General features: G+C 51.7%; 55 protein-coding genes and 1 tRNA gene (1 of these 56 cut by a window edge). 36 read left to right on the top strand and 20 right to left on the bottom strand.

From position 1 onward, the window contains the following. From FD25_RS05185 to FD25_RS05175, 3 genes are all read left to right on the top strand, one after another. Positions 1-377: the 3' portion of an SdpI family protein gene (locus FD25_RS05185; protein WP_057802039.1), read on the top strand. 205 nt of this gene lie to the left of the window's left edge; only the last 377 of its 582 coding nucleotides appear in the window; the start codon falls outside the window, past its left edge; it ends in the stop codon at positions 375-377. 252 nt (positions 378-629) lie between these two features. Then, the gene (locus FD25_RS05180) at positions 630-1,109 is read left to right on the top strand and encodes an RNA polymerase sigma factor (RefSeq protein WP_057802037.1); all 480 of its coding nucleotides are present in this window, start codon (positions 630-632) and stop codon (positions 1,107-1,109) included. 1 nt (position 1,110) lies between these two features. Beyond that, positions 1,111-2,037, top strand: coding sequence for an anti sigma factor C-terminal domain-containing protein (locus tag FD25_RS05175; protein WP_057802035.1), 927 nt, complete (start codon positions 1,111-1,113; stop codon positions 2,035-2,037). Between the two features lie 53 nt (positions 2,038-2,090). Here FD25_RS05175 and FD25_RS05170 read toward each other — a convergent pair whose 3' ends face one another. Together FD25_RS05170 and FD25_RS05165 are read right to left on the bottom strand one after the other, a co-directional pair. Further along, on the bottom strand, positions 2,091-2,975 hold the full coding sequence (locus FD25_RS05170; protein WP_057802033.1) for an RluA family pseudouridine synthase: 885 nt from the start codon (positions 2,973-2,975) through the stop codon (positions 2,091-2,093). A 67-nt stretch (positions 2,976-3,042) separates the two neighbouring features. After that, positions 3,043-3,498: a universal stress protein gene (locus tag FD25_RS05165; protein WP_057731778.1), complete on the bottom strand. Its 456-nt coding sequence runs from the start codon at positions 3,496-3,498 to the stop codon at positions 3,043-3,045. 348 nt (positions 3,499-3,846) lie between these two features. Here FD25_RS05165 and FD25_RS05160 point away from each other — a divergent pair, with 348 nt between their 5' ends. The 9 genes from FD25_RS05160 to FD25_RS05115 all read left to right on the top strand — a co-directional run bounded on the left by FD25_RS05160 (position 3,847) and on the right by FD25_RS05115 (position 10,074). Continuing rightward, positions 3,847-4,218 (top strand): GntR family transcriptional regulator, encoded by a 372-nt coding sequence (locus tag FD25_RS05160; RefSeq protein WP_057802031.1) that lies wholly within the window; start codon positions 3,847-3,849, stop codon positions 4,216-4,218. A 2-nt stretch (positions 4,219-4,220) separates the two neighbouring features. Next, positions 4,221-4,940 (top strand): ATP-binding cassette domain-containing protein, encoded by a 720-nt coding sequence (locus tag FD25_RS05155; RefSeq protein WP_057802029.1) that lies wholly within the window; start codon positions 4,221-4,223, stop codon positions 4,938-4,940. Next, complete coding sequence (locus FD25_RS05150; RefSeq protein WP_057802027.1) at positions 4,927-5,682, top strand: hypothetical protein; 756 nt, start codon at positions 4,927-4,929, stop codon at positions 5,680-5,682. Before FD25_RS05155 ends, FD25_RS05150 begins: the two co-directional genes overlap by 14 nt. Positions 5,683-5,705: 23 nt before the next feature. Next, positions 5,706-6,482, top strand: coding sequence for a hypothetical protein (locus FD25_RS05145; protein WP_057802025.1), 777 nt, complete (start codon positions 5,706-5,708; stop codon positions 6,480-6,482). Between the two features lie 16 nt (positions 6,483-6,498). After that, on the top strand, positions 6,499-6,681 hold the full coding sequence (locus FD25_RS05140) for a hypothetical protein (protein ID WP_057802023.1): 183 nt from the start codon (positions 6,499-6,501) through the stop codon (positions 6,679-6,681). 323 nt (positions 6,682-7,004) lie between these two features. Continuing rightward, positions 7,005-7,481, top strand: coding sequence for an RrF2 family transcriptional regulator (locus FD25_RS05130; RefSeq protein WP_057802019.1), 477 nt, complete (start codon positions 7,005-7,007; stop codon positions 7,479-7,481). Positions 7,482-7,915: 434 nt separating this feature from the next. Then, positions 7,916-8,929, top strand: coding sequence for a lipoate--protein ligase (locus FD25_RS05125; RefSeq protein ID WP_057802017.1), 1,014 nt, complete (start codon positions 7,916-7,918; stop codon positions 8,927-8,929). Positions 8,930-9,053: 124 nt separating this feature from the next. Continuing rightward, a complete protein-coding gene (locus tag FD25_RS05120; protein WP_057802015.1) occupies positions 9,054-9,461 on the top strand; it encodes a hypothetical protein in 408 nt (135 codons plus the stop codon). Positions 9,462-9,477: 16 nt separating this feature from the next. Further along, a complete protein-coding gene (locus tag FD25_RS05115; RefSeq protein ID WP_225428544.1) occupies positions 9,478-10,074 on the top strand; it encodes a hypothetical protein in 597 nt (198 codons plus the stop codon). A 297-nt stretch (positions 10,075-10,371) separates the two neighbouring features. On the opposite strand, the gene FD25_RS05110 is transcribed toward FD25_RS05115, so the two are convergent. Continuing rightward, on the bottom strand, positions 10,372-11,124 hold the full coding sequence (locus tag FD25_RS05110; protein WP_057802013.1) for a spore germination YkwD domain-containing protein: 753 nt from the start codon (positions 11,122-11,124) through the stop codon (positions 10,372-10,374). Between the two features lie 201 nt (positions 11,125-11,325). On the opposite strand from FD25_RS05110, the gene FD25_RS05105 reads away from it, so the two are divergent. Next, positions 11,326-11,529 carry a hypothetical protein gene (locus FD25_RS05105; protein ID WP_057802011.1) on the top strand — a complete coding sequence of 68 codons (204 nt, stop codon included), beginning with the start codon at positions 11,326-11,328 and terminating at the stop codon, positions 11,527-11,529. A gap of 8 nt (positions 11,530-11,537) precedes the next feature. On the opposite strand, the gene FD25_RS05100 is transcribed toward FD25_RS05105, so the two are convergent. After that, positions 11,538-12,152, bottom strand: a complete 615-nt coding sequence (locus FD25_RS05100) for a GNAT family N-acetyltransferase (protein WP_057802010.1) — start codon at positions 12,150-12,152, stop codon at positions 11,538-11,540. Then, positions 12,149-12,886 (bottom strand): MerR family transcriptional regulator, encoded by a 738-nt coding sequence (locus FD25_RS05095; protein ID WP_057802008.1) that lies wholly within the window; start codon positions 12,884-12,886, stop codon positions 12,149-12,151. The genes FD25_RS05100 and FD25_RS05095 overlap by 4 nt, the downstream gene beginning before the upstream one ends. Before the next feature lie 154 nt (positions 12,887-13,040). Between FD25_RS05095 and FD25_RS05090 the strand changes: the two genes are divergently transcribed. From FD25_RS05090 to FD25_RS05075, 4 genes are all read left to right on the top strand, one after another. Next, positions 13,041-13,817: a CPBP family intramembrane glutamic endopeptidase gene (locus FD25_RS05090; protein WP_057802006.1), complete on the top strand. Its 777-nt coding sequence runs from the start codon at positions 13,041-13,043 to the stop codon at positions 13,815-13,817. A gap of 187 nt (positions 13,818-14,004) precedes the next feature. Next, entirely contained in the window at positions 14,005-14,778 is a 774-nt protein-coding gene (locus tag FD25_RS05085) for a CPBP family intramembrane glutamic endopeptidase (RefSeq protein ID WP_057802004.1), read from the top strand. A 21-nt stretch (positions 14,779-14,799) separates the two neighbouring features. Beyond that, complete coding sequence (locus tag FD25_RS05080) at positions 14,800-15,015, top strand: hypothetical protein (RefSeq protein ID WP_057802002.1); 216 nt, start codon at positions 14,800-14,802, stop codon at positions 15,013-15,015. Positions 15,016-15,182: 167 nt separating this feature from the next. Then, the gene (locus FD25_RS05075) at positions 15,183-15,491 is read left to right on the top strand and encodes a hypothetical protein (RefSeq protein ID WP_057802000.1); all 309 of its coding nucleotides are present in this window, start codon (positions 15,183-15,185) and stop codon (positions 15,489-15,491) included. Positions 15,492-15,596: 105 nt separating this feature from the next. Here the strand turns inward: FD25_RS05075 and FD25_RS05070 are convergent, their stop codons facing one another. From FD25_RS05070 to FD25_RS05060, 3 genes are all read right to left on the bottom strand, one after another. Then, positions 15,597-16,448, bottom strand: coding sequence for a hypothetical protein (locus FD25_RS05070; RefSeq protein WP_057801998.1), 852 nt, complete (start codon positions 16,446-16,448; stop codon positions 15,597-15,599). A gap of 142 nt (positions 16,449-16,590) precedes the next feature. Further along, a complete protein-coding gene (locus FD25_RS05065; protein ID WP_057801996.1) occupies positions 16,591-17,013 on the bottom strand; it encodes a helix-turn-helix domain-containing protein in 423 nt (140 codons plus the stop codon). Between the two features lie 221 nt (positions 17,014-17,234). After that, positions 17,235-19,058, bottom strand: a complete 1,824-nt coding sequence (locus tag FD25_RS05060; protein ID WP_057801994.1) for a M3 family oligoendopeptidase — start codon at positions 19,056-19,058, stop codon at positions 17,235-17,237. Positions 19,059-19,263: 205 nt separating this feature from the next. On the opposite strand from FD25_RS05060, the gene FD25_RS05055 reads away from it, so the two are divergent. From FD25_RS05055 to FD25_RS05040, 4 genes are all read left to right on the top strand, one after another. Next, positions 19,264-20,214, top strand: coding sequence for an alpha/beta hydrolase (locus tag FD25_RS05055; protein ID WP_057801992.1), 951 nt, complete (start codon positions 19,264-19,266; stop codon positions 20,212-20,214). Between the two features lie 15 nt (positions 20,215-20,229). Then, the gene (locus tag FD25_RS05050; protein WP_057801990.1) at positions 20,230-20,916 is read left to right on the top strand and encodes a YoaK family protein; all 687 of its coding nucleotides are present in this window, start codon (positions 20,230-20,232) and stop codon (positions 20,914-20,916) included. A 99-nt stretch (positions 20,917-21,015) separates the two neighbouring features. Next, the gene (gene rny / locus FD25_RS05045) at positions 21,016-22,620 is read left to right on the top strand and encodes a ribonuclease Y (protein WP_057801988.1); all 1,605 of its coding nucleotides are present in this window, start codon (positions 21,016-21,018) and stop codon (positions 22,618-22,620) included. Between the two features lie 102 nt (positions 22,621-22,722). Next, a complete protein-coding gene (locus FD25_RS05040; protein ID WP_057801986.1) occupies positions 22,723-23,514 on the top strand; it encodes a hypothetical protein in 792 nt (263 codons plus the stop codon). Positions 23,515-23,588: 74 nt separating this feature from the next. Here FD25_RS05040 and FD25_RS05035 read toward each other — a convergent pair whose 3' ends face one another. Together FD25_RS05035 and FD25_RS05030 are read right to left on the bottom strand one after the other, a co-directional pair. Beyond that, positions 23,589-25,169, bottom strand: a complete 1,581-nt coding sequence (locus FD25_RS05035; RefSeq protein WP_057801984.1) for a bifunctional metallophosphatase/5'-nucleotidase — start codon at positions 25,167-25,169, stop codon at positions 23,589-23,591. Between the two features lie 412 nt (positions 25,170-25,581). Then, positions 25,582-27,603: a cation:proton antiporter gene (locus tag FD25_RS05030; protein WP_057801982.1), complete on the bottom strand. Its 2,022-nt coding sequence runs from the start codon at positions 27,601-27,603 to the stop codon at positions 25,582-25,584. Between the two features lie 646 nt (positions 27,604-28,249). On the opposite strand from FD25_RS05030, the gene spx reads away from it, so the two are divergent. Beyond that, a complete protein-coding gene (spx, locus tag FD25_RS05025; protein ID WP_057733836.1) occupies positions 28,250-28,648 on the top strand; it encodes a transcriptional regulator Spx in 399 nt (132 codons plus the stop codon). 168 nt (positions 28,649-28,816) lie between these two features. On the opposite strand, the gene FD25_RS05020 is transcribed toward spx, so the two are convergent. Both FD25_RS05020 and FD25_RS05015 read right to left on the bottom strand, forming a co-directional pair. Then, the gene (locus FD25_RS05020; RefSeq protein ID WP_057801980.1) at positions 28,817-29,092 is read right to left on the bottom strand and encodes a hypothetical protein; all 276 of its coding nucleotides are present in this window, start codon (positions 29,090-29,092) and stop codon (positions 28,817-28,819) included. Between the two features lie 187 nt (positions 29,093-29,279). Beyond that, positions 29,280-30,209 carry a 2-dehydropantoate 2-reductase gene (locus FD25_RS05015; protein WP_057801978.1) on the bottom strand — a complete coding sequence of 310 codons (930 nt, stop codon included), beginning with the start codon at positions 30,207-30,209 and terminating at the stop codon, positions 29,280-29,282. Between the two features lie 197 nt (positions 30,210-30,406). Between FD25_RS05015 and FD25_RS05010 the strand changes: the two genes are divergently transcribed. Next, positions 30,407-32,374 carry a S9 family peptidase gene (locus FD25_RS05010; RefSeq protein WP_225428543.1) on the top strand — a complete coding sequence of 656 codons (1,968 nt, stop codon included), beginning with the start codon at positions 30,407-30,409 and terminating at the stop codon, positions 32,372-32,374. Between the two features lie 223 nt (positions 32,375-32,597). Continuing rightward, positions 32,598-32,933 carry a helix-turn-helix domain-containing protein gene (locus FD25_RS05005; RefSeq protein ID WP_057802143.1) on the top strand — a complete coding sequence of 112 codons (336 nt, stop codon included), beginning with the start codon at positions 32,598-32,600 and terminating at the stop codon, positions 32,931-32,933. Between the two features lie 143 nt (positions 32,934-33,076). Here FD25_RS05005 and FD25_RS05000 read toward each other — a convergent pair whose 3' ends face one another. Together FD25_RS05000 and FD25_RS04995 are read right to left on the bottom strand one after the other, a co-directional pair. Then, a complete protein-coding gene (locus tag FD25_RS05000) occupies positions 33,077-33,559 on the bottom strand; it encodes a C40 family peptidase (RefSeq protein ID WP_057801974.1) in 483 nt (160 codons plus the stop codon). A 153-nt stretch (positions 33,560-33,712) separates the two neighbouring features. Next, the gene (locus FD25_RS04995) at positions 33,713-34,669 is read right to left on the bottom strand and encodes a linear amide C-N hydrolase (protein WP_057801972.1); all 957 of its coding nucleotides are present in this window, start codon (positions 34,667-34,669) and stop codon (positions 33,713-33,715) included. A gap of 154 nt (positions 34,670-34,823) precedes the next feature. Here FD25_RS04995 and FD25_RS04990 point away from each other — a divergent pair, with 154 nt between their 5' ends. The 3 genes from FD25_RS04990 to aldA all read left to right on the top strand — a co-directional run bounded on the left by FD25_RS04990 (position 34,824) and on the right by aldA (position 38,539). Further along, positions 34,824-35,450 carry an LVIS_2131 family protein gene (locus tag FD25_RS04990; protein ID WP_057801970.1) on the top strand — a complete coding sequence of 209 codons (627 nt, stop codon included), beginning with the start codon at positions 34,824-34,826 and terminating at the stop codon, positions 35,448-35,450. Between the two features lie 441 nt (positions 35,451-35,891). Further along, entirely contained in the window at positions 35,892-37,013 is a 1,122-nt protein-coding gene (locus FD25_RS04985) for an NAD(P)-dependent alcohol dehydrogenase (RefSeq protein ID WP_057801968.1), read from the top strand. 50 nt (positions 37,014-37,063) lie between these two features. Further along, positions 37,064-38,539, top strand: coding sequence for an aldehyde dehydrogenase (gene aldA / locus FD25_RS04980; RefSeq protein ID WP_057801966.1), 1,476 nt, complete (start codon positions 37,064-37,066; stop codon positions 38,537-38,539). A gap of 401 nt (positions 38,540-38,940) precedes the next feature. On the opposite strand, the gene FD25_RS04975 is transcribed toward aldA, so the two are convergent. From FD25_RS04975 to FD25_RS04960, 4 genes are all read right to left on the bottom strand, one after another. Beyond that, positions 38,941-39,885, bottom strand: a complete 945-nt coding sequence (locus FD25_RS04975; RefSeq protein ID WP_057801964.1) for a DMT family transporter — start codon at positions 39,883-39,885, stop codon at positions 38,941-38,943. Between the two features lie 188 nt (positions 39,886-40,073). Then, positions 40,074-40,625: a M15 family metallopeptidase gene (locus tag FD25_RS04970; RefSeq protein WP_057801962.1), complete on the bottom strand. Its 552-nt coding sequence runs from the start codon at positions 40,623-40,625 to the stop codon at positions 40,074-40,076. 107 nt (positions 40,626-40,732) lie between these two features. Continuing rightward, positions 40,733-41,380, bottom strand: coding sequence for an NAD(P)H-hydrate epimerase (locus FD25_RS04965; RefSeq protein WP_057801960.1), 648 nt, complete (start codon positions 41,378-41,380; stop codon positions 40,733-40,735). 33 nt (positions 41,381-41,413) lie between these two features. Further along, positions 41,414-41,869: a MarR family winged helix-turn-helix transcriptional regulator gene (locus FD25_RS04960; protein WP_057801958.1), complete on the bottom strand. Its 456-nt coding sequence runs from the start codon at positions 41,867-41,869 to the stop codon at positions 41,414-41,416. Between the two features lie 159 nt (positions 41,870-42,028). Here FD25_RS04960 and FD25_RS04955 point away from each other — a divergent pair, with 159 nt between their 5' ends. From FD25_RS04955 to brnQ, 3 genes are all read left to right on the top strand, one after another. After that, positions 42,029-42,355, top strand: a complete 327-nt coding sequence (locus FD25_RS04955; protein ID WP_057801956.1) for a hypothetical protein — start codon at positions 42,029-42,031, stop codon at positions 42,353-42,355. 26 nt (positions 42,356-42,381) lie between these two features. Further along, positions 42,382-43,713, top strand: a complete 1,332-nt coding sequence (locus FD25_RS04950; RefSeq protein WP_057801954.1) for a replication-associated recombination protein A — start codon at positions 42,382-42,384, stop codon at positions 43,711-43,713. A 547-nt stretch (positions 43,714-44,260) separates the two neighbouring features. After that, positions 44,261-45,631, top strand: a complete 1,371-nt coding sequence (gene brnQ, locus FD25_RS04945; protein WP_057801952.1) for a branched-chain amino acid transport system II carrier protein — start codon at positions 44,261-44,263, stop codon at positions 45,629-45,631. Between the two features lie 334 nt (positions 45,632-45,965). Here brnQ and FD25_RS04940 read toward each other — a convergent pair whose 3' ends face one another. Continuing rightward, positions 45,966-47,075, bottom strand: a complete 1,110-nt coding sequence (locus tag FD25_RS04940) for a glycerol dehydrogenase (protein ID WP_057801950.1) — start codon at positions 47,073-47,075, stop codon at positions 45,966-45,968. Between the two features lie 217 nt (positions 47,076-47,292). Between FD25_RS04940 and FD25_RS04935 the strand changes: the two genes are divergently transcribed. From FD25_RS04935 to FD25_RS04910, 6 genes are all read left to right on the top strand, one after another. Beyond that, positions 47,293-47,364 (top strand) — tRNA-Arg (locus tag FD25_RS04935). Positions 47,365-47,638: 274 nt separating this feature from the next. Further along, a complete protein-coding gene (locus FD25_RS04930; RefSeq protein ID WP_057801948.1) occupies positions 47,639-48,292 on the top strand; it encodes a hypothetical protein in 654 nt (217 codons plus the stop codon). A gap of 153 nt (positions 48,293-48,445) precedes the next feature. Then, a complete protein-coding gene (locus FD25_RS04925) occupies positions 48,446-49,351 on the top strand; it encodes a restriction endonuclease (RefSeq protein ID WP_057801946.1) in 906 nt (301 codons plus the stop codon). A gap of 168 nt (positions 49,352-49,519) precedes the next feature. Continuing rightward, positions 49,520-51,109, top strand: coding sequence for a type I restriction-modification system subunit M (locus FD25_RS04920; protein ID WP_057801944.1), 1,590 nt, complete (start codon positions 49,520-49,522; stop codon positions 51,107-51,109). Continuing rightward, positions 51,102-52,289 carry a restriction endonuclease subunit S gene (locus tag FD25_RS04915; protein WP_057801942.1) on the top strand — a complete coding sequence of 396 codons (1,188 nt, stop codon included), beginning with the start codon at positions 51,102-51,104 and terminating at the stop codon, positions 52,287-52,289. Before FD25_RS04920 ends, FD25_RS04915 begins: the two co-directional genes overlap by 8 nt. A gap of 63 nt (positions 52,290-52,352) precedes the next feature. Continuing rightward, entirely contained in the window at positions 52,353-55,364 is a 3,012-nt protein-coding gene (locus FD25_RS04910; protein ID WP_057801940.1) for a type I restriction endonuclease subunit R, read from the top strand. A 161-nt stretch (positions 55,365-55,525) separates the two neighbouring features. Here the strand turns inward: FD25_RS04910 and FD25_RS04905 are convergent, their stop codons facing one another. Beyond that, the gene (locus tag FD25_RS04905; RefSeq protein ID WP_057801938.1) at positions 55,526-56,815 is read right to left on the bottom strand and encodes a DNA/RNA non-specific endonuclease; all 1,290 of its coding nucleotides are present in this window, start codon (positions 56,813-56,815) and stop codon (positions 55,526-55,528) included. Between the last annotated feature and the right edge of the window lie 170 nt (positions 56,816-56,985).

The raw sequence follows: 56,985 nt of genomic DNA, 5'->3' as shown, positions 1-56,985 counted from the left end.
GCATGCGGCGTGCGCCAGAGTTGGCGATGGACTTGAGTTTGGGGATTAGCCTTTACAGTTTGCTATTGGTGTTAACCCCACAAGCCTTTGTCCGGCAGCTGCCCGTGGGGGGATTAATTACCGCTCTGGGAATTCTAGGGGCTTACATGCCACGGAATAGTTGGATTGGGATTCGGTTACCCGGAACCCTGAATTCGCCGCAACGGTGGCGCCAAACGAATCAATTGGCGGAACGAATCATGGTGCCGTGGGGCGGCCTATTGATGGTGGCAGAATTGTTGCCACCGGTTTGGTTTGTGGGGGTCCTCATCGTTGGTGGCATTGGGTTGGTAATGGCGACGGTGTGGTCTTCAGAAAAAGCCAGTCAATTGCATTAAGCTAAGAATGAGAGAGGGCAACGGTAGTCTTTCAGTAGGGCTTTTGCCAGAAAATAAGTGAATTCGATGAAAGTTTGCGTTAGCTAATAGAATGGCTAAAACTGGTATAAACTGGAGTTAGACAAACCATCGATAGAATTAATGTTAGGCCGCCGTTGAAAAATGGCGGCCTTTTTAATCGAAAATTTTTTTTGAAACGACCGTTACTTTTGAGACATCCAATCGTCTTCTTATCGGGGGAGGGAAACGACTGTGAATTTGGCACGGTACGAAAAGCTAGTTGGCGAGTTAGCTGTGGAGTTACGGGGATACTTAATCAAGCGCGGCGCGTCGCTGGAAGTTGCCGAAGATATTGTACAAGACACCTTTATGAAGGTTTTAGAGATGGAACTGGTCCTGCCACCGGAGAAGCTCCGGCCCTACCTATACCGAATCGTGTGGTCCACCTATATTGATTGGTGCCGACGAGAGAATCGGTGGGAACAATTAGTTAACGAGGCGTTAGGACCTAACTTAGAAACGACGAGTTTTCCGACCAGTCCTTTTTTGATCGAACTTACAGGGAGCTTACGGCGGCTCCGGCCCCATGAGCAACAATTATTGGTTTATCGGTACCATCAGCGGTGGTCGATGCGGCGGATCGCACGGGTTTTGGGAACGAGTCCGGCCGCCGTTAAGATGCGGCTCCAACGGTTACAACGAAAATTACGGAAATATTTGGAGGAAGATTAAGATGACGGATGAACAACAGTTTAAGCGATTAGCACGCCGGTTGAAGTGGCGCCGCTGGGTAATCACGATTCTGATTGCGTTTGTGGTCTGCGTGGGGACGCTGGGCGTGGGCCTAAAAATCATGGACACGCGGTCACGGCAAGCCACCGCGTGGGAAAATAATTATTTCGATTTAGTGGGGACCCTATTATCGCCCAACATTCGAGTGAGTGACCAATATTTGACGAATCGAACCATGGGGAGCGGGCAGCTGGTCAGCCACCGGTATAAACAAATTGAGGGTCAGCGGCTGGTTTGGTCTCCCTTGGTCGCCAATTATTCGTGGTTAACGGGACCGGAAACACCGAGTGCCTTTAATAGCACGGATGATGAACGTAACGCGGCGTATAACCGGGTGACCCAACAACGGGTGCCCATCTTCTATAATTGCCGTTATCATCCGAGCACTCAAGCCAGGGATTATCACCTCGCTCACGACTTAAAAAAGGTTCAGCGAACCCCCAACCGCATCACGGAAATGGCCTTAACCTTTGATCAGCCGTTAACCTACGACCAGATTCGGAAGCGCTTACCCCGGGGCGTACATGCCGTTTGGTACTGGTTAGGGGTCCCCAAAGGAGCGGACACCACCACGATGGAAAATAACTTTTTAGGCGTTCAAGCAAGCGGACCCCAAGGAGAATTGACTACCAGAGACTATCGGTATTTTCGCCAAACACTGGTACGGGCTGACCGGTCAAAAATAGATTTAAACGGCTTATTTGCCTATGGGGGACGGTATGCCCGGCACTACCCGACCCCAAAAACGGCTAAATTCGCGGGTGCCATAGTGACGGGGAAGAGTGATGATTTCCGCCAACTAGGACAACCCCAGTGGGTGGCTGCTAGTTCAGTGGGGTATTTTCAAGCGGTGGCAACGTTTAAATAACGGATCTAAAAGAGACGGCTTAAGTCCTGATTTTTCGGGACTTAAGCCGTCTTTTAGGTTAGGTCGTTAAATCCCTCCGGCACCGGAGCCGTGACCGTAGTTAGCTCGTCACCCAGCGTGAACGGTTGTGGAAAGGCTAACCGCCAACAATGTAGTTTTAACCGCTGACCATCGGTGATTCCGTAGAGCGGGTCGCCCACCAGGGGATGGCCGCTAGCGGCCAAGTGAACTCGTAATTGGTGAGTCCGGCCGGTTTCCAGCCAGAGTTGCACCAACGTCGCGCCCGGTTGGTGGTCGACCACCCGGTAGTGGGTGACGGCGCGTTGGGCGTGATCGCCGTTAACCAAGCGTTTGCGCTTGTCCAGCGGGTCGCGGCCGATTGGGGCGTCAAAGGTGCCCTCGTCTGTAAGGTCACCGTGGACCCAGGCCAGATACGTTCGTTGGACCCGTTTTTCGGCAATGTTACGAACCATGATGGGCACCACGGCCGGGGTTTTGGTCATCAGTAACGCCCCGGTGGTTTCCTGATCCAGGCGACTCAGGATGTAGGGCCCGGGCTGGTCGGCTCCCAGGTAGGCCGCTACGTGGTTGAGCGTCGTGCCCCGTTCGCCCGGCTGGTTGGGGTGGGTTTTACTGCCACGGGTCTTATTGATCACCAGCAGATCGGCCGTTTCGTAGAGCACACTGACCGTGGCCGCACTGTCTGGGTCGACGTCCGGAAACGGGTGCGTGAAGTCAGTCGGCACGAAGGTGAGCGTGAGCCGGTCGCCGGGTTGGACCAACTGGTTCATCGAGCGGTAATGGTCGTTGACCAGGACCCGTTGGTTGACGCGCAGGCTGTGAATCAGGTGACTGGGAATCAACCACGCGCTTAATAGGGCGCGCACGGGTTGGGCGGGGCGGTCGCGGGGATAGTCGCGAGTATACGTCCAGTGCATCATAAACCTCCTCAATAACACAAAAGAACCCGCCGTCCGCAGACGGTAGGTTCCGTTAGTTGCAAGATTATTTCGTTTCTTCGGGCTTAACGATCAGCACGTCGCAGATAGCGGAGCGGCTGACGTAGTTGGTGACAGAACCGACCATTAAACGTTCAACGGCGGTTAACCCGGTTGAACCAATGATGATGAGTTCCGTATCGTGGTCCGCTGGGAATTCACGGGCGATAACGGGCTTGGGATTCCCAAACCGAACGTGAATGCTGACGTCGGGGACGCCGGCGTCGATCGCTTGTTGCTTCAGCGCGTTCAGGCGGTCTTGGACATCTTGCGATAACTTGTAGATCACGTCGCCACTAACGGCGCCACCGTAAGTATCGCTGAATTGGTTGACTTCCAGCACATTTAAAATGTCCAGGTGTGTTTTATTCCGCTTCGCGACTTCAATTGCTTTTTCGAGAACTGGTTGGGTTGCTTTTGAACCATCAACGGGAACCAGAATATTTTGATATTGTTGTAACATAATGGATGCCACCCCTTCACGATGCATATAGAAACCTTACTTATACTATATCATTTATTCCTTACCATGTAAGCCCTTAATTACCAGTGACGACCATGAAAATGATGAAAACGAGTCTGGGAATTCTTTGGCGTAACGGCTAGTCAACAGTAGGTTTCCATGACGACTTATTGGGATTATTATACCGCACTTTGGTGGCCAGGGGACGGGAAGGGAAATCTTACCAGCGTAAAATTGTTCACGTTCACAATGAAATTCTTTCAAATTAAATTAGTTATAGGGGTTGGCGATTTTTCGAGAATATGCTATAGTGTAATAGAAAAGTAGAACACTATTGAGGTGGGATCAATGGAATTTGATGATAAAATACCAATCTATTATCAGATCAAAAATGACCTGTACCACCGGATCGTTGCGGGCGACTTAGCCCCCGGCGAGAAGTTGCCCGCGGTGCGGCAGTTGGCGGTTGACCTAACCGTCAACGTCAACACGGTGCAGCGGGCCCTTAGTGAGATGGTCACGGAGCAGGTGTTAACATCCAAACGCGGTGTGGGGAACTTCGTCACGCAAGATACGACGAAGATCACCGCTTTGAAACAACGGTTAAGTCACGGGTATATCGAACGATTGTACACGCAACTTCACGCGTTGCGGCTGAGCGACGGGGAAATCGTGGCAGCCATTCAGGAATACATGGCAACAACTAACGAGGAGGAGTAGTCATGACCAACGCAATTGAGATCACCGATTTGAGTTATCGGAAAAACACCAAAACGATTCTGCACGACGTTAACTTACAGATCGTTCAAGGAAGAGTAGTCGGCCTGTTAGGGGAAAACGGTGCCGGGAAAACCACCTTAATGCGCTTGATGGCCGACGTGGCCAAGGGCGCCAAAGGGACCATTGCGATTAATCAAGAAACCGACGGCACCAAGCGCCGTGGCCTGATCAGCTTTACCGAGTCGCTACGGGGATTTCGGCCGGGGAGCAAGCTGAGTCAGATTCGCGACGTTTACGCGACGGTCTATCCGGATTTTTCCGCGCAGAAGTACATAGATTTAACCACGTTCTTGCAGATCGATGATGATTTGGAGCTCAACAAGTTGTCCCGGGGGACCCGCGAGAAGTTCATCATTGCGTTGACCTTATCACGTCAGGCCGCAGTGTACTTGCTGGATGAACCCTTTAATGGGATCGATAGTATGAGTCGTAAACGCATCATCAGTAGCATTATCAAGTGGAAGGCTGACGACGCGACCATGTTGATCAGTGACCATTACGTCACCGAGATTGCGGCGTTGTTGGACGAAGTGGTGATCATCAAGGACCATACGGTTTGCACGCACAAGAGTAGCGAAGAGATCCGCAGTCAATTTGGCATCGGGGTCGAAGACTTCTACGAAAGCGTGTACGGGGGGGACATTCACGATGACGAGCTTTAGTGAACTGTTTCGGAGTATGTGGAAACCCAAGGGTCACATCGTTAACTTGATGTTGTTCTTCTACCTGTTGATCGTGGTCATCAGCTTGATTGGCCAGGTGATTCACGGGGGCATGGGCGACTTTAGTCTCTTAAAAGCGTCGTCCGGTGACTTTGGCCTGGGCGTGGTCACCTTTATCTGGCTGACCGTGCAGACCGAACGGGATTACGTGAGCGACACTTACCGTTTAATGCCGGCCAGCGAAGCCAAACAGTACCTGGCCGGTCTCAGCACCGCCTTTGTCGCCTACTTGTATTTTGTGGCGGTTCGGAGTTTGGTTATGGGAGTCGGACTAGGACTGGAATGGCCAAGACTTTCCGTGGAGCTCGACCAACTGCGGTCCAACCTGACTGGTCTACCGCACAACTGGCAAATGATTGCTGTGTTTGTGGCCTTGTTGGTGCTCTTACTGATGATTAACGCCTGGGTGTACGTCAGCTTGATTCATTTTATTTTAAATACGGTCAGTGCCTTCTTACCAGCTGGCCAACAAAAGGTTGTCAAAGTGGTGGTGGCGATTCTGGTCGTTGCCGCAACGATTGCCCTATCGGTCTGGCTGGGGCGGTTACAATACCAGCTCCTCCACGGGGCGTCGAGTACGGTAAACATGTGGGTGGACCTAGTTGTGGCCTTGGTCACCATTGTGGTTACCGTGACCATCAACATCTGCTTGATGCGGAAATGGGTGGAAGCAAAATATTAGATTTTTAGGGGGAGGCGTTGGCCATGGCCACGTTTCAGGAGAGTTTTCGGGTCCTTTGGCGGCCCAAATTGCATCGGGCTAATCGGTTAGTGGGGTTGTATTTCATTGCCGTGGTGGTGAGTCTAGGCGTACAAGTTTGGCTAGATGGCCTAGCGGAACTTGATTTTCCGGGGACGTTCTTAGTCTTTACGGGAATCTGGGGTTTAGTAGTCTTGATTGATTTGGCTCGGCGGGGAAACCAGGAACTGGTAAGTATGACCTACCGGTTAATGCCGGTGCGCGAGTGGCAACTTTATCTGGCGAGCTTAGCTAGTTCGTTTGTCACCTATGGTTACGTGTTGGCCGTTGGTTTGGGAATGACGCTGATTAGTTTTAATTGGCCGTGGTTGCCGCAGTGGGAACACGCCGAGATTCGCAGATGGCTCTTTCTAAACAGTGGCCTGCAAGATCATAGTACGGCTAGCCTGTATTTGACGGCGGGATACTTAGTGGCCATGTTGTTGCTGGTAACGTTATGGGTATGGGCGGCCGTCATCTTGGTTCAGTTCATCGTGACCACGATTAGCGCCTTCTTACCGAATTTTCAGCAAAAATTGGTTAAAATTGGGCTAGCGATCCTGCTGGTTTACGCGGGAATCATGGTTGTTCGTTGGGGAATGGACGTGCAAGCCAGTGTTGTGGGGTCCGTGTCCGATACGGCCCAAGACTGGATCAGTTTAATGGTTCCCGTCTTTTGGACGGTCGTGATGAGTGGCATGAACGTGTATTTGATGCGTCACTGGGTGGAAGCTCGGGCTTAGAAACGGGGGAAATGACATGCTAAGATCCGTAAAATTTTGGTTGGCCATGGTCTTGTTGTTGAATTTCTATAATCTCTTACGCGATTCCTTAGGCGGCGTCATGTGGGAATGGCACCTGTGTCTAGGCCTGAGTGGAATCGTCTTACTGGTGATGACGCTGTGGGACGCTTATGCGCGGCGGAAGTATTTGAATTTATGAAGAATTAAAGCATATTGTGAGCGAATGGTCTCTTCAAGCTGGGCAGATAGGCCAACTTGGGGAGACCATTTTAATCGGGTTCATGAAAATTAGTGTTGATGGTCGTTATCCGCCAGCACTATTTTTATGGCCTTGAACCGCTATTAGCCATGACTTTGATCAGAGAAATCATTAAATCAATTTACAAATTCGTGAAGAAATTATCTACAATGATAAAAATCAGTAGGATTACCACGAACTCACAAAATCAGCAGAGATTCGTTAACGGAGTGTGTTATCATAGAATTATGATTACAGAATTTTTGGAAAGTGATGGCTAAACCATGAGACTAGACTTTTCCGTTGCCGTGCATAGCTTGCTCTACCTGGACGAAAACCGTCCCCGTAAAATTGCTAGCCGTGAACTGGCAACGTCCTTACAACTGAACGCGGTGATGATTCGTAACATCTTATCGGTGTTACACAAACAGGGTTACATCGAAGGGTCGGTCGGTAAAAATGGGGGGTACCAACTGATTCGTGATCTCAGCGACATCAACGTGGGCGAATTGTACGATTTGACGATTCCGCCGACAATTAGCTACGCGCGCTTTATTACGGGGGATTCTAAGGGCGCTAAGGCCAGTGATAGCACCGATATTTCGGCGAATATCTCACAGACGCTGACCGATTTATTCACCTTAGCCGATGAGGACTATCGGCGGTTTTATCACCGATTCACCATGACGGATCTAAAACGAGATTTACACAATCACGGCTTCTTCCGCAATCTGGTGGGTCAAAATCATCCCCAAGCCTAACTGAGCAAAATTAGCCCCTTTCTTGATGAAAGCGCTTATAATATAGGTATAAAAGGGATGGCGGCTACGGCCACCATTAAGTAAAACTAGCCAGGAAAAACATCCCGGCCGAAAAGGGTACCCCCATGGTGGGTACCCTTTTTGCGTGGGGTGGTTTCATGGACTGGTGATAGCCCAGTTTAATCGTGTTGACCCAGTACAAATCCCGTTGTTTCCAATCATAATATTTCGATAATTTTCAGAATTTTACGCACCGGTCTAACGGCTAAAGGTAGGTTGCTGTAAACGTTGATTTGCGCGTCTTTTCACAATGAAATTTATATCTGAAAGCACAATTGTAATCGTTTTCAATCCGTGCTATGCTTTTAGGTAACCAGTGTTCCGGCTTGGTCGCCGGACACACGGTTGGTTAATTTGAAAGGGGTTTTTGGGTTATGTACTGGTATGCGATGAAGTCACACGATATTCGGCGGAACTTAGCCACCGAACAATACTTAATGAACAACAAGCAATTCGATGAACCATTGGTTTTGTTCTACTACGAAGGTCCCTGCATCATTGTGGGACGTAACCAAAACACTTTGGAAGAAATCAACCAAAAATACGTTGAAGAAAATAACATCACGGTGACCCGGCGGTTATCCGGTGGTGGCGCGGTCTACCAAGACCTCGGCAACCTGTGCTTTAGTTTCGTGGTGGATAGCGACAGCGAAGAGTTCGGGGACTTCAAGTCCTTCGTCCAACCGGTCGTCGATGCGCTACATGACATGGGCGCCACGACCGCCGAAGTTTCTGGTCGGAACGACATCTTAGTTGACGGCAAGAAGTTCTCCGGAAACGCGATGTACTCGCACAGCGGTAAGACTTTCTCTCACGGGACCTTGATGCTTGACGTGGACCAAGACGTGATTGCCCACGCCTTGAACGTGCCCGCCGATAAGATGAAGTCTAAGGGTATCAAGTCCGTTCGTTCTCGGGTCACGAACTTGAAGCCGTATTTGGCACCAGAATACCAAAACCTGACCGTGCCAGAATTCCGCGACACCTTACTCAAGGAACTCTTCCACGTGGACAGTCTGGACGCCATCCAGGACAAGGAAGTTCAGATCAACGACGACGAACAATCCGCCATCGATGAGATCTTTAACCAATACTACAGTAACTGGGATTGGGTTTACGGCAATTCCCCAGAATTTACGGTCAAGAAGCGGCAACACTTTACGGCCGGCACCATCGACGCACGGTTATTGGTCGAGGGTGGTAAGATCAAGAACATCAAGTTCTACGGGGACTTCTTCGGGCCTAGTGACGTGACCGAACTGGCGACTAAGCTGGAAGGCGTGCGTTACGACCGCGAACACGTGGGGGCCGTCTTGAATGCCGCCGATACCCAAAAGTACTTTAACGGGATCGACGTTAACGACGTTTTAGACCTACTCGTGGACTAGTTGGAAACGGATTCGGGGATTTTACTGATTTTCCCTACGGAATACGTTAAAATAGAATCAAATTGACTAAACGTGGTCGGTTGACCACGTTTTTTATTTTCCCGTCGATAAGGAGTTTTTTGAAATGAGAGATCGTAACGTTATTTCCTGGGCCATTATTTCGTTAGTGGGCTTTTTAGTAATTAATTTTTTGATGAACCAACCCTTTGTTAAGATCGGTAGTGTGACCAACGACTTTGGTAAGACGTCGATTCTAGCGCTGGTCCTGTACGCCGTGCCTATCGTGTTGGCCGTGCTGGACTGGAAACCATCATTTTACTTGCTGGGACTCGTGATTGTGTTGTATTCTTTGGGTCTGCTAGGCATGTTGTTCGTGATGTGGGGAACCAGTCACGCCAGCATGACGATCCGGTTACTGATGTCGGCCTTCAGCATTGGCATGCTGGTGGCCAACGCGTACTGGTTAGTCCTGGCATTGCGCTTGCGGAAGTCCGAACGGGACGGCCGTGACCGCAGACGATTTGGCGAATAGGACGAGGTGAGTAGAAATGGAACGCAAGATTCAAGATTTTATTGATGCTGTCGAGAACGATGAGGTGGAACATTTCACCTCTAAAACGCCCCAAAAGGCCTTTTACGCGGATCCCGACAAGGCCGTGGCGCCGTTAGCGGCCTTTATCCGCGAACAGATTGGGCAGGACCACTTGGCCCAAGCCGAAACCACGGTCAACGGTACCGATATCTCGGTGCGCTTGGAGCTCAGCGTGATTAACCTCCCGTTGCAGGATACCAAGACCATTGCCAAGATTATGGACGTGGCTGAAACGGCCCCACTCAACGTCAACGCCGTGATCGAGACGCCAGACATTAACGTGTCGGGTTTACGAATCGACGCCTTAGCGCCGGCCGATACCTACGTGGCGCAAACCGATACGGCGGATGCCAGTCTGCACGACTGGTTAAAGCTCCAGATTGAGAAGTTGCAGACGGCGGCCGAGAACGCCAAGGAGGCCGCGGCTGAAACGGATCAACCTAAGGCTGAATTGAAGCAACCCGCCACTAAAACCACTACGCGTAAGTCGGCAACGAAGCGGAAAACGCCGACGCGTAAGACGACTACCAAGAAAACGACACCTAAGAAATAGGCCGAAACGTCTAGGGTAATGACCTGGGCGTTTTTGTTTGGGTCTTGCATCGGGCGAAGAGATATGGTAAAGTACTTTTATGCGATGAGTCGAGAAATCACGCGCGATTGGCTTGCCAATCACGTCCGCGCAAGCGGCTAGGTGAATTTTGAGCGGCAGGGCACTTTTGATCACCGTATTGTGATGTGTCTGATTTTGCGGGAATGTGGATTCCAAAATAAATCCTGTTAGGGTTCGCCCTAACGGCTGCCAAAAACGAGCCGAGAAGTTTACTTCTCGGCTCGTTTTTTTGTGTATTTAAAGATGAAAAAGTTGAGCCATGGTGCCGGAGTAGTCGTCCTTGAAGCTGAAGCTAACGGCGCTGTACCGGGCCCAGGTGTTCAGTTCGGTCTGACGGTGAGTCTGGTCAACCGTCAGGAGGAAGTGACTGGCCGACTGAGCGGTCCGCTTGTAACTGAGGGTTCCACCGGGCGTGTAACAGACTACGGGGCCCGCGTCTTGAAAGCCACTTCCCTGCAGGAAAACGGCCGGCGTGTAGGCCATGACTTCCGCGTAGCCGCTATTCTTGGCGTTGTACGAGGTGCCGTTGGGACGCACGTGGCTGGGTTTTTGCCAGAGTTCATGGGCCCGGACTCTGGCCTTCTTAGTCAAAGCTGCTTGGTGACGAAACGGTCGCAGGTGTTTTTGCTTCCGGTAGGCGTTGATCTGCTTCAGGTACTGGGTGCCCACCTTTTGGGCGACCGTACTGGTTTTGACGTATTTTAAGGTGATCTGCCGGGGAAGCTGCGTGGCCGAGTAAGTCTTGCCCAACTTGTAAGGGACATAGCCCTGGATATAGGGGGTGTAGACCGCGGCGTCTAGTTCAGTGCCAGCGTCGGGGTCGACGGGATCGGAGCTGGTCGGATAAATGGTTTTGGTGGCGCGAAGGGTCTTGCCCGTGGTGGAGACAACGCGAAGCTGTGTGCCGGTCGTCTCCGCTTGGGCCGCCCCTCCGCCCAGGAAGAGGCTACCGCTCAGAACGAAACCACCAAGTAATAATCGTGAAAACATCGAAAGAACTCCCTTATAGATGATCTGTGAAACTAACCTAATTATGAAGAGGTGAACCTTTAAATTCAACGGGCAAAACTGGTAAAGATTTGGTAATTTTGTAACGTTATCAGGGAAGCTGGCTTAACCAACCGCCCAACGACCTATTTCCCCACAAAACTTGGCATAATGGGGGTAAATAAGCTTGGGGGAGCTGAGAAGATGTTAATTCGAAATTTACCGTTGATCTTTTTTGTGGTGGAGCTAGCCGTGGCCTTTCATATTCGGGGAACTTCTGGGGCCACCCGCACCAAGGGGGTCGCGTCGATCCAAGTGATTTATACGGTGATCGTCAGTGCGTTTATCGCACTGGTTGCGACCTGTGTCATTGCGGGAATGCAGGGATCATTAAGCGTTAGTGAATGAAGACGGGCCTACCGGGAAATGTCTCGGGGGCCTTTTTGATTGCCCCAATCCATAGTTGTCCATTGGTCGAAACCGAGGAACCGCTGGGTCAACCAGCTGTGTTGCGTTTGGCGGTCGCAAAATCCTAGGTGGTAATAGAGTCGGTGGGCGGTGGGGTTAGTGGCGGCGACGTTCAAGGTTAATTGGGTCGTGTGCGCCTGACAGTAACGTAGTAGGGCGGTCCCAATTCCTTGATGACGGGTCAGCGGGTCCACTGCGATGAAATCGACTACGGGCTGAGCGGGACTTGCCGGTTGATCTAACAATTGAAGAAATAGAAGCAGCTTAAGACCAGACCAACCAGGCAGAACCTGGCCCAGACGATGTTTAAAAGTGCGTTGGCCGAGAGTCTGACCTTGATTGAGGAGTAGACAGCCATTCAGAGGACCTCCTTTAGGGGGAACGGCGACGATGAGTGATGGGGCGTAAAAGGTTAGGAGGTAATCGCCCAGCAAGTCGGCACTCAGCCGGGCTTCGGTGGGCGTGAACCCAAAATGTTCAAACTTACCGTGAAACCCTTGCAGAAACAGGGTACCGATGCGGTGGGCGTCTAGTTGGGGGGGCTCGCTTGCTCTGATAATCATTTTAGCCGCACCTCCAAGTTGTAGACAACGGCCTGACTGTAAACCAGTGAAAGATTGAGATTCTCGTAAATGATCAAGTCCGGCTGGGGCACGAATTGGCAAAGGGGATCTTTGCGTAACGCAGTCGCCGCCGCGACGAGGTCCGCTTCGCTCGTGATGGGAACGGCCTGAACGGCGTAAGTCCCCGCCGGTAAGTCAACGGCCGTGGGGTGGGTGACCTGTTGGTACGGGATGGTCGTCGTGTGGCCCGCCTGCTGTCGATAAATAATCGGGTGGAGGCGGCTCAACTTTCCCTGGTCGGCTAACGCCTGAGCCGTGTGCACGTCATGCTGCGCAACGGCCGTTGGGGTGAGTGCGGTGAGGAACCGTTGTGGGCGGTTGGCGAAGGTGAGCTGATTAAGCGGCGTGGACTGCTGGGCAGTCAGTAGGGCCGTGAGATTCTGTTGAGTTACTTGAAGTTGCGTGATTTGGGCGGCCACCTGCGTTTGTAACTGACGGAGTTCCGGAGTTGCGTCTGGACTGACTAAAAGGTGTTGAATGGTCGGTAAATCGCAACCAATTTGCCGGAGAAAACGGATATAATAGAGCTGGTAGAGCTGGTGTTGGTCGAATTTACGGTAACCGGCGGGTGTTTGCCGGGTCGGCGTGATTAACCCGATGTCGAGATAGTGGCGGAGGGTTGCCTTGGTGATGCCAGCCAACTGACAGAGGTTTCCGCTAGAGAGTTCGGACATACAGAGACTTCCTTTCTGAAGTTGATAAGGTCAGCATAAACTGTGTGGTGACCACCCAGTCAACTAAAAATAGTCAATCATTAGTGAATAATGGTCAAGTCAGGATTTAATCCATCGTAAGCTGTACGAAGCGAGCGCAAAGGAGGATTTAGGTGTGAAGTTACAACGACAAGGTATTCAGATCCTAGAATTAGTGGTTTTGGTCTTAGGCATCATGTTCGGCGGGGCCTTCTTGGGCCGGAGTCTGGGGTGGAGTCCAACCGGCCGCCTGTTACTGCAGGACGGGGTGTTACTGGCCGCGTTGATTGGTCTTAACCACTGGTGGTTCCACGTGCCGGTCTACTTGCGACCGACCCCGTCGTTGCGCGACCAGGTAAAAATTAACACGTTACCGGTCATCTGGATGGTGTTACTGGCCGTCGCGCTAGTCGGGAGTTTAGCAACTGGTCGGCCGGCGTTGGGCGTCGGCTTAACGTTGGTCATTGCCCTGTTAGTGGGGTGTTGTGAGGAGTACCTGTTTCGCGGCCTGATCCTGGGGTTATGTCTGCGGCTCTTTCACCTCACCACGTTACGTCGGGTGTGGGCAGCTGTGGCGTTAAGCAGTCTGCTGTTCGGCGCCACGCACCTGGTCAACCTGACTCATCAAGGCCTAGAACCGACGCTGGTGCAAATTCTAAACGCGTTTGCGTTGGGCGTGTTGTTTGCGGCTAGTTATCTGCGGACCCGCAGTCTGGTCTGGCCGATTCTAATTCACTTCTTCAACGACTTTGTGGCCATCCTGATTGGTGGCCTATCTGAAGAGGCCCGGCCGGTGGGCAGTGTCGTCGCGGTCGGGGTGATGGTCGTCCTGTACTGTGGGGTCGCGTTGTACCTGTTACGGCGCCAACAATTGCCTCAGGTGCAAGCCAACTTTGCGGCCATTGAGCATTAACTGTTAAACGACCGGTGTCCCGGATAATTGGGACGCCGGTTTTAGTGTTGGGGAGTGGTCATTGATCCATCAACCCGATTTAAAATCGTTAAATTGTTTGACCGGTTGGTTTACCCAACCAGTAAGGACCACGCTTGGTGTCACCATAGCCCGTCTATAATGGGCTTGTTGAGGGGGCGTTAAAGGCATGCACATCAAAGCAATTTTACGCTTAGGTGGACTCTGTGCCCTGTCATTAGTGGTGATGTTGGGGTTGGGGACGATTGGTCACCTGCGCCAACTGTCCGATCCCACCGACATCATCTTGCAAGACGGCATCCTGTTGGTTCTGATGTTGGGACTGAACGCCGAGTGGTTACGGGTCCCGATTTTTCTCCGGTCGGCGTTACCCTTTCGCCAACAGGTAGCCATTAATGCGGTACCGTTGGTGATCATCGGGCTGACGGGCCTTGAACTGTTGACCTTCACGCAGGTGCAACTGCGACCCTTCGTGATGCCGATTACGCTGGCCTTTTTGTTGGCGTTGTGTGCGGCGAGCTACGAGGAGTATTTCTTTCGCGGCTTAGTTTTGGCGCTGGTAATGCGTCTGATGCCGCACCACTTATTGAGCGCGGTGATGGGAGCCAGCTTGATCTTCGGGTTGTTTCACCTGGTCAACTGGGTCCACCAACCGCTGAACGTGACGTTACTGCAGATGGGCAACGCGTGGGCCATGGGCTTGTTACTGTCCGCCGTTTATTTACGCACGCGCGGCCTGTTGTGGCCGATCCTTTGCCACTTCGTTAACGATTTTACGGTGATGGTCATGACCGGTCTAGCCGAGGATACCCGGCCGACGGCGTCAGTGCCGACCGGACTAGCGGTGGCCGTGGTCTATGTTGTTACGGCGATGATTTTGTTGCGACCGACGAAGCGAGCCGGACTTGAGTGGCCGACCCAGCCGGTGGAAAATGTCTGGTGAACGTTAAGAAAGGTGATTAACATGATGTGGGCCTATTTACTGATAGTCGTTGGGGTCGTGAGTCTTCTGGTGACTTTGGTGGTGCGAACCACAGTCGTGGCGAACCGCCAAGCGGCAGCGCCGGGGCGACCAACGCTGGCCGCGTTGACGGGGCTTTATCTGTTGGCGTTGGTCGTGCTGATCGGTGGCGTCTGCAGTTTTCTCTGGTTAGGTGCGGGGTGGCACATGGGGTGCTAGTCGTGGCTAAACCAGGAAACTAAAAGTTATCTCATCGGGTAATTAATTTTGTGCTAGACTGAATTCAGGGAGAGTAAAGTAACTAAGATAGTTAATTTAGTGTGACCGGAGCGTGGGGAATCGGGGCCTAACGCGTCGGTTGATAATATAGAGGGGAATTTAGACTCATGCATAAATTTTTCAAAGCGGGGATGTTATTAGGTTTAAGTTTATCGGGGATGTATTCTGCGGCAATCAGTTCGACGACGGCGAGGCATTCGCACGTGTTAGTGGCGGCTAATCGTCTCGCTGTTCAGCAACTGCAGGTTCACTATGGTCAGAATCGCGTGGCCGCGGCGGTGACGTGTTACCCAGCGAGGCGTCAGCAACGTGTGACGCCCGTGTACCGGGTTCCTAGCGATCGGGATAACGCCGATGGCTGGATCTGGCGGGGGAACCTGCCAACTCACCACTCGGTGACGCCGGAATTGGATTAGCTATTATTCAGGTTATTATGAGAAGTTTACGGGGAATCTCGTGGACGAGTAAAAGACCGTTGCCATCTGCCAATTTGGCGGGTGGCAACGGTCTTTTTTAGGCAACTATTTCACCAGATAGACGTGGTCTTTGATCAGATCGATGGCAGTGTAGTGGCGGTTCAACTGGCGGGATGCGGCGTTTTCGATGAACTCGGCGTTATCCCAGAACTTGGCCGATCCGGTGGCTCCGTGGGGCTCGCCGATGACTACGAAGTCCACCGTCGTCTTAGATTGGCGGATGGTCTGGAGTAAGTCCCAATCCAGTGGCAGACCGTCCGGTGACCAGGACATCACCACCACGCCGACTTGGTCTTGGTATTTCTGAAAAGCGTCCGTGGCACTTAACGCCTCAATGGTCGTTAAGGGGTGCCGACCGGTCTCGTTTTCGGCGGTCCACGCCTGACTGTCCGTGGCGTAGACGGTTTTGTGGGCGTCGCGAAGCCCCTTGGAGATGTAGCCGTTACCGGCCATGACCTCGAGCACGGCCCGGTCACCCACAAAGTCGGCGAGATCACTGATGAATGGCCGCGGCGTGTAGGCCCACATGCCGTAGTGGTCTTCCAGGTAGTCGCGGAAGGAGCGCAGATCGTGATCTAGATGCGGTAACGCGTCGATCAGGTCATTCCAGAGTCGGTCACCGGTCTGATCACCAGCCGGGTACAGCTGATTGAGTTTCTGGTAAATCAGGTCTTCACTGTTGTCCGGCAATTGAAGGAGCGGCAACTGTTGCGGCAAGTCGCCGGCCGCCAGCATGTGGTCGGCCAGTAGGACGTTGCTGATGAGAATCTTGATGGCGGGATAATCGTTGAACTGTTTGTAGTAACCGTTCATTCGGTCCATGTAGGCCGTCCGTTGCTGCGGTAACGGTTGGTGCCGGAACGTCTTTTTTAACTTTTTGAGTTTACGGGGATTCAAGGGATAGCCTCCTAGGTAAAATAAGTGGGTGCCATAACGATATTGGGCGAAAAAAGCAGCGGGTTTTGCGGAAGTTACTTTAACGCCGTCGAGACGGGCAGGCACCAAACAAAAAGTCGGCTGATAACAGCCGACTTGGGCCTTAATGGTCGTCGAGGTGTAGGTCCAATTCCTCTTGCTGATTGGGCGTGGTATGGGTAAAGCGGTTCTCCTTACCGTGCAAATAGCCGTCAATCAACTGGTAAATTTCGTAACGGTCTTGACCACTCAACACCTCTCGGTTGAAACTGAGTTGTTTGCCAGACAGGAACAGGCGGCTTAAATCATAGGCGTCACGTTCCGTCTTGCCGGCCAAGTAGTCCATGGTCACGTCGAAATATTCCGCTAATTTGCGGACTTCAACGAACGAGGGTGTCCGCACCCCGCGTTCCCAATTGCCAATCTGAGAAGCGGTATTCTTGTGTTCATCATCGTCCGTTGACAATTGTTGGTTCAAAGCCTCTGCTAGTTGTTCGAGGGTAATGTGTTGCCCCCGGCGCAAAGCCCGAAGTCGTTCCGGAAACATCTGCTCACCCACTTCTTTATGTTGGTTATACGCGTAATACTAATTGGGATAAAGTTGGTCGCCCTCCAGCTGTACGTTGAAAGTAAAATAAAGATTGGCTCAGCGGCGCCTCGGCCTTATCTTTATAGCTTTTGGTTTGGTAGTTGGCAAATCGTTGTCAGTATCATACGTATGATTATAAAAGTTAATATCTAACCTTATTATACCACGAAGCGTTGGGTTTAAGCGTGTGGGGTCGTGTTAACTAAAGGATCGGTCAGCCGCATGAATTCGGCGACGTCCTTTTTGATCAAATCCACGCCCGCTAACCAGAAGTCCGGTTGGGTTAGGTCGACACCCAGGTGTTTTTGAGCCAGGGCTTCGCTGGACATGTTGGCCGTGTCACGCAACAGGGCGATGTATTGATCCTCGAAGTCGTCGGTCTGTTGGGCTTTGGCGTAGATGCCTAGACTGAAGAGGTAACCGAAGACGTACGGGAAGTTGTAGAAGGACAGGTCGTCGATGTAGAAATGTAACTTGCTAGCCCAGAGATGCGGCGAGTAGGTTGACAGGTCGTGGCCAAAGGCTTCTTTTTGGGCGTTTAACATCAGTTCGTTGAGTTCGGCTGGCGTCACTAACTTTTGTTGCCGAAGTTGGTAGAAGCGGGTTTCGAACAGGAACCGTGCCCGGATGTTGAGGAACATGGCGACCGGGTTATCCATCTTAGCGTTCAGCAACGTGATTTTCTCGGCATCACTGGTGGCCGCCTTGACGTTGGCGTCGGCCACAATCAGTTCCCCGAAGGTCGAGGCGGTTTCGGCCACGTTCATGGCGTACCCCTGGCGCAGGTAAGGCAGGTCGCCCATGACGCTGGAGTGAAAGGCGTGTCCCAGTTCGTGAGCCAACGTCGACACGTCGTTGGGTGAGCCGGTAAAGGTCATGAAGATTCGGGATTCGTTGGTCTCGGGGGCACTTTCCATCCAGCCGCCGGGGGCCTTACCCGCGCGGTCTTCGGCTTCGATCCAGTGATTTTCAAAGGCCTTTTGGGCTAAAGCGGCCATCTTCGGGGAGAATTCGCCGTAGTGTTTGATGATAAAAGCAGCAGCTTCGTCGTAGGTGAAACGGTGTAGCTGACCGCCTGGGAGCGTCAACGGTGCCTCAACGTCCTGCCAACCGGCGTGTTTCTTGCCGAGTAGTGCCGCCTTACGATCTAGATAATCGAGAAGAAATTGTTTGTTGTCATCGACCACTTGCCAGATGGTCTTTAGGGTGGCCGCACTTAGCCGGTTATCCTTTAACGGCGCGCGTAGGAAGTCGCTGACACCGTGGGCCTGGTACTCCGTTAGACGGAAACCGGCCAAGTGATTCAGCGTGTCGGCAAAGAGTTGTTCTTTGTCCGCCCAAGCTTGCTCCCAGGCGGGTAAGAGATCGGCTCTGTATTGTGGATCGGCGTTGCCTAAAAGGTTGTTGTCGGCTTGCCCGGCCGAGAGGGTCACGGGCTTACCGTCGGTATCGTGGAAGGGGACGCTGACCGTGGCGACCAATGAATCATAGTGGGAACTCCAGGCGGCCTTGCCGTCGAGGTTCAACTGGTTGATGAGGTTTTCGGTCTTATCGTCGAGCAGTTCCTTGCCGGCGTCGCGCATTTCGGTCAGGTTAAAGGCGATGGGTTGTAAGGCCGGTTGGGTGAGCATCGCGGCAAATTGCGTATCGGGGACCTGAACCAGCACCTTTTTGAGTTTATCGCTGACGGTCTGAATCTGAGTCTCTAGGTTGCGTAAGCGGTCCTCGGTCGGCGCAACGGCGGGGTTGGCGATGTCGGCGGAGCCAATCGAACTGACGAAGAGGTTGGCCTGAGCTAACCCGGCTTCGACGGCTTGCAACTGGGTGATGAGCTTGATGAATTGTTGAAAGTTGGGGGCGTCGCTGGTCACGTCCCACCGGTCGAGCAGGTCGCCGAGTGCGGCGGTGTCGGTCTTAATCTGTATGAGTTTGGTTTTGAGTTGGGCGGAGTGAATCCCCCCGGTGAAGAGTGAATCGAGATCCCAATTTAATGAGTAGGTCATGGATGGTAGCCTCCTTTAGATAATAGCGGGTGATGTGTACCGAGGTCGTCCGGCCACTGAGCAGCATAAGCGGCTTAGAAGTCCTTGAATTAGTCAGCAGGAGACCTATCGGCACACGAAGTTGGCTATATTATAGCAAACTTCTTAACAATTGCGTTGAACTACGGAACCCCGTATACTATCTCTAGGCAAGCTTAAGGGGGAAATGCAGTTGAATAAAGTTTTAAAACGTTGGTTAATTGCCGGCGGAATTTTAGTGGGATTACTCGTCGTGGCGCTGGTGGGGGCCAGCTTTTACTTCTATAACATGACGGTGGCCCGCGGAAAAAAGAGTTTTATCGGGGCGCCGAAAGCCCTGACCACGAACGATCCGTTGTACCCACAGAAACACTGGTACCAGGCCGCCAAGAAATACCGGTGGACCGAAACGGCGGCGGGCGCCAAGTTCAAGTTGGTGGCGAACTATCTGCCGGCAGCCCGAGCCACCAAAAAAACGGTGGTCTTGGTGCACGGCTTCGCGTCCAGTAAGGAACAGATGGGCGGGTACGCCGGCATGTTTCACCAGTTAGGTTATAACGTGCTGGTCCCCGATGATCGCGCACAGGGGGCCAGTGGTGGTCAGGCCATGAGCTATGGTTATTTCGAAAGTCGGGATTACTTAAAGTGGATCAACCAGGTGATTGCCCGCCAAGGTAAGCAGTCGCAGATTGTGCTCTTCGGGGTTTCGATGGGTGGGGCCACAACCATGATCGCCAGTGGCCTGAAGACCCCTACGCAGTTGAAAGCCTACATTGAAGACTGTGGCTACACCACGGCCGATGCCGAGATTCGTTACCAAGCCCGGCAGATGTATAACTTACCGTACTGGCCGTTGGTCCCCATGACCAGTGCCGTGACGCGGGTCCGTGCCGGCTTTAGTTTCAAGGATGCCGACGCGTTAAGTGCGGTCAAGCGGAACCATAAACCGATGCTGTTCATCCACGGCGGGGCGGATACTTTTGTGCCGACCAAGATGGTCTATCAGGTCTACCACGCCGACGCCGGACCAAAACAACTATTAGTGGTACCGGGGGCCCAACACGCCGCGGCATTGTCGCACAATCCGCAGTTGTATCAGTCGACCGTTAAACGCTTCTTAGCTCAGTACTTCCACTAGAAAGGAGTCAGCGCCATGGCCCAAACACCGACATTTCGGCCGTTGACCCAGACGATTCTGACCCTGGGCGCGACGTTAGTGATGGGGATGATTGATGCCGATACTTTCCTGAATCACGGTGCCGTGTTTGTCAGTGCCCAGACGGGGAATCTGGTCGTGATGATGGTCAAGCTGGTCCAGCACGGCTGGGCGGCCGCCTGGGTTAACGTCCCCGTGTTGATTGGCTACTTTCTGGGATGTTTTGGGGCACAGGGGATTAGCGACCACCTGAGTCGCGGTAACGCCCGCCGGCAAATGCGCTGGCTGATGGCCATTGACGTGGGCGTTTACCTGGCCCTAGCGGAGTTGCAACTGATCCTGCCGACCGCCTGGTTGATCTTTGGACTGGGCGTCGTGGCTGGCTACGAACTGACAGTCTTTCGCGAGGTCGGGGGGATTCCCATCAACAATGGCATCATGACCGGCAATACGAAGAACCTGGCGACGGCCAGTTACCGGGCCTGGATACACCGTGATCCGGTGGCCCGGCACCGCCAGCGTCAGTTTGCCTGGACCATCGGTACCTTTTTACTCGGGTGTGGCGGTGGCGCGGCGTTAGCCCAGTGGGCCGCACCGGCCGTGCTGTGGGTCGCCAGTGGGCTTAAAGCGGGATTACTGGTCTGGCTATTTTTACCGGTCGCGATGACGCCGCCGGAAAATTGAAGAGTTGGGTTGTCCCTCAAAATGGCGTATAATTAACGAGAAACCTGACCAACCCACCCGGGAGCGTTTCCCGGGAGTCAAATTAAGGAGTAAGTTAAATTGTTAATAACTGGATTGATAATCGGTCTGTTATTGATTGGGCTGGTACTGGGTTATCTCGTGCGTCAACACCAACACCGTCAAGAACTACTCGCGGTGCAAGAACAGGCGCGTGACATTGTGGCTCAGGCGACGGCGAAAACCAAAGCTCAAGTGGCAAAGTTACAAGCGAAAAACCAACGAGAAACCTTAGCCTATCAGCAATCCGTCAAGGACGAATTGACCGAACAACAAAGTGATATTGCGGTGCGTGAACAGCGCCGCCAGCAACGGGAACAATTGTTAGACCAGATGACCGTGCGGTTGGACGACCAGACCGCCATGCTCGATGAGCGGAGCCAAGTCAACCAGCAACAACGCCACGCCATCCATGATTTACGGGATCAGGCAGCGGAGTTGCGGGAGACCCGGACGACGACGCTTGCCGAGCGGGCGGGGATGGATACCCAGGCCGCACAAGATGAAGTATTGCGTCAAGCGGAGATCGAATTAAAGCGCGACCGAGACATTGAAATCAAGGCGCAAAATGATAACGCCGAGGCCAACGCCGAACGCTGGGCCAAGGATGTGGTCTTACCCGCTACCCAATCTGGGCCGCAAGACCTGCCTAAGGAACACTTAGAGCATACGGTCACGGTGCCAAACGGCGAAGTGCGGAGCAAGATTATTGGTCGCGATGGGCAGCATATTCGGTTACTCGAAACGCTGACCGGGACGGACCTGATCTTCGTGCCGGACGACAACACCACGTTATTTATCAGCACCCACGACCCGATTCGTCGAGAAGTCGCCCGGGTGGCCATCACCAATTTGGTGGCCAGTCGGCGCATCTCGGCTAACCAGATCGAGACGCAGGTGGAAAACGCCCAACGCGACGTTAACCACAGCCTCTGGGAGACCGGTGAGCAGGCCGTCAGCCTCTTACACGTTGGGTGGATGCATCCCGATTTGATGAAGCTGATTGGTCGGCTTAAATACCGGACCAGCTACGGGCAAAACGTCCTACAACACTCGATCGAAGTTGCCCAGATGACGGGGGCCATGGCCGCTCGCTTGGGGTACAATACCCGTTTAGCGCGGCGAGCCGGTCTCTTGCATGACTTGGGGAAGGCCATCGACCACGAAGTCGAAGGCACCCACGTGGAAATCGGGGTCGAATTTGCCGAGAAGTACGAGGAAGATCCGGTCGTCATCAACGCGATTGCTGCGCACCACGGCGACGTGGAGAAGACGTCACCGATTTCCGACTTGGTGGCGGCGGCCGATGCGATTTCCGGGGCCCGACCGGGGGCGCGGAGTGAATCCGTGGAAGATTACATCAACCGGTTGCGGTCGCTAGAAAAGATTGCCAACGACCAAGACGGCGTCACGGAAAGTTACGCCATCCAGGCTGGTCGGGAGTTGCGGATCATCGTGAACCCGCAAACCTTAAACGATCAAGCGGCGGCCAATCTGACTCAGGAAGTGGCCAAGCGAGTCGAGGCCGAACTGACCTATCCCGGGAAAATCAAAGTTACCACCATTCGCAAGTTGACGGCGGTCGAATACGTTGGCGACGAAAAGAAAAAGAAGAAGAAAAAGAAAAAAGCGGCCAACGCTTCATAGGTCGTTTACAGTGGTTCGGGGGCCGGTTGGCAACCGGACCACTTTTTGAGTGGGCGGTGTGCTATACTTAACCCAATCATGGATTATCGGAGGAGGACGATCATGAGAGTTAATTGGGTTAAATCGAGCTTGCTCCTGTTGGCAGCGGTGGGATTAGGGGTAAGTGCCGGAATCACCGCGACGGCCACTTCACGGAGCGACCATACCTATTACCGGGCCAACCAGACCTTTCGGATTCAACTGTACGGTTCTAGTCAACGGGTGACCATTCCTCGGGGGACCGTGGTTAAAGGTCAGGTATCCGAGCCCTTACCGGGGTTAACGGATCCCGCCAAAACGCGGTTAGAGGCAAGTTTTGATCTGTTAACGGTCAACTACCAGTTGAAGGTTAAAAACGGCTGGCCGAAGAAGGTCCATGCGGGCGGCGTCGGCGAATATACGGCGTTAAATAACGTGGGCCGGTACCTGACGATGACCACGCGGCCCAAGTACATGTTGGAAGCCAAAGGGGAGTCCCCCGCCTTTACGCCGTCAGTGAAGACCAGTACCTGGACCGGACCGTGGATCACTGTCACGACCGACGGGTACCTGGAATCCTTTGGTACGGTCAAGCAGTCGCGGCAACGAACGGAGTATCGGCCCCAGGCCAGCGCGAAGATCACCAAGTTCACCCAGAAGGGGACCCACCGGTATTATTACACCCAAAAGGCTATAAAGGGAATCCCGACCAAGCGGGTGGCGACCCACGGGAAATACCAATACCGATTGACGGTGACCGACACGAAAAAGACCAAACTACAAACGCCTAAGAATCAGAGCTATCCGGATCATTACCACGTTTACAAATTCGGCAAGCAGACCTATTACACGTTTGCGGGCAATGCTGAATCATAAAGTTCTAAACTGAAAAAGCGTTCGCTGCGAAACCTAACCGTGAAGTTAGATGTTGCAGCGAACGCTTTTTTAAGTTAGTCGGTCAGGTCGTGGGGCTCGTTGACCACTTGGAAATTATCGTTGGTGGTGGCGTCAATGGTCGGGTGTTCCTGCAAGTAGTCGGCAATCAGCTCGCTCATGGGACTTTGACTTTCCGCGATGATCTTGCTGGCCTCGTACATGCCGTAATGCCCGCCGCCCACCGCGCGGTACTGGTTGAGCACGATCCGCAGGGGTTGGTCCGGCTTGACCGGTTGGCCGTGGTAGGTCAGGTTCTCAACTCGGTGGCCCATTGGTTGGGCAATGTTGAGTGTGTAATTGACGCCTTCGTACATATCATAGTTGTATTGCCGGTGTTTGGGGTGAACAAACGCCGGGTTGACAGTAATCTGACCATTCGAGATGGTGAAGTACCGCGCCGTGACCTCCAGGGCCCCCTTGAGGTCGGCCCCCGTGATGTTTAACAAGGATAACCCGTTGGGGTAGACGTAGTTGGTCATGATGTTACGCATGGTAATCGGATTTTCGAAGCCTAACGCCTCGTCGCTGAACAACGCCGTGGCGGAAATGTCGGCGCCCATGGTCGCCATTTGGACCTGTTGAATGAATTCAATGTAGGGCGTTTCGTGCATCCGGGCCTTGAACGGGTCGTGGAAGGTCATGTCTCCGTTGATGTGGCCTAGTGGTTGGTCCAGCCAGTGGCCCACGCGCGAGTTCAGGGTGGCCGCAGCGTTAATCACCTTGGAATCTAGCGGGGCATTTGCGGCCGAGACCAGTTCGGAATCGTGGTTGATCACTGTGATTTTACCGGCTGCGTCGCGTTTCAGATCGAGGGTGATTTTACCGACCGCTTGTCCCCGGAAGCCTGGTTGGGTCGTGGGGATGTCGAAGAGTTCGGTCGCGATTTGGCGGTGCTGGTGGCCGGTGACCATGGCGTCGATACCGGGAATCTCAGCTAACATATGGTAGGCTTCGTTCTCACCCACGTGAATGTCATTGGGTTCGCCGGTGGCCAGATCGCGTTCGAAACCGCCGTGGTAACAGACCACCACGATATCGGCTTGTTCGCGGATGATGGGTACGTACTTCTTGGCGGCGATAAAGGCCGATTCGAATTGAAGCCCACTGATATTGGTGGCCTTTTCCCATTTATAAACGGCTTGCGTAGTTAATCCCAGCACGCCAATCTTGATACCCGCCTTTTCGATGATGGTGTAAGGTTTGCCGTATTCGGGTTCGCCGTTGTGGTCGAGGATGTTGGCGCACAGAATCTGGCGTTTGGCATCGCGAATCGCGGTCTGCAGGTACTCCTGGCCGTAATTGAATTCGTGATTGCCCAGGATCCCGCAGTCGTAATCGACCTGATTATAGATATTCATGAGCGGGGCGGGATTGCGGTCGGGTTGGACCCGCGCAACGTAATAGGCCAGGGGAGAACCCTCTAAAAAATCGCCGTTTTCAATGGTCACTACCGGTCCCTCAGCCGCGGCTTGTTCGCGCGCTACCACCGTTGCGGCCCGGGCGAGGCCGAAGCCCTGCTTACTGCCTTTCTTCACGTAGTTCGTGGGAAAAACGTACCCGTGTGTATCGCTGGTTGATAGAATTGTCAGCTTCATAAAAGTCACCCTCCGATTACGTCTAACTGGCGTTTTGTAAGCCGCCAGCTGCTGGCAAGAAAACGCTAAGTGTGGAACGTGTTAAAGAAATTATAAGCTAGTTTGCGGAAACTGTAAATTTTTGGTCTCATTTTCTTAAAATTATGAGAATTTTCTCATACTAGCAGGTCTAGCGGGGAGACAAACGGCCCCCTAAACGACCAAAAGCGGTGCGCCCCACCAACCAGGATGGGACTCACCGCTTTTGCTTGAAACGTAAATTACGTGTACACGGACGCTCAGACATCTGCCGAGACATTCCGGGGTACAATTACTTTGGAGGAGTAAAATTTCGTAACTTATTCATCTTCAATTCGTAAGTTATGTTTCCACTATACCCCTTAATTGTGAAGAAAATGTGACGCTCCTTAATTTAGTCACCCGCAATCTCTTGCATGTACAACATTTGATCGGTCGAAATCTGTTGGTACAGATCGTCGGCTAGCGCAATGGGAATCGCGTGCTTCACCCGTTGCTGGCGAACGTAGTTGTATTCATATTGGAAGGCTTGAATGAACAATTCGTTTTGAAGGTCGCTGGTATCGTGTTGGGTAAAGTGCCGGTGGCGGGTGTTATATGAGGTCCGCACGGCGTTGATTTCGGCCTGATTTTCGGGGGTGGTGTGGGTGGCTAAGTAAGCCATTACGTCGTTATAGCCCTGGGTTTCCATCAAGGTAAAGACCGCGCGCATGTTGGCGTGCGTTTTTTCGCGTTGCGTCTTCAGGGCGTCAATCTGCGCGGGGGTGGGGTAACCGGGTTGTTGGCGCCGGCGGTCGTGATGGTTCCGGTTGCCCCGGTGACGCAAGCGGTGGGTGAGCCGGTGATTGACGTAGCGGAACCACATCCCGAAGCCCGCGAAGGAGAGGCGGCTATTCGACCGGGTCTTCCAGATCAGACCGCGGACGTAGCGGTTAGCATAGGCCGGACTAACCTGATTGGTATCGGCTAATTTCTGAACACTAGCTACTTCGATCTGGTTGGTTTGGGTCATTAGGTTCCCGACCAGTTTCCGGTTGGGCCGATGGTCGCCGTACTGACTATTAAGAATTTCCACCACGGCTTGGGTCTCTTCCTGATGTTCGGGGTGCTCAAGCATCAGCTGCTGGGTGGCGTAAACAATCAGATTTTGCCGTTCACGTTTGGCCATCTCCGGATCAATCGGTTGTTCGCGGCTTGGTAAGATGAGCGGTAAGACGATGGCTGGTATCAACAGACTTAAAATGATGACGACGGCAGCAATGAAAATCATGGTGTTACGGAACGGAAAGGCTTGGCCGTGTAGCGTCAGGGGTAAGGAGAAGGCCATGGCTAACGTGATGGTCCCGTGAATCCCCGAAAGGGCCCCAATCAACGCGTGGTGGCGTTGATCCTTCGGCGCGGAGTGGATTTGGGCCCAGTCGAAGCGAATCCAAAGGTAACGCAGGCCAAACATCACCAGGTACAAAATCACCGCTAATAAGATGTAGCTGGATAACGCCGTGGTGTGCTCAGCTTGGATGTTGTGCCAGACCGTCGGCAACGAGACCCCCAAGAGGACGAAAACGAACCCGTTTAAGATACTCGTGAGGATGCGCCAGGTTGAGCGGGAGACCAGCTGCAGCTGAGTGCTCGACAGTCGAATCTGCTTACTAGCGGCGCTCCGAAGCAGACCAGCGGCCACCACGGCCAAGATGCCGGATAACTCGAGGTGTTCGGCGGCTAAGTAGATGATAAAGGGGGTCAGGATATCGTAGGGGACGATGACGCTGGTTGAATCCATCCCCGTCTGAACCAGATAGATGCGGCCCCAGGTGAAGAGAATTCCCAGGATGGTCCCAATCAGGAGTCCTCCTAAAAAGACCACGAAGAAGTGTTCCACACCGTCACGGACGGAAAATTCGCCGGTGATAAAGGCGGTCAATGCGAGGTTAAAGGCCACCAAACCGGAAGCGTCGTTGAACAGCGATTCGCGTTCTAGCATGCCCATGACCTTCTCGGGGACCGCCATGTTGGTGGTAATCGACGAGACCGCCACGGCGTCGGTTGGCGTGACGATGGCGGCCAGCGCGAAGGCAAGGGCTAACGGTAAGCCGGCAATCACGGCGTGGCTGACGTACCCCATTAAAATGACGGTCAGTACGGCCAGAATGACGGCCATGGAAAGGACCGAGGGGATGTGTTTACGGAGCGCGTGCGTGTCGGCATTTTGGCCGTCGTAAAACATTAGTGGCGCAATGATGATTAGCATGAACATTTCGGGCTCAAGCACGAAATGGTGGAAAAAGGGCACAAACGATAGTAGCGCGCCGGCGAAAATTTGATAGAAGGCTTGCGGAATTACGGGAAAGTAGGGGTAGGCTAAGTTCGCCGCAATCGTAGCCACAATCAAAAGCACGACGGCATAAAAAATCTCCAAAATAAACGCCTCCAGGTTAAGGAATGGTCCGACTGACTTGTCCGCAAAATTGGGGGTTGCAGATAAGATACAAACGGCTACAATAAGAAGTCCGCAGTGAGGAACGTCGGCCAGATCCTGATGCTTTTAATTTTACCCTATTTTGAGGATTTAGACCGTAGATTGGTCTGGAACGCGGTGACGCGCTAGACGAATTTTTAGCCACATTTTAGGGAATGTGTGGGAAGAAAACGCTTTTAATCGCGCTTTGTGATGACTAAATATTCATTTCAATTAGATAAATATTCAAAAATGGATTCTTTTGAATTTTGCGAGCGTCCACCTGCATCTAGTTAAAAAATGGTAAGGTCGGTTTTAAGCAAAAATTTTGCTTGTGATGATGATAAAAGCGACTTTGACGCGAATTGTCCGGACAAATCACAAAAACGATTGTAAACAAAGGAATTGTTGAGTGAACCAACTAACTCTGAAAGTAATGTGACTATTTGTTCATAAATTTTCCAGAAAGGGTTGATTATTCATTCAATTGTGGTAACATATAAATTGGTTCTACTAGATAGTTCAATGAATTGTTGGGGGAGAACCCAAGTGAGTCAGTTGTTGTTTTCTATCGTTACTCAATCCAACGATAAGGAAGTGCTGAGATATGATTAATTTGTATATTGCACCAAGTAGTGCATCCAGTCGGAAAGCACGCGCATGGCTGAAGGAACACGATATTGCGTTCCAAGAACGGAACATCAAGTCCAAGCCATTGAACGCTGCTGAGGTGAAGCAGATTTTACGGCTTACCGAGAATGGCAGTGAAGATATTATCTCGACGCGGTCGAACATTTTCAAGCAACTCCACGTCGACCTCGATAGTCTGTCAGTCAGTCAATTAGTTGATCTTGTGGTTAAATACCCTGACCTCATCAAACGCCCAATTATCTTTGATGATAAGCGGTTGGAAGTAGGTTACAACGAAGAAGAAATTCGGCGTTTCTTACCTCGTGAGGTACGGACGGCTGAATTACATCATTTGGAATCTCAATTGAGTTCCTAATCGAAGTCGGTCAGTTCTCGGGGGAGTGCTGATCGATTTTTAGTGCTTAGGTTAGACGTCTAAAGATACCCGGCATCGCGTGGCTGTATAAGCCCCAATGCCGGGTTTTTGATTGGTTAAACTAAAACGTGGTCGTTCGCAATTAGCGGGCGACCACGTTTTGTTAGGTTAACGTTGATATTGCAGGGCCATTTGGGGGTAGCCCAACTGGGTGAGTGTGTTGACCACGGTGGTTTCGATGGTCCCCGTGGCGACCACGTCAAAGCCCGCCAACTGGGCGACGATTAAGCTTTCGGCCCGGTGAACAACGGTGGGGTCACTGGTGAGAGCGGCCAGGTCACGGTGAATCCGGGTGGAATCAAACGCTGCGTGGGCTCCGGTAGGTCGTTCCACGGTGAGACTCTGAGGGTACATATTAGTTTGTGATCGACGAATAACGTCCATGATGGCGACCCTCCTAAGGTTCAGCTGCCAATAATGGTTAAAATGATGATTGGCGGTTAAAAATAAGTATAGGTCTATGGTACGATGAAAAATCACAAATTACAACTACATATAGATAAAAACTACTTGTAAATCTATATGTGGTGTCAAAACCACGTTCTGTGGTGTTCCTTTTTCTGAGGTGGAGTTAGGCGATCCCGTGCAAGGCCTCTTGGCTATGGATCAATTGGGTTAACAGGGCGTTATTCGGCGCCGGAACGGCCAGTTTTTGGCCGAGCTGGGCCACGTAACCGTTAAGAAAATCGATTTCTGTGGGCCGGCGGTTGGCCATGTCCTGGTGCATTGAGGGGTAGTGTTCCCCGTTTTTATCCGGCGCGAACTGGGCGGCAATTAGGTCGGTGTCGGCCTGAGCGTCAAAGGCAACGTTGGCGGCGGTCGCCACGGCTTGGAATTCGTCCAGCACGCCCGCGGTCAATTCTCGCCAGTTGGGTAACGCACCGAATTCGGCGATGTTACAGTCAAAGAGGGTGCAGTAGGTGTTGAGCACGCTGTTTAAGCCCGCCTTTTTCCAGATGGCGGCGAGGACGTCGGGTGCCGGACTGGCCTTTAGACCGGCGCCGTTCAGCGTCTCGACGATGTGGTCCAGGTCACCGAATTGATCGGGGACGATGGCTTGCAGCGAGATGCTCCCGGACCCGGTGACAGTGATGTGACCGGGTCCGGTAAGACTCGATGACCAGACCGTGGTGCCGGCGACGATGTTTTGTTTCGGGACGTAGCGTTCGATGGTTTCGACGTTACCGATCCCGTTGGCTAAAACTAAGACGGCCGGTTGGTTGCCAAGTTGGGCTTTTAATTCCTGAAGCATGTGGTCCATCTGCATGGCCTTGGTGAAGAGGATGATGAGGTCAAAGGTGTCGTGAACGTCTTGTGGCAAAGCCGCGGTCATGGGAATGACCGTGTCGTGACCGTCCTTGGTGACCACCAGCCCGTTCGTCTGGATCGCTCGAACGTGGTCGGCCCAGTTATCGATCAACGTGACGGCGTTGCCCGCTTGTTGGAGTTTAACGCCAAACCGACTCCCCATGGCGCCGGCCCCGGCAATTGCAATCTTCATAAATTAAACACTCCTTTTAAACAATAGTGAAGCGTTGACGCGTAACCAGCGCCACGCCCGGTGAGACAAGTCTAGTTTAGCAGGTTCCTACTATAAATGGGGGACCAATCATTTTAGAATTGACAGGCCTGAAGTGAAAGGCTAGGATAGGACTAATCACTTTGTGAGAAAACAATGAGAAAAGGGAAGCGATGCGGATGACAGCAACAGGGGTTAGTGCACGAGATTTATTCCGGTTAAAGGCGCTCTCGCAGCCGGTAGCGGCGAACGGGCGGTATTATTTTGTGGAAAATCACATGGATCAAGCAACCGATGGGTATCGGGCGCAGATTAATAGCGTGGATGACGCCGGTCATCAACGGGTGGTGGCCACGACGGGAGAACTCAACGTTCAACCGGCCGTAACGGCGACGACCGTTTTTTACGCGGCTAAGGTGGGCAGTGCGCCCGCCCAACTCTACCAAGTCCCCGTGACGGGTGGCGAGCCGGCCGTGATTGCGACCGCAGGTGAAGCCGTGAACACCGTGATTGCGGCGGCGGACGGCCAGAGTATTTACTTTAAGACCACCGAAACCACGGAACGGCCCAAGTTACCGAATCCCGAAGCGTTTCCTCAGCCCCGGCACGTCGAACGCCTGATCAATAAGGCGGACGGCTATGGTTGGCTGCCGTTGCACGTGACCTACCGCTTACGCCGATATTTACCAGCGACCGGTGCCGTCGAAGAGGTTTTCCAACGACCATACGACTTTGCGTTGACCTCGGTCAGCACCGACGGACAAACGGTCACGTTCTTACAGGACGACCAACCGGCTAACGACCGGGACTTCGCTCACGGGGCTTATTGCTACAACGTGGCGACCGGTGAGACGACGGACCTGACGGCGAGTCTCGAACAGGGCCGCTTTGCCGACGCCACCATCGCGCCCGATGGTCAAACCGTGGCCCTGGTGGGGAGCGATGGCCGGTTCGATTCGCAAACCATCGCGGATCTTTACTTGGTCGACTTGAAAACCGGAAAATTAACCGATTTGACCACCGATTTAGCGGCGGATTGCACCTCCGAATTTGCGGCCGATTGGACCCAACAACCGGGCGGCAAACTCGTCCGGTGGCTGGATAACCAGCGAGTGGTCTTCACGGCGGCCTACCACGCTCATAGTCAGTTATACGTGGGAACGGTGGCCGGTATCGAGTTGCTCAACGATGCCGCCCACGAAATCGTCGATTTTGACGTGGTCGATGGTGATCACGTGGTCTTAGCGGTTTCCGCGCAGACCCGGCCGGCGGAACTCCAAACGGTCACGGTTAGCGATCAGCAGGTTCGCGCCGTGTATAATCCTAACGCGGCCTACGAACAGAGTCACGATTACGCCCAACCGCAACATTTCGACTATAAAGCAGCCGACGGGCAAGCTTTAGAAGGCTGGTATCTGCCCGCCCAGACTAAGGCACCCAAGACGCCGGTCCTGTTATACGTCCACGGGGGTCCGCACGCCAACTACGGGGAGACCTTCTTTTACGAGTTCCAGGTCCACGCCAACTTAGGGTACGGCGTGGTCTTCGTGAACCCCCGAGGCTCCACTAGTTACGGGCAGGACTTCGAAAATGCGGTCAACGAACACTACGGTGAGGGTGACTATACCGACGTGATGAGCGGTTTAGACGCGGCGCTGGCCCAGTTCCCCGAACTAGATGCCGACCGGCAATACATCGCCGGCGGTTCTTACGGGGGCTTCATGACCCTGTGGACCATTGGCCACACGCACCGGTTTGCCGGGGCGGTCGCCCAACGGCCCGTTACCAACTGGATCAGCCTGTACGGGACCAGTGATATCGGCTTTTACTTCAATCCACGAGAATTGGGCCAAGACCTCTTCGCCAAGGGTGGGGTGGCTTCCTATTGGAAACAGTCCCCACTAGCCTACGCGCCGCAGGTTACGACGCCGATTCGGTTACTTCACGGTGAATGGGACATGCGTTGCCCTATCAGCCAATCCGAAGAGTACTTTACGGCAGTCAAACAGACTGGGGTGGATGCCGACTTTGTCCGGTACCCGCAAAGCTTCCACGGGGTCTCCCGGGCCGGTTTACCGAGTCTGAAAATTCAACGGATCTTAGACATGGACGAGTGGTTTACGGCCCACCCATCTGTGGAAAAATAGACTCACACTAAAATTAGCGGCGCCCGTCATCAGCTTGATGACGGGCGCCGTTTTTGTTGACCGATGAGTAGACGTAATGCCAGGTTCAGTTCGGCTACGAGGCGATATGTTTAGGCGTTCAGGTTTACTAATTGAGGATCCCGATTTTAGGCAGTATCGAGGTGCTTTTCGGGCATTAACGCGGTGGTCTTGATAGAATTAAGGAAGAAAGGCGGGGATGACCATGACGATGCATTTTAGCCGGCAACTGACCCAGTTGCGGCAAAAACGTCATCTATCGCAGGACCAGTTAGCGACCCAGTTAGGTGTGTCGGCGCAGGCGGTGACGGATTGGGAGCAGGGACAAGCAACCCCGGATCTAACGATGCTGGTTCGTTTGGCTGCCCAACTGAATGTGAGTTTAGACCAATTGGTGTTGGGGAGTCAGTCGGACCCGATGGACATGACCCAACACCAGCCGCGACCCGGAGAACACCTCAACGGTTGGGACTTTCTGGCCCGGTATTGGTGGGTGCTGATCGCAATCGTGGCGATTATTGGTAGTTTTTTTGGTAAGTGAAGACAAAGCGTGCCCCGTTTTGGCGACGATTGTCGTTAGAACGGGGCGCTTTTGACTAGCAGGCAAACAAAAACCCTTCCGCACGCCGATGGTGGGAAGGGTCAAGGTTTAAGTTTATGATTTTACGTTTTAGAAGAGAAGAATTAGTCGGCGACCACGTTACCAACGCGGGCGTAACCAACGGCGTGCCACCATGGGGCGTGAACGGCTTCGGTCACAACACCACGGTTTTGGGAATCGATCATCTTACCGTTACCGACGTATAAGCCGACGTGGGAGATGGAACGCTTGCTCCCACCGAAGAAGACCAGGTCACCCTTCTTGATGTTCTTGTAAGAAACGTGCTTGTACTTGTTGTATTGCGCTTGGGCGGTGCGGGGGATCACTTTCTTAGCGGCGTGCTTGTACACGTAGCTGGTGAACCCGGAGCAGTCAAACCGGGAAGGACCCGTGGAACCCCAACCGTAAGGCTTACCCAATTGGGCTTTAGCAACGGTTTGGATCTTGCTGTAAGAGATTTCGGTTGCCGCGTGGGCTTCCGTTGGTTGGCTGAGTTGGGCACCGGTAAAGGCAAAAGCTACCGTGGCAACTAGGGACAGGATAAATTTCGTTAACGTCTTCTTCATAAAAATAAACAAACTCCTTAATATTATTAAATCATTTTTTATTTGGTCATTTCGTAATCGATGTGTTTAATACTATCAGGGAGTCATTACAGAAATGTTTCAACGGCATATCAATCGGGTTAAAGGTGGGTAGAGATTTTGTAAAATTAGCGACTAGTTAGCGGGGTAAACGTGTGGAGAATGCCGGCTGGCCGCCATTCGTGGCGTTAATTTGATTTGTTGCAGACGGTGAGTGGTCCGGGGAATAAATGTATAACTTAAGGTGTTGAGATTGATGAGGGACCGGTAATGGGTGTAATTATGGTTCCGTTCGTGGCGGCGTTCGGGGTGATAAGGGAGGCTTACCGCGGCTAACCAGGCGAAAATGGCTCGTTGAGTGGCTAGACTCGTGGGTAGTAGCGGGGTCCCCCAACGGGTGATGGCCGTCCGGATGAAACGGTCGGTGGGGACGGGACCAGTGGGGAGGGGCGCGCTACTCGTGAGGTATTCCCGCGCGGCGGTGATGGTCGCTGGTTGGAAGGTGTCGCCGGGGACGTGGAGAAATTGGTTGAGATTATGTAAATGGGTCGCCAGAACGGGGGTGTTGGTCAGCACACCACTGGTATCAATTTGGGCGTGCAGGGTGAGCTCGGTGGGTTCAATCACCAGAGTTTGCCCGGTCCGGTCGCTTAGAATCCAGTGGAAGGGGTAGACGTAACGGTCGTTCCCCCAGCGGCGACTCACCAACCGGACTTGGGGCAGGTCGGCCACAATCTCGGCCAACGTGGCGTGTTCGCCCAGCGCCCAGTTGATAAAGTCTTGCGGGGTCAGGTTGACTTTACCGGCGAGTGGCTCGTCGGCGTAGGTGGTTGCGCCGGGCAGGTAGAGCTCGGCACAGGTTAAGCCCCGTTCGTTGATCCCATCGGCCATCAGGTAAGCCGGCCGATCCACGGCCAGTCGGCCGCCACCGAGTAAGGCGTAGCGGGTCATTCGCCGCGTTTGTAATGCCGTCATCCACCGGTAGTCTCTAGGTAAGAAGATGGGGCGCCAAGGCGTGGTGGTGGGGAAGTCCATGGTTCGGGCAAAGAAGTGTTGCCCGGCGCCGTTGGTGTAGGTCAGACTAGTACACATGAGAAATCCCTCCTTATAGGATGTGGTTAGCCTTAGTATAACGGAATTTATCACGAAATGCGCTTGTATTCGGGGCGGCAATCTCGTAAGCTAAGGGGTAATGGAAAACGTGACATTAAACTAAGCAAGATTTGGGAAGGGAACGAATCGTTTCATGAAATCAACTTGGAACTTAGTCGGGATGGTCTTGTGGCTCTTGGTCTTGATCACTCTCATCTGGATGACGCACGATATGCGTGTGCGGCGAATTCATTTAATCGTTAAGGAGGGCCGGAGCTTTTCTTGGCGCAATTTCACCATCTCGACGGTGGAATTAGTGGCTTGGCTCCTTTTCTTTGGCGGCATGAGCTACACCACCTTTTTCCAAAACGTCAATCAACTAGGAAACCGGGTCTCCCAGACCACGCGCTACGAACCACTGGTCTTGAACACGGGAACGGGAAGCGGGTCTTCCTATTACGTCGCGGTAACCAATAATAGTGGTCAGAAACCCATTCAACAATATACTTACCTGACCGAAGGCGAGCAGTACCGGGTCGATAGTACGGCGGCAACGGTGGCGACGGGGAAGAACCCCATCAACTTACCGGCATCGGCGTACCACTGGGATAAACAGCGGGTCGCGCGTTACGACCAACGGCACCAGAAGGCCTGGGTCGGCGTCATTGAGACCACCTATAAGAAGAGTTTCGTTAACGGGATTGGGTTGCACGCTGGGCGGTTAGCAAACCGGTTTACGCTGATTCGCATTCCGGATCATTCGTTTATGGTCCAAAAATAAGCAAAGTCTGACTAAATGGTCCGAATCACATGGTGGTTCGGATTTTTTTGTGGACGCGATTTTTTAGTCTTGAATAGCAAAAAACCGAAAAATTTGGCCGGTTAATTGCGTGCAAGTATAACGATTTATGCCGCGTTCGGCCGGGGATTGCGGTAGGTAATCGACCGATTAATAATGTGAATTTACAAACAAATTAATAAACAAACTTGTAAAACGGCACATCAAAAATATATAAAAATATTATGAAAGCCCTTTAATTACGGCCGAAAAAGGACTATAACGAACTTGTAGAGCGAATGATTAGTAATTCACAATCTTTGATTAACCATCATCGTGATTAGCGGCCCCGATAACTGTGGGGGCATACCATGATCCACGGATTGCGAGTCTCTAATCACGTCGATCAAGTTGCTGAATCATTATTTTAGAAAGGATGATATTATGCGGATCAAAGCGGCAGTTGTTGATAAGAAGGGCGGTTCCTTCGAAATTAAAGATGACGTTGAATTGGCACCGATGCAGGCGGACGACTTACAAGTTCACATGGTTGCGACCGGGATTTGTCACTCCGACGAAGCGCTGCGAAAGGGTGACGCCGAAATTGGCTATCCAATCATTTTGGGCCACGAAGGTTCCGGAATTGTCGAAAAGGTGGGGCCCGAAGTCAAGGACTTCAAGCCCGGTGACCACGTCATCTTATCCTTCTATGGTTGTGGAAATTGCACGAATTGTTTGAAGGGGATGCCGACACAGTGTCTGAACTACGCGGCTAATAACTTGTCTGGGGTTCGGCCCGATGGGAGCGCCCACTTCACGGAAAATGGCCACCAAGTTGCCGACATGTTCGACCAATCTTCCTTCACCACGACCACGGTAGTTCGGGAACGGAACGCCGTCAAAGTTCCTAAGGATTTGGATTTGCGGAAATTAGGCCCACTAGGTTGCGGGTACGTGACTGGATCCGGGACCGTCCTGAACACCTTGAAGCCGAAGCCCGGTGATACGATCGCCGTCTTCGGGACCGGGGCCGTTGGGTTAGCCGCCATGATGGCCGGTAAGATCTCCGGGTGCACGACCGTCATTGCCGTGGACGTGGTGGACTCTCGTTTGGCTTTGGCTAAAGAGCTCGGTGCGACCGACACCATCAACAGTAAGACCGAAAACGCCGTCGAAGCCATCAAGAAGCTGACCGGCGGCTACGGGGTCGACTGGGCGGTTGATACGACCGGGGTTAAGCAGGTCATGGAAGACTCCATCCAAGCCTTAGCCCAGGGTGGAACTACGGCCACCATCGCCGTTACGCCACACCACATCGACTTGGATACCTGGAACGACCTGTGTGTGAGCGACCGGAAAGTCGTCGGGGTCAACATGGGTGATTCCGTACCACAAATCGATATTCCACGGTTGATTCGGTTCTACCAGGCCGGGATGTTTGACTTCGACAAGACCGAAAAGTTCTACCGCTTCGACCAAATCAACGAAGCTAACGCCGATTCCGGTAGCGGGAAGACCATCAAGCCCGTGCTGGTCATCGACCCCGACTACGTACCTGGTAAATAAGTTTTTGTGACGTTGTCGTTTAAGAATTTAACGAAAAGGAAGCCTTAGCAATGCCAGCAACAGAAACTGGATTAAAGCACTACCAAATGTATGTTAATGGTGAATTTAAGGACTCAACTTCTGGTAAATTACTGACGGTGATTAACCCGTCGACCGGTGAGAAGATCTCAACCGTGCCGAGTGCCACGCGCGAAGAAACCCAAGCGGCAATCAACGACGCCTATGAAGCCGAAAAGACTTGGAAGTTCGTGCCAGCGGCGACCCGGGGGCAGTACCTCCACGACGTCGCCACGGAAGTTCGCAACCAAGCCGACCATCTGATTGCTTTGTTGCAAGAAGAACAGGGGAAGATCAAGTCGTTAGCCACCACGGAAATTATGTTCTCCGCGGACTACTTCGACTACATGGCTGCGGCGGCCCGGACCTACGAAGGGGAAATTCTCCAATCCGACAACGCTAACGAAAACATCATGATTGCTAAGCAACCCATTGGGGTGGCCGCGGGGATCTTACCGTGGAACTTCCCATTCTTCCTGATTGCGCGGAAGATGGGGCCGGCTTTGGTTACCGGGAACACCATCGTGATGAAACCAAGTTCCGATACGCCTAACCTGGCCTTGGAATTTGCCAAGATCGTCGATAAGGTGGGCATTCCGAAGGGGGTCGTCAACTTTGTTACCGGGCCTGGCTCGGTCGTCGGGGACGAACTATCCCGGAACAAGAAGATTGGCATCATTAGTCTGACCGGGTCCGTGGATTCCGGGAAACGCGTCATGGGGGCCGCCGCAACTCACATGGCCAAGGTTTCCCTGGAATTAGGCGGGAAGGCGCCAGCCATCGTCTGCAGCGATGCCGACCTAGACTTGGCCGCTCAAGCCATCATCGATTCACGGATCGACAACAACGGCCAACTTTGCAATAACTGTGAACGAATTTACGTTCAAGAAGACGTGGCCGACGAATTCACCAAGAAGTTGACCACCAAGATGGCTGCCGTCAAGGTTGCTAATCCAATTACCGATAAGGATTCCGGCATGGGACCACTGATCAACCAGGCTGCCTTGGACAAGGTAGACGGGATGGTCCAACGGGCGGTCAAGGCCGGCGGTAAGATTACGACCGGGGGCCACAAGGTCACCATCGAAAACGGGTTCTACTACGAGCCAACGGTGATCACCAACGTTAAGCAGGACTCCGAAATCGTGCAAGACGAAATCTTCGGGCCGGTATTGCCAATTGTGACCTTCAAGACCTTAGACGATGCGATTAACATGGCTAACGACAGCGACTTTGGGCTGACATCGTCCATCTTCACGCAGAACTTGGACAACGCGGCCCGGGCGGCGAACGAACTGGAAGACGGGGAAACCTACATCAACCGGTTCAACTTCGAAGCCATGAACGGGTCACACTCCGGTTGGAAGGAATCCGGTATCGGCGGTGACGACGGGCGTCACGGGATTGAAGAATACTTGAATACGCATGTCATCTACTTGCAAGGTCATCCAGAAAAGGCTCAAGGCTAAAATCTAACTTTGCAAGAACAGCAGCTTTGATCGAAAGGGTCGTTCTCCAGAGAGGGGACGGTCCTTTTGTGTTAGAGTGCGACGAAGGGCGTTTAGCTGGTGAGCATTAAGGCCGATAACGGGTTTATCCCCGGTCCTTGGGGATGAATCCGTTATCGGGATTAAGCGGAACCGGCTGCCCGTCAGTCGCACGTTTCAGAAGTTGCAGATAGCGCTAGTAACTGGGGGCACTGTTACTTACAAGTAATTACCAAAAAGAGCCTGAACCTGGCTGTCCCCTAAAAGCACGTTTCGGCGGCCGCAGATAGCGCTAGTCGAGCGAATTGGGTTCACTAAAATAACGAAAAGCAAAAAACTCCGGTTAGTCGCCAAAAAATTCAAGCGACTAACCGGAGTTAACTTTAAGCTAAATGAATGAGTGCGACGCCACCAATCATGATCAGTAGGCCCACGATTTGAACCAACGTGACCGGGTTACGTTTGCTATCCAGCCAACCGAAGTTGTCGATCAACAAGCTGCCGCCCATCAGACCAACTAAAACAATCACAACGGTTAAACCGGTTCCTAGAATCGGTACCAGATAGACGTTGCCTAAAACGAACAATGCGCCGATGACGCCACCCAGCCACATCCACCAAGGATTCGGTTGGTGATCGGGGTGAATGAGTTGTCGTGGTGAACGCAAGACCAGATTAACCACAATCAGGGCTAGGGTTCCCACGAAAAACGAAATAAAGGCCGCATTTAACGATGACTTGAGGACTAGACCCAAGTGGCCGTTGATGGCGGATTGGGCGGCCCCGAGCATCCCGGCGCCGATACCAAGTAAGCGCCAGAGCCACAGACCGAGTTGGGCCGAGCGAGCGCTAGGAGTCAACGTGTCGCGCCGGTTTAATAACCAGGTACTTAACGCCACGGTGACGATGACGCCGATTAAGACCAGAACGGCGCCCCCCAGTCGAACGGGGGTCAGGGGACTCACCTTGGCGTGAAACCAACCGAAGTTATCGATCAACAACCCCATCAGAATTTGACCAAACATGGGTAGAATCACGGTTTGGACGCTTCCCAGTTGGGGGAACAACAGGATGTTGCAGGTCAGGTAGACGACCCCGAATAACCCGCCAATCCACAGCCAGGCCGGTTGTTGGCTAAATAGGTGGGGACTGAAGAACAGGTGGTGATCGACGCCCAGCGTGACGACGGCGAGAAATAGGGTGCCGATGGTAAAGGAAATTAATGAGGCCACGAAGGGCGACCCGACGGAGCGGCGTAAACGCGAATTAATGCTGGTTTGTAACGGTAAAATGAGGCCGATGACGACCCCCATAACTAAGGCAAACAAAACAGTTCCCTCCTCAAAACGTACTTACTTCTAGTTAACACCATTTGTGGTAAGAAGTGGTGATAAGTTGCTTAGTTATTTAACCGCAATGGGTTTGGCCAAACGTCAAACGGACGTTTAAACGCGGTCTCAATCACCGGTTAAACGTCCGTTTTAGGGGGGAGTGCTATTGAGTAAATAAGTAAAGCCTAGAAATCATTCGGATTGGCGGCTAGCGGGGCGTAGGCAGCTTGGTCCGCGTCTCGGTAGTCCCACCACTCGTTGATGTAGCCGACAAAACCAGCGGCCAACATCGCTTGGTTCAGGAGTTGGTAGTTGTGTTCTTGTTCGGCTGTGCGGGGGTACTCGCGGTGGGCCCGTTCGGAAAAGTCGTCGAACGCGCTTTGCATCTCGAGTTCGTGGCCCGCAGCATCACAGAGCGTTAAATCGAAAGTGACCCCTTTTTGATGCGAGAAGTTCGAATCGGGCTGTGCCACAAAATTCGGGTCGGGGTAAACGTCAAAAAGGCGTCTTTGGGCGGTCACCGGGCGATAGGCGTCCCAAACTTTAAGTCGGTAGCCCTGTTGACGGAGCGCAGCATTGGCGACAACCAATTTCTGGGCCGTCCCCGTGCGTGCGATGGCCGTGGTGAAGTCGTAGATAACTTGTCCTGTGAAGTTGTTGGGGGTTGCGTAACGCAAGTCAACTAGCAGGGTTGGATCTAAGGTTTGAATGTTGCTAAAGCCGGTTTTTTTGGACATCGAAAACCTCCTTTATGTAACCGATTTCAATATACCAAGGCCCCCTGAAAAAGGCAACAAAAATGCCTAAAAAAAACGGGTTCGTTAGGAACCCGTTTGGATGAAGTCTATTTGATGGTTTCCACGTGATCGGCCCCGTAAATCCCGATGTCGGCCACGTGGAGAATGCCGGTGTGTTGCTTACCGTTGGCGGTCAGCATGCCGACTTTTTTGTAGGCCATGGTGGTCGTGGAATCGGCTTGAACCGCCACGCCTAACGTTTCACCACTGTCGGCGTTGATGCCGGATGGCACGTCGATGGCCACGGTCGAGGCGTCGGTAGCGTTAATCGCGTTGACCGCTTCGGCGAACTTGCCGGTAATCGGCCGACTCAACCCCACGCCGAAGATGGCGTCAATAATTGTGGTGGCGTTGATCACGTCGTTTAGGTCCGTGGTGAACGGAATGTGGTAGTAGTTGGCAATTTTTAACTGTTGGGCCGTTTGGTCCGTAGCCTTAGCGGGGTCGCCTAGCAGGTAGATGGCGACGTCAATGTTGCGGACCTTCAGTAAGCGGGCCACGGCAATGCCGTCCCCGCCGTTGTTCCCGGTCGCAGCGACCACCACCACACGGGTGAGGTCGTAATCATCATTTAACAGGTTGTTGAAGGTGGCTAACGCCGCGCGTTCCATCAGCACCATGGCGGGAATGCCAATCTCGTTAATGGTATGGGCGTCGTAACTCTGCGCTTGCGCAATCGTAATGGCTTTACTCATTAATAGTCCCTCCTTGAATGTCACAAAAACAACTTAAAGGTTTTCGAGTGGATGATCGAACTGCAAAACGCGCATGGATAACCGCTGTAGCTGTTCGGTCATGGCTTGGAAATTCACGGTGGTATCGGTCGGGGTGACGTTTTGCCACCAGTGGTGCAGGACTTGCACCGCCCGCTGGACTAGCTGTTCACCGGTAGCCGTTAGGGTCAACTGCTTGTTGCGGCGGTCGGCTGGGTCATCGGTCTTTTGCAGGAAATCTAAGGCCACCAGGTGGCGGACCATGCGGGTCATCAGGCCTTCGTCCACCGCAATCGTACGTGCCGCCATCCGTTGATTAATGGGACTGGTCTCGGAAACCAAAACTAACAGGTAAAATTCCGTGATGTTGATGGGAACCTTATCCGCCTCTAGAATTTGGTTCATATCACGCTGAAATTGACGGTGGAGGATGGCGAGGTTAGTGGTGAAGTCTAGAATGTAGTCTTCCATAAAACGCCCCTCCTTAACGATTCGAACTCGTTACGCGGGAAGCGCCCGCGCATTATCTTTAGTTTACACCAGATAACGGTTAAGGATAACGATTCGTCTCGTTCTTTTCGTTAGAATGAAGTGATAGAATAAATTAAAAACAAACTGGGGGAACTAACCATGTTTATTCAAATTCCAGCCGATATGGATGAAGTCCAATTGCGGCAGTTACAGCTCCAAAAGTTAGGCGAAAAGGTCAGTGAAGACGACGTGATTCGGCAGGGCGTCCTCGATACCTTTCAGACGTTTTTAGACCAGATTGAAGACGGCCACTATGATACGGCGAAGTGGCAGGATAACCAGCTCATCGTGATTGATATTTTAGGCAAACAAACCGCCACGGTGGCCCCGATGAGTGACTCGTTTGTGGCGGATTTTCGGGCCAACGCAGAAGCCACGCAACTTTACTTGGAACAACAAGCGGATCAAGCCGCGGGTGGTCGGTAAAGCTGTGTGTTGAAGGGGGAAACGGTATGGAACAAGAATCGTTATTCGACAATCCCCAACAGATGCCGTTGGCCAACCGGGTGCGTCCGGAAACGCTCGACGACTTTGTGGGACAGCGGCACTTGTTAGGGGCCGGGAAAATCTTACGGGAACTGATTGAAAACGACCAGGTCTCGTCGATGATTTTCTGGGGGCCGCCGGGGGTCGGAAAGACCACGTTAGCCGAAATTATTGCCCAGCAAACTCGGGCCAAGTTTATCCGGTTCAGTGCGGTCGACAGTAGTATTAGTAGTATTAGTAAGATTAAGAAGGTCATGCAACTGGCTGAGGGGGACCGGCAAATCGGCGAACGAACCCTGGTCTTCGTTGACGAAATCCACCGGTTCAACAAGGCCCAACAGGACGCCTTTCTGCCCTACGTGGAACGCGGCAGTATCACGTTAATCGGGGCGACCACCGAAAACCCGTCGTTCGAACTCAACTCGGCGCTGTTGTCGCGGTGTAAGGTCTTCGTGCTCAAGGCCTTAGAGACCGCCGATATCGAGCAATTGTTACAAAACGCGTTGAAGAACCCGGCCGGCTTTCCGGATTTGACCGTTCAGGTGGGGGATGATGAGTTACGGGCGATGGCCGAGTTTGCTAACGGGGATGCCCGCACGGCCTTAAACACGCTGGAAATGGCGGTGCTTAACGGTCAAAAGACTGATCGGCGAGTAACGGTGACCAGAGACGATTTGAAACAACTGATCACCCAGAAGTTCGTGCTATACGATAAGAGCGGCGAGGAACACTACAACATCATTTCCGCGCTGCATAAGTCGATGCGTAACAGTGACGCCGACGCGGCCATTTACTGGCTGTCGCGCATGCTAGAAGGTGGCGAAGACCCGCTGTACATCGCGCGGCGGTTGGTGCGGTTTGCCAGTGAAGATATCGGATTGGCCGACACGAATGCACTCAACGTGGCGGTCAACGTCTTTCAGGCCTGTCAGTTTCTGGGGATGCCGGAGTGTGACGTGCACCTGACCGAAGCGGTGATCTACTTGGCGTTGGCGCCGAAGTCCAACGCCATTTACAAGGCCCGCTTGGCGGCGAAGAAGGACGTTCAGGAGACCCGTGACGAACCGGTCCCGTTGCAGATTCGCAACGCGCCGACCAAGTTGATGGCCGACCTGGATTACGGCAAGGACTACCAGTACGCCCACGATGCGCCGGATAAGCTGACGGCCATGCAGAGCCTACCGGATGCCTTGGTGGGCCACGAATACTACCACCCCACGGATCAGGGCCGCGAAGACTTGTTCAAGAAGCGATTGGATTACGTGAAGAAGTGGCGGCGGGACCATCAGGATAAATAAGGTAAAGTGATGGTGGGCTCAGGAGTGAAATTTGTCTTAGTTGGCATTTTTCAGTCGGCTTAGACAAAGGTCGGTCTTCAAGACCTGGGCTACGGGCTTGAAGCCGTGCCCACGCCGTTCCAGTCCGTTTTCGACCTGTCCCGGAGGCGAGGAAGTTAGCGAAATGATTTTAAAATTAAAAAAAGATGAGAACTGCCATTGATTTTTCGTTTAGTAGTGCTTATAATAAAAATCAATATTTGAAAAACGTTGAAGAAAAAAGTAACGCGCGCAGCGATGCCCAGTGAGTCACGTTTAGTGAGAAGTGACCGTCTAGCGTAAGTGAAAATCATTTCTGAGTTCGGTGCTGAAAAGATTGTGAATCCTCTAAGCTACCGTGGCGGCCACCATTACCAGGCTAGCGGATGATTGTCCGTGATGAGTGTGGTGGCTGTGGCCGTCACAAAAAGGTGGTACCGTTCTACTTAAAAATAGAGCCCTTTTCCCGTTTCGGCGAGAGAAGGGCTTTTTTAACGTTAACAGATTAAAAACGACTGGAGGAATCAAGATGGAACAAACAGACAAGCGGCACAATTTTTGGCAATTATTAGTGGTGAGTTCGTTAATTTTCGGCATGTTTTTCGGGTCTGGCAACTTGATTTTTCCCGTTCACTTGGGTCAAATGGCGGGGCAGAACTGGTTCACGGCGGCCCTAGGCTTCGCCGTGTCCGGCTCCCTGTTCCCGTTACTGGCAATTTTAGCCGTGGTGGTCACCAAGAGTGACGGCCTTTACGACTTGGCCAAACCGGTCAGTGCCAAGTACGCGGCGGTCTTTCTGGTCTTAGTCCACCTGACCATCGGCCCGTTCTTTGGGACGCCCCGGACGGCCGCAACCGCCTACCAGATGGCGGCCGAACCGTTCTTACCGAAACAGTGGGCCACGTTCGGCCAGTGGGTGTTTACCGCCGCGTTCTTCGCGTTGGCCTACGTCTTAGCGACGCATCAAAACAGCCTGGTCAAGGTGGTCGGCAAGTATTTGAACGCCGGATTCTTAGCCTTACTGGCTATCGTTTTCGTGGTGGCCTTCTTAAAGCCGATGGGTAACGTGGCGCACACGCCAACGGTCGCCTACCAGACCAACGCTACCATCAGCGGGTTATTGGAAGGGTACAACACCATCGACGCCGTGGCCTTACTGGCGTTGAGCGTCACCTTCGTCCACGCCGTCCGCGGGCTGGGTTACCGGGATAAGGAATTGACCCGGTTGACCGCCAAAGCCGGCACGTTGAGTATCGTGTTAGAAGTTGTGGTTTACTTCGGGTTAGTATTGTTAGGGACCTTGAGTCTGGGCCAATTGAAGCTTTCCGATAACGGGGGCGTGGCCTTATCACAAATCGTCGGTCATTACTTCAGTAACTTTGGGACGGCCTTCCTGGGGGTCTTAGTTACCTTAGGAGTCTTCACCACGGCGTTGGGTCTGGTGACCTCGTTTGCTCAAGACTTTCATAAATTGTTCCCCAAGGTCAGCTACTTGGCTTGGTTGCGGGTCACTACGGTGGCGTCGTTCTTAGTCGCGAACGCCGGACTGGACAACATCATCGCCTGGTCGTTACCCGTCTTGATGCTGCTGTACCCGATGTCTTTGGCTCTAATCTTGGTTTCGTTGACCGTTGCCAAGAAACCGTACGCCAGTGTGGTTTACAAGACCACCATCGCGGTGACGGCGGTTCCGGCCGTCTTGGATATGCTGGCGAATGCGCCGGCCGTGGTAGCTGGGTTTGGCCCGGTAGCCGCAGTCTTACACGCTTATCACACCTACGTGCCGTTTGCGAGTCTGGGACTTGGGTGGTTGGTACCAACCGGCTTGGCTTTTGTTTTAAGCCTGGCTTGGGGGCACTTCCGCTTGGTCGCCCAAGAATCCGCCGAAAGCGCGCGGTAATGAAAAACTGTCGTCACCGGTCGTGTGGGCCCGGTGACGACAGTTTTTGGTTTTCATCACGAAACTAAACTAGTTGAATAAGCGCTTCCGGCCCAGTCAGAAATGGGTTGGAACGGGGCGGGCACGGCTTTGAGCCCAAGGTTCAGGTCTCAAAGACCGGCCTTTGTCTAGGTTGGCAAAAAACACCAACCAACACAAATTTCGCCCCTGAACCCATTTCTGACTGGTCCTCCAGCTTATACTGGAATTGATGATAACTTTAGGTTGTTTTTCAACTAGCTAATTTTGAGTAAGTGTTATTGTTTTGCGTGATGGATGAGCTTTAAGAAAGTTTCTAATTCAAGTGCTGGAAGTTACGAGAGAGGGCATCGGCGCCCTTCATAGCGGCTAATAAGGTCCGTGCGTCGACCGGGAAGCCCATGTTATGAATGGTTTCGCCTTCCTGAGTGGCGAGTTCGGCCACCTTCAGGAGGTCGGCGTCGGTGGCGTCACCCAGATGTAGGTCGGCAAACGTGGTCGGTAGGCCCAGAGCGACTTCGAAATCCAGGTATTTGCGGAACCGTGCGTCGCTAGCGCCTTCGAGCACCAGGTTGACCAGCGTCCCAAAGGCCACCTTTTGGCCGTGAGAGAGTTTGTGAACGTCACCGGAAAGGGCGGTCAGCCCGTTTTGGAAACTGTGCGCGGCGGCAAGGCCGGAACTTTCGGCCCCCACGCCACTGAGCAGAATATTGGCTTCAATGATGTGCTCTAAAGCGGGCGTGACCACGTGATCACTCGCGGCGGCGACGGCCTGGTCGGTGTATTTGAATAGCAGTTCTTCACATTTTTCGGCTAGGGCGATGCCGGCTTCGGTTTGTTGCGTGTTTAAGGGCAGAAGGGTGGTCTCACGCGCCCAGGAGACGCTTCGCGATTCGACGTTGGTCGAGAGAGCGTCGGCAATTCCGTCGATCAGGAACCGGACCGGGGCGCCAGCAATGACGGCTGAATCGACCAAGACCAGATCGGGATTCTTATCATAAAAGAGGTATTTGAGAAATTCGCCATTTTCCGAGTACAGGACGCTCAGACGCGTGCAGGGCGAGTCGTTGGACGCTAGTGTGGGCACGATGACCACGGGGATGCCCAGCGCATCACCGACGGCCTTGGTGGTGTCGTTGGTTTTCCCGCCACCCAAGGCAATCACGAATTTGGCGTCGGTTTGTTGGCCGATGGTCTTAATTCGCTCGATTTCCTCGGGTGAACTTTCACCGTTGAAGTGTACGTGTTCGATGGTGAGGTGAGCGGCGGTGAGATTGTCGTAGAATTTTTGACCAATGAGTTGCCAAACAATGTCATCGGCGAGTAGTAACCCGTGGTCGCCGAACGGGGTGATGTAGGGGGCAGCACGGTCGAGCAGTTGATCGCCTTGAACGTAGGTGGATGGACTAGCAAAAGCGGTGGTCATGAGAATCCCCTCCATTAGTTTTAGAATAAGCCTAGTGTAACCGGATTCAGGAGAAAGTAGGGGCTTAGGGACTTCACTTAACTAACTTGGTAAGGCGACTGACCGTAACCGTGAATTTTAAGGTTAAATGATTGGACACAACCTTTCTAAAACTAATGACCCATTAAGTAAAAAAGTGCGTCATGGACTTAATTTTGTATTAGAATGAAAGTGTTCAGCGCCCTTAGTGTAATGGATAGCACATGAGATTTCGGTCCTCATGATCCGAGTTCGACTCTCGGGGGGCGCATTGAATCGGGTATGAACCGGCGGAAACGCTGATGAGACGCTAGCTAAGGGCTAGCGCCTTTTTTTGTGGTGACACTTTTGGTGACAATTACTAGGATCCCATATACTCAGTGATGTTATTAGCGTTTAATAATTTGAATTGAGTGTATAGTAGATTATTATTTTGTTTTGTTAAATAAATTAATTTTAAAAAATATCAAGATATGGTGAATGGTAATTTTATAGAGTAGGGAATTTGGAGTTTTTTGATATTGAGTATTGGGAGGATGGTAAAAATGAAAAGTGGTTCCAGAAAAAAGTTTAAAATTAGAATCAACGATGTTTTAAATAACGCATTTCAGCATCCATTGAACTTAGGAGCAATATGGGGATTTGTTATTGGCGCCACCATGCCTACGTATGCCTTAATGCTTCAAGGAACTGTTCAATTTGGGGATGTTGGAACTTGGGTAGCCGCGATTGCTACGTTTTCGGCTGTATGGGTTTCACTATATCTCGCAAATAAATCAAATTCATCAGATCTTAAATGGATAAAAAATTCTAATCCTTTTAGTAATGAGTGTGAACTTGTAAATTATGGGCAAAATAGTACGGATGTTAAAATATCTATAACCGTTGGAAATCTCCAGAAATATAATAATGTGGAATTTTCGGAAATAAAGTGGCTTAGTGCAGTTGATACTATGGGAAAAGAGTTTGAAAAATCGGTTAAAGATAGTAAAGGAAATGTAATTAAATCATCAGATAGGCTGCGAATTAATTCTAATGGTAGATTAGTTTTCTTTATAGAACCAACTAAGGCAATGAGCGAGAGCGTTAAGTTCCTCTGCGGTGGTAAAACGGAACATAATATGTATTCGGTTTTGGTTCATGTAGAAGATGCAACAGGGTTATTGCAAGAAAAGGGAATAATTTTAAGTTATCAATAATAGAACCTTAGTAATTTAGTATGAACGTGTAAAGAAATGCTGGTGTAGGCTAACGCTTTTTTGAAAAAAGTATTTGTAATTAATCTTGGTTGTTCACTCATCATTTCACGTGCATAATTGAGACATGACTTAGCAACCAGGAGGACATTCAAAATGGTATACAAAAGACGTTCCGTTGAAAGGGCAATTGTTCTAGCGTTACGGGATCTCGGAGGAACTGCGAGTCGTCAAGCGATTCGAAAACTGATGGCTGATAATGAATATGACGGTCTCACCTATAAGATGGTTTATTCTAGCAAAACCGGCCGCAAAGGGAATACTTATTCGCCATTCATGTTTGATTTTAATTTTGGCATTAAAAACTTACATAGCGTAGGGTATCTTGAACAACCCAAACGGGGGCAGGATATTGTCTTAACCGATTTAGGCCGAAACGATGATTTAAAAAGCTATCCGACTGATGAACAGCAGAAAGCAATTGATACTTATTGGGACCAGAAAAAGGCCGAACGGATTGCTCGTTCTAAGACTAAAGATGATCCGAGCGAAGACGTTGTGATGACGGATTCGACGGACAAAGAAGATACGGATAATCTAAGCTGGAAGGCAGAACTGCTAGCGTGTTTAATGGCTTTTGATCCCGCTAAGTTTGAGAGCTTTTCGCGGCTGCTAATTTCTAAGATGGGCGTTGTGATCGACAAGGAGCGGGGAATTGTTCGCTCCGGTGATCACGGAATCGACGGGTTTGGTTATTTTACGTCGGATGAATTTCGAACTAGTCGGGTTGCGATTCAATGTAAACGTTATACGGAAGGTGCGGTATCGGAACCGGAAATTGATAAATTTAAGGGCGCCATGGACGGTTTTAATGCAGAGTACGGTATCTTTGTGACGACCAGCCATTTCACAGAACAAGCGAAGAAAAAAGCGACCCAGGGCTCGAACACCGTGACGTTAATTGATGGTCAAGAATTAGCTGATTTAGTCGAAAAATACCAGCTGCATATCACACCGATTGTGACCTATGCCTTAGATGACTATTACTATCAATTCAAATAAAATGATTGGTTAACCACCGGGCCCAGTATTATGACTTTTATCGTGGATTTGACGAAGGTTGAGGTTCCGGCCGAAAATCGCCGCAGAACCTGTATAATAACAGGTAACTTAACTGTTAGACATGCGCTTCGAGATTGACACTAATTAACTGTAAATAGGAGAGAAATTATGGCATTATCCGCTGAAAAACAAACAATGATTTGGAAAACGTTAAACGATACCCGGGGGAAGATCGAACCTTCGGAATACAAAAACTACATATTTGGCATCATGTTTTATAAGTTCTTGTCAGAAAAGGCTCAAGCTTGGTTGCAGGGTGTCTTACGAGGTGAAAACTGGGCCAGTGTCTGGTCCCAGGACCAGCAACGTGCCGCCGAGTTCATGCAAAAGAACCTAGGGTACGTGATTCAGCCGGGCGACATGTTTGCCGATTGGCTACAGGCCATCAACGAAGATAAATTCAACATTATGATGGTGTCCGATGCACTGGTGCATTTTGATCAGGGAATTAGCGCCGACGCCAAAGACGATTTCTCTGGCATCTTTGACGACATGGATCTGACGTCTTCACGGCTCGGGGCCAACGCCCAGACACGAACGGCTACCATGATGGACTGGATTAACCTGTTAGATAAGGTAGAACTGGATGCCGACGGGGATGTCTTGGGGGACCTCTACGAGTACCTAATTGGCATGTTCCAGGCCAACTCCGGAAGTAAAGCGGGGGAATTCTATACGCCGCACCAAGTTTCCGATATTATGGCGCAGATTTTAACGGCGGGGCGTGAGAACCAAGAAGAATACACCCTCTACGACCCGGCACTGGGCTCGGGGTCGTTACTGCTCACCACCGGGGCGCACATGCAACGCGCTGGCGTGCGGGGCGCGATTAAGTACTATGGTCAGGAAATCATCACCACCACTTACAACTTGGCGCGGATGAACCTAATGATGCACGGGGTTGAGTACAACGATATTAACCTACATAACGCCGATACGTTAAACGGTGACTGGCCGGACGGATTGGTCGACGGGGTAGACTCCCCCCGGATGTTCGACGCGGTGATGGCCAACCCACCGTACTCTTTGAAGTGGGACAACACGGACCGCGAAGACGATCCCCGGTTTAAAATGGGGGTAGCACCGAAGTCGAAAGCCGACTACGCGTTCTTACTGCACTGCCTGTACCATTTAAAGGCGGATGGCCGGATGGCGATTGTCTTACCGCACGGGGTGTTGTTCCGGGGCGCTGCGGAAGGCCGCATCCGCAAGGAATTGTTGGATAACCACAACATCGCGGGAGTCATTGGTTTGCCGGCCAATATCTTCACCAACACTTCCATTCCAACGGTGATCTTGGTATTGGAGAAGAACCGGACGGCAGATGATGTGTTGTTTATTGACGCATCGAAGGATTTTGAAAAGCAAAAGAACGCCAACGTCTTACGGCCGGAAGACATCGAAAAGATTGTTCAGACCTATTTGACCCGACAGGACGTGGAAAAGTACGCGCACGTCGCACCGTTATCAGAGATTCAGGAAAATGACTATAACCTCAACATTCCGCGCTACGTGGACACCTTCGAGGAGGAGCCCCCGGTTGATACGGCAAAGCTCTTAGCGGAGATGCAGACGGTCACCCAAGAAGAAGCCCAAGAAACGGCAGAATTAAAGCGCATGATGGCAGATTTAGTAGTGACTAATCCAGAGGACCAGCACATCTTGGATGACTTAAGGGGGATTTTGGATCATGAGTGAGACACAACCAGTTAAACCCCTGGTGCCGGCCATTCGTTTTAAAGGCTTCACTGATGCTTGGGAACAGCGTAAGTTGAAAAATGTGTTAAAAGTAAATTCTGGTAGAGACTATAAAAATCTTAAGCCGGGGAATATTCCTGTTTATGGTACTGGTGGATTTATGCTTAATGTTAATGGTCAATTATCTTCAGATGATGCTATTGGCATAGGAAGAAAGGGGACAATTGATAGACCTCAATTTTTAAAGGCGCCTTTCTGGACAGTGGATACACTATTTTTTATGACAAGTGAGGGAAATAATAGCCTTCGTTTCTTATATGCATGGTGTCAGTTGGTTCAATGGAAACGGTATGATGAATCAACAGGCGTACCTAGTTTATCAAAAAGTACGCTTAATAAGATTACATTGAAGGTACCTAGCTTAAGTGAACAAAATAGTGCCGGAGAGTTTTTTAACATTTTAGATAACCTTATCGCTTCCAATCAGCGTAGGGGTGAAATTCTAAAAGAGCTCAAAAAAGCGCTACTACAAAAAATGTTTGTATCTGGCAAAAAGACAGTTCCAGATATTAGGTTCTCGGGATATACTGACGCATGGGAACAGCGTAAGCTAGCAGACCTTGCAACTATAGACGCAAGAATTGGGTGGCAAAATCTAAGGACATCAGAGTTTTTAAGTAGTGGTAATTATATGCTTATTACAGGGACTGACTTTAGGGATGGTGCAATAAATTACGCTGGTGTTCATTATGTACAAAAGGAACGGTATGATCAAGATGAAAAAATTCAAATAAAAAATGGTAGTATCCTTATTACGAAAGATGGGACACTTGGAAAAGTTGCTTATGTAAAGGACTTATTAAAGCCGGCTACATTAAATGCAGGAGTCTTTAATGTTGAGGTTAAGGACCGCTTCAAGACGAATAATAAATATCTTTTTCATTATTTAAAGGCACCTTTTTTATTGAATTTTGCTAGTAAGCAGTCGACCGGAGGGACGATTAAACATTTAAATAAGAATGTGTTAGTTAAGTTTTTAGTTCCGTTACCGATTATTCAAGAACAAGAAAGAATCGGCGTATTTCTATCTGCCTTAGAGAATCTTATCGCTTCCAATCAGCGTAAAGGTGAAATCCTAAAAAGCCTCAAAAAAGTCTTACTACAAAAAATGTTTGTCTAAACCAATCAAGCAATCCGGGGGTTGAACCCCCACTACATAGAATCCAGGGAGGCATTAGCCAAAATGGCTGAGAACAAATTTGAAACCGCCGTTATTGAACAACTAAAGGCCGAAGGGTGGACCGAACGTAAAGACCTATCGGGCGTGACAACTCAGGCTTTATATGATCACTGGCGGGATATCCTGAATCAGAACAACGCTCGGAAGTTGACGGGAACGCCCTTATCGGATACCGAGTTTCAGAGTCTCAAGCTCGAATTGAATAAGAACAAGACACCCTACGACGCGCAGTTAACGCTCGCCGGGTCGGGCGGCATCGGAACCTTACCGTTAACCCGGGACGACGGTACCAAGCTCGAAATTGAAATCTTCTACGGCGACGAGGTAGCGGGTGGTCACTCCCGGTATGAAGTGGTTAGCCAGATCACCTTTAACGATCTGCCCTTCACCCTGAGTACCAAGCGGCGGATTGACGTGATGCTACTCATCAACGGCCTGCCCGTGGCCCACATCGAAGAAAAGGACGAATCCCTACAAAACCAATGGAGCGCCTTTGAACAGCTCCAAAAGTATGATAGTGATGGGATGTACACGGGGATTTTTTCCTTTGTGCAAGTGCAGTTCATCTTGTCGCGGCATTCGGCGCACTACTTTGCCCGGCCCAAGAATTCGGCCAACTATAACAAGGATTTTGTCTTTGGTTGGCGCGATGACCACGGTCAAGACGTAACCGATACCATGACGTTTATTCACCAGGTCATGGGGATTCCGGCCCTGCACCGGCTGGTCACGGTTAACATGATTCCGGACGCCGCCAACGACAACCTGATGGTGATGCGGTCGTACCAGATTCAGGCCACTCGGTCCATCATGGATCGGATGCGCACCATGGACGCCAACGATTTTATTGAAAAAGAGGGTGGCTATGTCTGGCATACCACGGGGTCCGGAAAGACGGTGACCTCGTTTAAGGTCGCCCAACTGCTAGCGTCAATGCCCAAGGTCCGTAACGTTTTATTCATTGTGGACCGGGTAGACCTGGTTAATCAGACGTTTGAGAATTTTAAGGCCTACGCTTATAAGACCTTCGAAAGCCGGATTCAGGTGGTTAAGGGCCATGAATTGAAAAAACGGTTAAGCCAAAAAAATACGGCCTCTCACATCTACCTGATTACGGTTCAGGGGTTGGACAAAGCCGTCAAGGCGGGGCTAACCTCTGATCAACGACAGGTTATTTTGATGGATGAAGCCCACCGATCGGCCAGTGGAGATGCCGTGGACCGCATTAAGCGCGCCTTTCCTAAGACCACCTGGTTCGGCTTCACGGGGACTCCAAACTTCTATAGCGACGAAGTCCACGACGTTAAGACGTCGCGAAATGTTTCGACCTACGATATCTTTGGTCGCCGGTTGCATCGCTACACCATCAAGGACGCTATCGGAGATGGTAACGTTTTAGGTTTTGACGTCAGTTACTATACGCCTAATTACGAAGCGATTAGTCCATTTGAATTGGACGAACAAGAAATGGAGAAGCAGATTTATACTTCTTTGATCTATCGTCAATTGGTCGTTGATGATATCGCTCAGCATTGGGATGAAAATCATTCGGGACCGATCCAAATGGGCCGGCGGAAACCGAACCAGTTTCACGGATTATTTGCGGTTTCCGGTAAGCAAGCAGTGGTGGCGTATTATCATCTCTTTAAAAAGATGGTGCCGAATTTACGGGTGGCGATGACCTATTCACACGACGAGGATAACGGCGCGGGGACCTCTGATCTGCAAGCCGAACTCAAGCAGGCCATGACGGATTACGCCGAGCTGTACCAGACCCGTAACTTCCTGGAAGACACTAATCCTGAACGGGGTTACCTAAACGACATCACCAAGCGTTTAGCGCATAAGAAACCGTATAATCAGAAGCTCAACGCCGCGCAAGAACAGGACACACCTCAGCGCTTGGACTTAGTGATTGTGTCCGACCAACTGCTAACCGGATTCGATTCCAAGTACGTCAACACGATCTACATTGATAAGATTTTAAAGGAAGGTCCGCTGATCCAAGCGATGTCGCGGACTAACCGAACAATTGACAAGAACGCCAAGCCGCACGGCAAGGTTCGGTTTTACCGTAAGGGCGACGTGATGGAAGAAAACGTCAAGAATGCCTTGGTGATCTATACCAAGGGGGGTAACGATACCGAGGCGGATGCCGAGAAACAGCCGGATGATCAAGATCAACAACAGTTGATTGATGACGATATTTTAGCTCCTAAGCAGGCTACTCAGATTGAAGATTTACAACCCAAGGTGGAACGACTCAAGGAAATTGCGGGGGACGATTTTAGTCAAACGCCGAAGTCGGAAAGTGAACAGCTTGAGTTTGCCACGTTGGCTGCAGAAGTTAATCAAAAGGTTCAACGGTTGGTTCAACAAGGGTATGAATTAGGAACCGAAGTTGACAAGTTCGACGATCACGGGCAACCCACGGGTGATAAGATTGGGTTGGAAATTAAAGACGATAACGAGTTTAGCGCCCTACAGGCCCGAATGAATGACGTTAACGAGTTATTGCCACCCGAGAAGAAGATGGATCTCGCCAATGTGCAGATCGCAATCGACCTGTACCGCCATGAGATTATCGACTATGACATGTTGGTCGCACTCTTAAACGCCTACATGGATGAGATGACCGAAGAAAATCACCAGGCCGTTGAGGAACACATCACGCCAATGGACGATGACTCACGTACCGAAATCGAGGAAATTTTGGACGGTATCGAAAATCATGTTTACACCACGCATTTTGACACGGAGTCGCTAAAGGAGGCCCGCCAAACGATTCGAACCGAAAAGATCGAATTGAAGATTCGGCGCTGGTCAGCCGATAATGGAGCCAACGGTAACGCTATTGTCGCGGCGTATGATCTATTTTTGCCCGGGGTCAGTCTTAATGACAATCCGCAATTAAAGGCGAAAATTATTCAGATTGAACAAGAACAGAATTTAGGCTTCTTCGAGACAGCAGACTTTGAAGATGGGTTGATGCGTTTCTTCAGTTCGTTAGCCTAGAACCCAAAAGGCCCTGACTATGTGACGCAGTCAGGGCCTTTAGTGAACGCAAGTCCTCCAAAGTTTTTTGGGGGGGATCAGTGGAATCGGCAGCGTTATCAGATTCCAATCTGAAGTTAAATAAGAACTGCTAGCCATTAAGCTAACAGTTTCCTTTATCACTAAGGTCGGGCGTACTGATTCCCACGAGATGCCCGTGTGGCACCGGCGGCTTGGGCCGCTGACTCACTTTCGCAAGTGTAGTTGGCGGGGTTCTTAACCTGTGAATAGTACTTATTGCTGTCGGAAACGTAGACTTTTCCCGCTGGGGCAGTGGTCCACTGCCCCGATTTAGTCCCTGATTGGGCGGTTGAATGGGTCGTGGTGGTCGATTGATGGCTCGCGCTCCCCGTACTGCCGCTTCCATAACCGTAATCGTGACTAGAACTGGCACTGGCTGCGTGACTAGACTGGCGACTGGCCGAGACAATGGGTTTAGCGTTGTTGCTCCCCGTATCGTAGTCAATCTTGATGCCTTCAGCCGAGTTGATCACCGCAATGGCCGTGTTGATTTGGCCATCCGATGACTTAATGTCCACGATGGACCCGCGGGGGATGGTTTCACTGTGATAGTAAAGTGGTGTCGTTTCGTACTGGAGGGTGTCGCTGGTGTTCGGGTTGGCTTTCCAGTAATCTTCCGCGGTTTCTTCGGCGTAACGCATGCCACCATCCTGGTTCGCACCGACGTTTTGCGGCCGGGTACCAGTGGTGAAGTTGTTTTCTGACGTGTAGGATTTGGCTCCCAGCAGGCTATCCCCGATGGAATGGCTACGGTTGTAGAGATAACCATGGTAGGTGCGGCCGGTGAACACGTAGCTGATGGCAACCTTGGGATTTTCCGTGGGCCAACCACTGGGTTCCAGTGGATTACCTTGACGGGACCCCCGGGAACCGGCGTACTCGCCGTAAGTCAAAACGGCGCGGGCGGTACCAGCACGACCCTGAGCATCACTCGCGAAATGGTAGTCGCCGGCCTTAAGGTTCTTGAAACCGGTGGTGTGGGCCTTGCCTAACTCCCAATAATAGTTTTGAGTGGGACCGGCCGACTCGTCATTGGTATAACTGACTAGTTTTTTGAGCACCTGACTGTTCCGAGACGTGGTTGTCGCGGGTGTTGAGGCGGCATTGCGTTTAGCCGTGGACTGCTTGGCGGCCTTATGGGGCTTGGTTACCGTGGTGGCAGAGTCGCTGGACGAGTTGGCCACGTTGGCCTTATCCGAGGCCGACTCGGTGGTTGATGCCCCGCCACCGCTCATTCCGATGAAGATGAACGCGACCACTAAGGCGATGAGCGCGTTGCGTCCCTGGTGGTTGGTGCGCCGGTGACCGACTTTATTGACCACCCAGAGTCCGCCTAAAACAACGGCGATGAGCAGACTGAGTCCGCCAATAAATGATGCGAATGTTGACATGAAAAGCTCCTCCTCAGGAATTTAAGTAGTTGAAAAATGGTGCTGGCACCTCACTTAGCGGTTGTTTTACAAAGAATCAATTATCCCGCTAAGCTATGTTTGGGCATAGTCAAGCATACCAGAAATTTAATGGTGAGAGGGATCGGAAGTAAAACTTGATCATTAGAGAA

Origin of the sequence: Levilactobacillus acidifarinae DSM 19394 = JCM 15949, assembly GCF_001434835.1 — a bacterium.
Taxonomy (GTDB): domain Bacteria; phylum Bacillota; class Bacilli; order Lactobacillales; family Lactobacillaceae; genus Levilactobacillus; species Levilactobacillus acidifarinae.
This window is presented reverse-complemented; position numbering and strand designations above follow the sequence as displayed.

Coding starts and splice junctions, on each gene's coding strand:
- FD25_RS05175 (WP_057802035.1), top strand. CDS start 1,111: ATGACGGATGAACAACAGTTTAAGCGATTAGCACGCCGGTTGAAGTGG.
- FD25_RS05170 (WP_057802033.1), bottom strand. CDS start 2,975: ATGCACTGGACGTATACTCGCGACTATCCCCGCGACCGCCCCGCCCAA.
- FD25_RS05165 (WP_057731778.1), bottom strand. CDS start 3,498: ATGTTACAACAATATCAAAATATTCTGGTTCCCGTTGATGGTTCAAAA.
- FD25_RS05160 (WP_057802031.1), top strand. CDS start 3,847: ATGGAATTTGATGATAAAATACCAATCTATTATCAGATCAAAAATGAC.
- FD25_RS05155 (WP_057802029.1), top strand. CDS start 4,221: ATGACCAACGCAATTGAGATCACCGATTTGAGTTATCGGAAAAACACC.
- FD25_RS05150 (WP_057802027.1), top strand. CDS start 4,927: ATGACGAGCTTTAGTGAACTGTTTCGGAGTATGTGGAAACCCAAGGGT.
- FD25_RS05145 (WP_057802025.1), top strand. CDS start 5,706: ATGGCCACGTTTCAGGAGAGTTTTCGGGTCCTTTGGCGGCCCAAATTG.
- FD25_RS05140 (WP_057802023.1), top strand. CDS start 6,499: ATGCTAAGATCCGTAAAATTTTGGTTGGCCATGGTCTTGTTGTTGAAT.
- FD25_RS05130 (WP_057802019.1), top strand. CDS start 7,005: ATGAGACTAGACTTTTCCGTTGCCGTGCATAGCTTGCTCTACCTGGAC.
- FD25_RS05125 (WP_057802017.1), top strand. CDS start 7,916: ATGTACTGGTATGCGATGAAGTCACACGATATTCGGCGGAACTTAGCC.
- FD25_RS05120 (WP_057802015.1), top strand. CDS start 9,054: ATGAGAGATCGTAACGTTATTTCCTGGGCCATTATTTCGTTAGTGGGC.
- FD25_RS05115 (WP_225428544.1), top strand. CDS start 9,478: ATGGAACGCAAGATTCAAGATTTTATTGATGCTGTCGAGAACGATGAG.
- FD25_RS05110 (WP_057802013.1), bottom strand. CDS start 11,124: ATGTTTTCACGATTATTACTTGGTGGTTTCGTTCTGAGCGGTAGCCTC.
- FD25_RS05105 (WP_057802011.1), top strand. CDS start 11,326: ATGTTAATTCGAAATTTACCGTTGATCTTTTTTGTGGTGGAGCTAGCC.
- FD25_RS05100 (WP_057802010.1), bottom strand. CDS start 12,152: ATGATTATCAGAGCAAGCGAGCCCCCCCAACTAGACGCCCACCGCATC.
- FD25_RS05095 (WP_057802008.1), bottom strand. CDS start 12,886: ATGTCCGAACTCTCTAGCGGAAACCTCTGTCAGTTGGCTGGCATCACC.
- FD25_RS05085 (WP_057802004.1), top strand. CDS start 14,005: ATGCACATCAAAGCAATTTTACGCTTAGGTGGACTCTGTGCCCTGTCA.
- FD25_RS05080 (WP_057802002.1), top strand. CDS start 14,800: ATGATGTGGGCCTATTTACTGATAGTCGTTGGGGTCGTGAGTCTTCTG.
- FD25_RS05075 (WP_057802000.1), top strand. CDS start 15,183: ATGCATAAATTTTTCAAAGCGGGGATGTTATTAGGTTTAAGTTTATCG.
- FD25_RS05065 (WP_057801996.1), bottom strand. CDS start 17,013: ATGTTTCCGGAACGACTTCGGGCTTTGCGCCGGGGGCAACACATTACC.
- FD25_RS05060 (WP_057801994.1), bottom strand. CDS start 19,058: ATGACCTACTCATTAAATTGGGATCTCGATTCACTCTTCACCGGGGGG.
- FD25_RS05055 (WP_057801992.1), top strand. CDS start 19,264: ATGCAGTTGAATAAAGTTTTAAAACGTTGGTTAATTGCCGGCGGAATT.
- FD25_RS05050 (WP_057801990.1), top strand. CDS start 20,230: ATGGCCCAAACACCGACATTTCGGCCGTTGACCCAGACGATTCTGACC.
- FD25_RS05040 (WP_057801986.1), top strand. CDS start 22,723: ATGAGAGTTAATTGGGTTAAATCGAGCTTGCTCCTGTTGGCAGCGGTG.
- FD25_RS05035 (WP_057801984.1), bottom strand. CDS start 25,169: ATGAAGCTGACAATTCTATCAACCAGCGATACACACGGGTACGTTTTT.
- spx (WP_057733836.1), top strand. CDS start 28,250: ATGATTAATTTGTATATTGCACCAAGTAGTGCATCCAGTCGGAAAGCA.
- FD25_RS05020 (WP_057801980.1), bottom strand. CDS start 29,092: ATGGACGTTATTCGTCGATCACAAACTAATATGTACCCTCAGAGTCTC.
- FD25_RS05015 (WP_057801978.1), bottom strand. CDS start 30,209: ATGAAGATTGCAATTGCCGGGGCCGGCGCCATGGGGAGTCGGTTTGGC.
- FD25_RS05010 (WP_225428543.1), top strand. CDS start 30,407: ATGACAGCAACAGGGGTTAGTGCACGAGATTTATTCCGGTTAAAGGCG.
- FD25_RS05005 (WP_057802143.1), top strand. CDS start 32,598: ATGACGATGCATTTTAGCCGGCAACTGACCCAGTTGCGGCAAAAACGT.
- FD25_RS05000 (WP_057801974.1), bottom strand. CDS start 33,559: ATGAAGAAGACGTTAACGAAATTTATCCTGTCCCTAGTTGCCACGGTA.
- FD25_RS04995 (WP_057801972.1), bottom strand. CDS start 34,669: ATGTGTACTAGTCTGACCTACACCAACGGCGCCGGGCAACACTTCTTT.
- FD25_RS04990 (WP_057801970.1), top strand. CDS start 34,824: ATGAAATCAACTTGGAACTTAGTCGGGATGGTCTTGTGGCTCTTGGTC.
- FD25_RS04985 (WP_057801968.1), top strand. CDS start 35,892: ATGCGGATCAAAGCGGCAGTTGTTGATAAGAAGGGCGGTTCCTTCGAA.
- aldA (WP_057801966.1), top strand. CDS start 37,064: ATGCCAGCAACAGAAACTGGATTAAAGCACTACCAAATGTATGTTAAT.
- FD25_RS04970 (WP_057801962.1), bottom strand. CDS start 40,625: ATGTCCAAAAAAACCGGCTTTAGCAACATTCAAACCTTAGATCCAACC.
- FD25_RS04965 (WP_057801960.1), bottom strand. CDS start 41,380: ATGAGTAAAGCCATTACGATTGCGCAAGCGCAGAGTTACGACGCCCAT.
- FD25_RS04960 (WP_057801958.1), bottom strand. CDS start 41,869: ATGGAAGACTACATTCTAGACTTCACCACTAACCTCGCCATCCTCCAC.
- FD25_RS04955 (WP_057801956.1), top strand. CDS start 42,029: ATGTTTATTCAAATTCCAGCCGATATGGATGAAGTCCAATTGCGGCAG.
- FD25_RS04950 (WP_057801954.1), top strand. CDS start 42,382: ATGGAACAAGAATCGTTATTCGACAATCCCCAACAGATGCCGTTGGCC.
- brnQ (WP_057801952.1), top strand. CDS start 44,261: ATGGAACAAACAGACAAGCGGCACAATTTTTGGCAATTATTAGTGGTG.
- FD25_RS04940 (WP_057801950.1), bottom strand. CDS start 47,075: ATGACCACCGCTTTTGCTAGTCCATCCACCTACGTTCAAGGCGATCAA.
- FD25_RS04930 (WP_057801948.1), top strand. CDS start 47,639: ATGAAAAGTGGTTCCAGAAAAAAGTTTAAAATTAGAATCAACGATGTT.
- FD25_RS04925 (WP_057801946.1), top strand. CDS start 48,446: ATGGTATACAAAAGACGTTCCGTTGAAAGGGCAATTGTTCTAGCGTTA.
- FD25_RS04920 (WP_057801944.1), top strand. CDS start 49,520: ATGGCATTATCCGCTGAAAAACAAACAATGATTTGGAAAACGTTAAAC.
- FD25_RS04915 (WP_057801942.1), top strand. CDS start 51,102: ATGAGTGAGACACAACCAGTTAAACCCCTGGTGCCGGCCATTCGTTTT.
- FD25_RS04910 (WP_057801940.1), top strand. CDS start 52,353: ATGGCTGAGAACAAATTTGAAACCGCCGTTATTGAACAACTAAAGGCC.
- FD25_RS04905 (WP_057801938.1), bottom strand. CDS start 56,815: ATGTCAACATTCGCATCATTTATTGGCGGACTCAGTCTGCTCATCGCC.